The sequence below is a fragment of the Catellatospora aurea genome (assembly GCF_042663325.1).
Taxonomy (GTDB): Bacteria; Actinomycetota; Actinomycetes; order Mycobacteriales; family Micromonosporaceae; genus Catellatospora; species Catellatospora aurea.
The window spans coordinates 99,361-157,031 of the sequence record NZ_JBHTAC010000011.1 but is presented as its reverse complement, the minus strand read 5'-3'; the positions used below and the strand labels follow the sequence as shown (position 1 = coordinate 157,031).

The following is a 57,671-nucleotide window of genomic DNA, read 5'->3' as shown; positions in this document are numbered from 1 at the left end:
CGGTGCGAAGGTGCTGCTGCTGGAGAAGACCGAGTTCCCCCGGGAGAAGGTCTGCGGTGACGGACTGACCCCGCGCGCGGTCAAGCAGCTGATCGACATGGGCGTCGACGTGAGCCCCGAAGCCGGCTGGCTGCACAACAAGGGACTGCGGGTCATCGGCGGCGGCGTACGGCTCGAACTGGACTGGCCCGACCTGGCCAGCTTCCCCGACTTCGGCCTCGTGCGCACCCGCATGGACTTCGACGACATGCTCGCCAAGCGAGCCGTCGCCGCGGGCGCGGACCTGCGCACCGGCCACAACGTCACCGGCCCGGTGCTGGACACCGACGGCCGCGTGGTCGGCGTCGAGGTGCGCACCCCCGGCGGTGACCGGACGCTGCGCTCGCACCTGGTGGTGGCCGCCGACGGCGTGTCCGGCCGGTTCGCGCTCGCGCTGGGCATGGCCAAGCGCGAGGACCGCCCGATGGGTGTCGCGGTGCGTCGCTACTACCACAGCCCGGTCAAGGCGAACGACGACTACCTGGAGTCCTGGCTCGAACTGCGCAGCCGGGAGGCGGGCGCGGCGCAGCTGCCTGGTTACGGCTGGATCTTCGGCCTCGGCGACGGCCGGGTGAACGTGGGCCTGGGCGTGCTGAACTCGTCGAAGGCCTACCAGGCGACGAACTACCGCACCATGCTCACCGACTGGATCGGCAGCACGCCCGAGGAGTGGGGCCTGACGGAGGAGAACGCCGACGGCAAGATCCTCGGCGCGGCCCTGCCGATGGGGTTCAACCGCACGCCCCACTACACGCGGGGCATGATGCTGGTGGGCGACTCGGGCGGCATGGTCAACCCCTTCAACGGCGAGGGCATCGCGTACGCGATGGAGTCCGGCCAGCTGGCGGCGGAGGTCCTGATCCAGGCGCTGGCGCGCCCGGCGGGCCCGGCCCGGGAGCTGGCGCTGCAGGCCTACCCGAGCGAGTTGAAGCGCCGGTTCGGCGGTTATTACCGAATCGGCGGGATCTTCGTGAAGCTGATCGGCAATCCGCAGATCATGAAGGTGGCTACGAAGCACGGCATGCCGCACCCGACGCTGATGCGGTTCGTGCTCAAGCTGCTGGCGAACCTCACCGATCCGCGGGGCGGCGACTCCATGGACCGGATCATCAATGCCATGTCCCGCGTGGCACCCGCGGTGTAGCGGGCCGCGGGGCGAGGATCATAATCCGAGCTGCAAGCAGGCGAAACACTCATCAACCGGGAAGAAAGGACGTAGGCAGGTGTCGCTCTCCGCGTACGTGCCCATCGTTGGGCTCTTCGCGCTGGCCGCGGCCTTCGGGCTTTTCTCGGTCACGGCCGCGCCCTTCATCGGACCCCGCCGCTTCAACAAGGCGAAGCTCGACGCCTACGAGTGCGGCATCGAGCCGACCCCGCAGCCGGTCGGCGGCGGACGCTTCCCGATCAAGTTCTACTTGACCGCGATGCTCTTCATCGTCTTCGACATCGAGATCATCTTCCTCTACCCCTGGGCCGTCACCTTCGACGCGTTCCAGGGGTGGTTCGTCTTCGTCGAGATGCTTCTGTTCATCGGCACGGTGTTCGTCGCGTACGCCTACGTGTGGCGTCGCGGCGGCCTGGATTGGGACTGACATGGGACTCGAAGAGAAGCTCCCCTCCGGGGTGCTGCTCACCACCGTCCAGGGGCTCGTCAACTGGACCCGTAAGGCCAGCTTCTGGCCGGCCACGTTCGGCCTGGCCTGCTGCGCCATCGAGATGATGGCCACCGGTGCGGCCCGGTTCGACTCGGGCCGCTTCGGCATGGAGGTCTTCCGGGCATCGCCCCGCCAGGCCGACCTGATGATCGTGGCCGGCCGGGTCAGCCAGAAGATGGCCCCGGTGCTGCGCCAGATCTACGACCAGATGCCCGACCCCAAGTGGGTGCTGTCGATGGGTGTCTGCGCCTCGTCGGGCGGCATGTTCAACAACTACGCGATCGTGCAGGGCGTGGACCACATCGTGCCCGTCGACATGTACCTGCCGGGCTGCCCGCCGCGGCCGGAGATGCTGCTCGACGCGATCCTCAAGCTGCACGACAAGATCCTCGCCGAGCCGCTGGGCGCCGGCGGCCGCAAGATGCTGGCCGCCAAGGAGGCCCGCGAGGGCAAGCCCGTGGTCGCCCCGGGCGCGATGCCGTCGAGCTACCGCTACAACAAGGCGCTGCGCGCCGAGTGGGAGCAGGCCGCCGCCGAAGGCCGCGAGGAGCAGCTGCGGATCCAGAAGTGGATGGAGAAGGGGACGCACCGGTGACCACACAGGGTGAAGGACTGTTTGGGGTCACCGGCACCGGTGACACCTCCGGTATGGGCGGCCTGGTCCGCAAGCGGCCGGTGCAGCTGGACGCGCAGCGGCCGTACGGCGGGGAGTACGACGAGGTCGTGGACGCCCTGGAGGAGGCCTACCCGGGCTTCTCCGACGCGATCGAGCGCGTCGTCATCGACCGCGGTGAGCTGACCCTGCACATCGTCCCGGCGAAGATCGCCGAGGTGTGCCAGATCCTGCGCGACGACATGTCGCTGCGGTACGAGCTGTGCTCGTCGGTGTCCGGCGTGGACTACATCGCCGAGGAGCGCCGCCTGCACGTGGTGTACCACCTCACCTCGATGACCTACCGCCGCCGCCTCCGCCTGGAGTGCGCGGTCACCGCGGCCGACCCGCACCTGCCCAGCGTGGCCATGGTCTACCCGACCGCGGACTGGCAGGAGCGCGAGACCTACGACATGTTCGGCGTGATCTTCGACGGCCACCCGAACCTGACCCGCATCCTCATGCCGGACGACTGGGACGGCCACCCACAGCGCAAGGACTACCCGCTGGGCGGCGTACCGGTCGAGTACAAGGGCGCCGAGATCCCGCCGCCCGACTCACGGAGGGCGTACCGGTGAGCGCGAGGAACGAAGCGAAGCGGAGTACCGCAAGCGCCACCATCTGGAGGCACCGATGAGCAACGCTGGTTACGCGCAGGAGCGCGAGACGACCGAGGGCAAGGTCTTCACGGTCACCGGCGGCGACTGGGACTCGATCGTCTCGGGCGTCGACCCGCTGCACGACGAGCGCATCGTCGTCAACATGGGTCCCCAGCACCCGTCCACGCACGGCGTGCTGCGCCTGGTGCTGGAGATGGAGGGCGAGACCGTCACCGAGGCCCGCCTCGTCGTCGGCTACCTGCACACGGGCATCGAGAAGAACATGGAGTACCGCACCTGGACGCAGGGCTCCACGTTCGTGACCCGCATGGACTACCTCGCTCCGATCTTCAACGAGACGGCGTACAGCCTCGCGGTGGAGAAGCTGCTGGGCATCGAGGTCACCGAGCGCGCCAACACGATCCGCGTGCTGATGATGGAGCTCAACCGGATCTCCTCCCACCTGGTGTGGCTGGCCACCACCGGTATGGAGCTCGGCGCGCTGTCGATGATGATCTACGGCTTCCGCGAGCGTGAGTTCATCCTCGACATCTTCGAGATGATCACCGGTCTGCGGATGAACATGGCCTACGTGCGCCCGGGCGGCGTCGCGCAGGACGTGCCGGACATCGCGATCGCGAAGATCCGCGAGTTCCTCGACTTCATGCCCAAGCGCATCAAGGAGTACGAGGACCTGCTCTCCGGCCAGCCGATCTGGACCGCCCGCACCAAGGGCGTCGCGGTGCTCGACGTCACCGGCTGCGTGGCGCTCGGCGTCACCGGCCCGGTGCTGCGCAGCTCCGGCCTGGCCTGGGACCTGCGCAAGACCATGCCGTACTGCGGTTACGAGACCTACGACTTCGACGTGCCGACCCAGCCCGAGGGTGACGTGTTCGCGCGTTACCTGGTCCGGATCGCCGAGATGCGGGAGTCGCTGAAGATCGTCGAGCAGGCGATGGACCGGCTCAAGCCCGGCCCGATCATGGTCGAGGACCGGAAGATCGCGTGGCCGGCGCAGCTGGCGCTCGGCAACGACGGCCTGGGCAACTCGCTGGAGCACGTCGCGCACATCATGGGCCAGTCCATGGAGTCCCTGATCCACCACTTCAAGCTGGTCACCGAGGGCTTCCGGGTCCCGGCCGGCCAGGTGTACGTGCCGATCGAGGGCCCTCGCGGCGAGCTGGGCGCGCACGTGATCTCGGATGGGGGCACCCGGCCGTTCCGGGTGCACATGCGGGAGCCGAGCTTCGTGAACCTGCAGGCGATTCCGGCCATGGCCGAGGGCGGCCTGCTGGCAGATGTGATCGCGGGTGGAGCCAGCCTCGACCCGGTGATGGGTGGGTGTGACCGATGACAGCGCCGCAGCAGTCGGTGGACAAGTTCGACGAGAAGACCCGGGAGCTGGCGCGCGAGATCATCGCGCGCTTCCCGGAGGGCAAGGAGCGCTCGGCACTGCTGCCGATGCTGCACCTGGTCCAGTCGGTCGAGGGATACGTCTCCCCGGCCGGGGTCACGTTCTGCGCCGAGCAGCTCAACCTGACCAAGGCCCAGGTCGGCGCGGTCGCCACCTTCTACACCATGTACAAGCGCCGGCCGACCGGTGAGTACCTGGTCAGCGTCTGCACGAACACCCTGTGCAACGTGCTCGGCGGGCAGGAGGTCTACGACACCCTGTCGCAGACCCTGGGCGTCGGCCACGACGAGACCACCGAGGACGGCAAGATCACGCTGGAGCACGCCGAGTGCCTCGCCGCGTGCGACTACGGCCCGGTGCTCACCGTCAACTACGACTTCTTCGACAACGTGACCCCGGAGAGCGCGCTCGACGTCGTCGGCAAGCTCAAGGCCGGGCAGCGGCCGATGCCGACCCGCGGTGCGCGCCTGTGCTCGTTGAAGGAGACGGCGTTGCAGCTGGCGGGCTTCGCCGACGAGCGCGAGGGCGCGGTCGCCGACGGCCCGGCGGGCGACTCGACGCTGCGCGGCGTGCGCCTGGCGCAGCAGCACGGGATCAGCCCGGCCGGTTTCGACATCAACACGCCCATCCCGACTCCCTCGAAGGAGGCGGCGAAGTGAGCACTCCAAGTGCCGCCACCCTGGCCAAGCTCACCCCGGTCCTCACCAAGCGCTGGCTGTCCCCCGACGCCTGGCGCCTCGACGTGTACGAGCGCCTGGACGGCTACGCCGCCCTGCGCAAGGCCCTGGCCGTGCACCCGGACGACCTGATCGCCCTGATCAAGGACTCCGGCCTGCGCGGCCGCGGCGGCGCGGGCTTCCCGACCGGGCTCAAGTGGGGCTTCATCCCACAGAACGACGGCAAGCCGCACTACCTGGTCGTCAACGCCGACGAGGGCGAGCCGGGCACCTGCAAAGACCTGCCGCTGATGTCGCACGACCCGCACTCGCTGGTCGAGGGCGTCATCATCGCGTCCTACGCGATCCGCGCCAACCGCGCCTACATCTACATCCGCGGCGAGGCGGTGCAGGCCGCGCGGCGGCTGCGCCACGCGGTGCAGGAGGCGTACAAGGCCGGCTACCTCGGCAAGAACATCCTGGGCAGCGGGTACGACCTCGACCTGGTGGTGCACTCCGGCGCGGGCGCGTACATCTGCGGCGAGGAGACGGCGCTGCTGGACTCGCTGGAGGGCTTCCGCGGCCAGCCGCGCCTGCGCCCGCCGTTCCCGGCGACGCACGGCCTCTACGCCAGCCCGACGGTCGTCAACAACGTGGGCACCATCGCCAGCGTGCCGTACATCGTGCTGGGCGGGGCCGCCTGGTGGAAGACGATGGGCACGGAGAAGTCGTCCGGCCCGATGATCTACTCGCTGTCCGGCCGGGTGAAGAACCCGGGCCAGTACGAGTGCTCGATGGGCATCACCCTGCGCGAGCTGATCGAGCTGGCCGGCGGTATGCAGGACGGCCACCAGCTGCGCTTCTGGACCCCGGGCGGCTCGTCGACGCCGCTGCTGACCGGTGACCACATCGACACCGCGATGGACTTCGAGTCGGTCGCCGCGGCGGGCTCGATCCTGGGCACCACCGCCGTCCAGCTCTTCAGCGACCAGGACTGCCCGGTCTACGCGACCTACCGGTGGCTGGAGTTCTACCACCACGAGTCGTGCGGCAAGTGCACCCCGTGCCGCGAGGGCAACTACTGGATGGTGCGGGTCTACCGGCGCATCCTCTCCGGCGAGGGCACGCTCGAGGACCTGGACACCCTGCTGGACACCGCCGCCAACATCCTGGGCCGCTCCTTCTGCGGTCTCGGTGACGGCGCGACCAGCCCGGTGACCTCCTCCCTGCAGTACTTCAAGCAGGACTACCTGGACTACATCGAGGGTCGCAAGGCGCCGAAGCTCAGCGCCCACGCCCTGGCAGGAGCGCACTGACAATGAGCCAGGAAGTACAGAAGCACACCGACACCGTCAAACTCACCATCGACGGCATCGAGGTGACCGCGCCCAAGGGCGAGCTGGTCATCCGCACCGCCGAGCGGCTGGGCATCGACATCCCGCGGTTCTGCGACCACCCGCTGCTGGCCCCGGCCGGCGCCTGCCGCCAGTGCCTGGTGGACGTCGAGGGCCAGCGCAAGCCGGTCGCCTCGTGCACCCAGACGGTGGCCGACGGCATGGTGGTGCGCACGCAGCTGACCTCCGAGGTCGCCCGCAAGGCGCAGGAGGGTGTGATGGAGCTGCTGCTCATCAACCACCCGCTGGACTGCCCCATGTGCGACAAGGGCGGCGAGTGCCCGCTGCAGAACCAGGCGATGCAGGTCGGCCGGCCGGAGTCGCGCTTCCGCGAGGAGAAGCGCGAGTACGAGAAGCCGATCAACATCTCCGCGCAGGTGCTGCTGGACCGCGAGCGCTGCGTGCTCTGCCAGCGCTGCACCCGGTTCTCCGAGGAGATCGCGGGCGACAAGTTCATCGACCTGATGGACCGGTCGTCGGCCGAGCAGATCGGCATCTACCGCGACGCCTCCTTCGGCCACCCGCGTGACCACGGCACGATCGACGAGCTGGCCTACGACCAGGAGGACCCGGAGCCGGGCGACGTCCCGTTCAACTCCTACTTCTCCGGCAACACGATCCAGATCTGCCCGGTCGGCGCGCTCACGAGCGAGCAGTACCGCTTCCGCGCCCGCCCGTTCGACCTGGTCTCGTCACCGAGCAAGTGCGAGCACTGCGCGTCGGGCTGCGACATGCGCACCGACCACCGCCGCGGCAAGGTGCTGCGCCGGATGGCCGGCGACGACCCGCAGGTCAACGAGGAGTGGAACTGCGACAAGGGCCGGTGGGGCTTCCGCTACGCCACCGCCTTCGACCGGCTCACCACCCCGCTGGTGCGCGACGCCGAGAGCGGCGAGCTGCGCGAGGCCTCCTGGACCGAGGCGCTGACCGTCGCGGCCGAGGGCCTGCGGGCCGCCCGGGACGGGGCGTACGGCGTCGGCGTGCTGACCGGCGGCCGGCTGACCGTCGAGGACGCGTACGCGTACGCGAAGTTCAGCCGCATCGCGCTGGGCAGCAACGACATCGACTTCCGGGCCCGGCCGCTGTCGGCGGAGGAGGCCGAGTTCCTGGCCTCCTCGGTCGTCGGCGAGCAGCCGGTCACCTACACCGACCTGGAGCAGGCCAAGCACGTCGTGCTGGTCGGCTTCGAGCCGGAGGAGGAGAGCCCGATCATCCTGCTCCGCCTGCGCAAGGCGGCGGCCAAGGGCAAGCTCAAGGTCACCTCGGTGGCCCCGTTCCTGACCCGCGGCGCGGAGAAGGCCGGCGCGACGCTGGTCGAGTGCGTGCCCGGCCAGGAGCCGGCGGCGCTGTCCCACCTGGAGCTGGAGCCGGGCACCATCGTGCTGGCCGGCGAGCGCCTGGCCGTGGTCCGCGGCGGCTTCTCCGCGGTGGCGAGCCTCGCGGCGCGTACCGGCGCGAAGCTCGCCTGGGTGCCGCGGCGCGCGGGTGACCGCGGCGCGGTCGACGCGGGCTGCCTGCCCACGCTGCTGCCCGGTGGCCGCTCGGTCGCCGACGCGGCCGCGCGGGCCGAGCTGTCGGCGGCCTGGGGCGTGGCGGCGGGCGTGATCCCGAGCCAGACCGGCCGCGACACCGACGCGATCGTCGCGGCGGCCGCCTCCGGCAAGCTGGGCGCGCTGGTCGTGGCCGGTGTCGACCCGGCCGACCTGAGCGACCCGAAGGCCGCCGAGGAGGCGCTGGACAAGGTCGGCTTCCTGGTCTCGCTGGAGCTGCGGATGAGCGCCGTGTCCCGGCGCGCGAACGTGGTGTTCCCGGTCGCCGCGCCCGCCGAGAAGGCGGGCTCGTACGTGAACTGGGAGGGCCGCCTGCGCACCTACGAGCAGGCGCTGGAGACCCCGAACACGGGTGCGAAGCTGACCGACGCCCGGGTGCTCGACGCGCTGGCCGCCCGCCTGGGTGTCACGCTCGGCACCGGCGACGTGCTGGCGGTGCGCCGCGAGCTGGGCAGCCTGCCCGCGACGGGCCAGCAGCGCCCGGCCGCGCCGGCCGAGGTGGGCGCGGCCGCGCCCACGCTGAAGCAGAACGAGGCGATCCTGGCCAGCTGGGCGCAGCTGATCGACCTGGGCACCCTCACCGACGGCGACGAGGTGCTGGCCGGCACCGCCCGCCCGCCGGTGGTGCGCCTGTCGAAGGCCCGCGCCACCGCGCTGGGTGTCGCCGACGGCGACGCGGTGACCGTCGGGACCGCGCGGGGTGCGATCACCCTGCCGGCCGCGATCACCGAGATCGCCGATGACGTCGTCTGGGTGCCGACCAACTCGCCGGGTTCCACGCTGCGCCGCACGCTCGGCGTCAACCCGGGTGCGGTCGTGACCGTGAGCGGAGGAAGCAAATGATCCTCGCCCCCATCGGGTTCCTCGCCGAGGACCCGGCGACCGGCGACCCGACGCTGGTCGACTTCGGGCATGACCCGTGGTGGATCGTCCTCATCAAGGTGGTCGGCGTCTTCGTCTTCCTCGTGGTGATGACCCTGTTCACCATCTGGTACGAGCGCCGCGTGGTGGCCCGGATGCAGGTGCGTCCCGGCCCGAACCGGCACGGTCCCTTCGGCCTGCTGCAGTCGCTGGCCGACGGTCTGAAGCTGGCGTTCAAGGAAGACATCATGCCGCTCAAGGCGGACAAGGTGGTCTTCTTCATCGCGCCGGTGATCTCCACGGTCTGCGCCTTCACCGCATTCTCGATCATGCCGTTCGGCCCGTTCGTGTCGATGTTCGGCACGCGCACGCCGCTGCAGCTGACCGACATCCCGGTGGCGGTGCTGCTGGTGCTGGCCTGCTCGGGCATGGGCATCTACGGCATCGTGCTGGGCGGCTGGGCGTCGGGCTCGACGTACCCGCTGCTCGGCGGTCTGCGCTCCAGCGCCCAGCTGATCTCGTACGAGGTCGCGATGGGCCTGTCGTTCGTGGCCGTCTTCATGACCGCGGGCACGATGAGCACCTCGGAGATCGTCAACGCGCAGGCGCAGGGTTCGCCGGTGTCGCTCGGCGGCTTCGAGTTCACCGCGCCGAGCTGGTTCTTCCTGCTGCTGCTGCCGAGCTTCGTCATCTACTCGATCTCGGCGGTCGGCGAGACCAACCGGGCCCCGTTCGACCTCCCCGAGGCCGAGTCGGAGCTGGTCGGCGGCTTCCACACCGAGTACTCGTCGCTGAAGTTCGCGCTGTTCTTCCTGGCCGAGTACATCAACATGGTGACCGTCTCCGGCCTGTGCGCCACCCTCTTCCTGGGCGGCTGGCGCGCGCCGACGTCCTTCGAGAGCTTCTGGCCGGGCATCAACTCCGGCTGGTGGCCGCTGCTGTGGTTCACCATCAAGGTGCTGCTGCTGCTGTTCGTCTTCATCTGGCTGCGGGGCACGCTGCCCCGGCTGCGCTACGACCAGTTCATGCGCTTCGGCTGGAAGGTCCTCATCCCGGTCAACCTGGTGTGGATCCTGACGCTGGCCTTCATCAAGACGATGCAGAAGCAGCAGATGGACGGCTGGACCAAGGTCTGGTTCATCGCCATCCCGCTGGTAGTGATCCTGCTGCTGGCGCTGCTGTGGCCGCAGAAGAAGGAGGAGCCGGTCCTGCCCGTCGAGGAGCAGGTCGCCCGGCGCCCCGAGGGCAGCTTCCCGCTGCCGCCGATGGACCTGCAGGTGCCGGTGAGCCCGCGCGCGAAGCGGCTGACCGCCGAGCGCGAGACCGTGCCCGCGACCAGCGAAGAGGAGGTGTGACATGGGTTCGATGACGGATGCCGTCAGGGGCTTCGGCGTGACGTTCTCGCACATGTTCAAGAAGACCGTCACCACGCACTACCCGGAGAAGCCGGACCCGACGGCCCCGCGTTACCACGGCCGGCACATCCTCAACCGCTACCCGGACGGCCTGGAGAAGTGCATCGGCTGCGAGCTGTGCGCCTGGGCCTGCCCGGCGGACGCGATCTTCGTCGAGGGCGGAGACAACACCGACGAGGCGCGTTTCTCGCCCGGTGAGCGCTACGCGTCCAACTACCAGATCAATTACGCCCGGTGCATCTTCTGCGGTCTGTGCATCGAGGCCTGCCCGACCCGCTCGCTCACCATGAGCAACGAGTACGAGCTGGCCCGCGACAACCGGCAGGACCTGATCTTCACGAAGGAGCAGCTGCTCGCGCCGCTGCTGCCCGGCATGGAGCAGCCGCCGCACCCGATGCGGCTGGGCGACACCGAGAAGGACTACTACCTGGGCGCCCCGGCGAACCCCGGTACGTCGGCGGGAGCTGAGACCCGATGATGCTTTCGACTCAGGTGCTCGCCGCCGCGGCCGAGGTGTCCGGCGGGGAGAAGTGGACCTTCTTCCTGCTGGCCCCGCTCGCGGTCATCGGCGCGCTGGGCATGGTGATCGCGCGCAACGCGGTGCACTCCGCGCTGTGGCTGGTGCTGACCATGCTCAGCCTGGGCGTCTTCTACATCGTGCAGGCTGGTCCGTTCATCGGCATGGTGCAGATCATCGTCTACACCGGCGCGATCATGATGCTCTTCCTGTTCGTGCTGATGCTGGTCGGCCGCGACGCGTCCGACTCGGTGATCGAGACGCTGCGCGGTCAGAAGGTCGTCGCGATCCTGCTGGGCCTGGGCCTGGCGGGCCTGCTCGGCACCGGCGTCTTCCAGGCCACCCGGGACATGCCGGTGGCCGGCCTGGACAAGGCCAACGTGCACGGCAACGTGCAGGGCATCGCCCAGCTGCTGTTCGGCCCGTACGTCTGGGTCTTCGAGGTCACCTCGGCGCTGCTCATCACGGCGGCGGTCGGCGCGATGCTGCTGGCCCACCGCGAGCGCGAGAAGGGCGAGCGGGTCGGCCAGGTCGCGCAGATGAAGGCGCGCTTCGAGCCGGGCAACTACCCCGGCCCCAAGCCGGGCCCGGGTGTCTTCGCGAACTCCACCTCGGTGGCCACCCCGGCGAAGCTGCCGGACGGCACCCCCGCCGAGCGGAGCATCTCGCCGATCCTGCCGACGCGCGAGCTCACCTCGGCCGAGATCGCCAACAAGCACACCGAGGGGAAGTGACTCGATGACCCCCATGTACTACATCGTGCTGTCGGCTGTGCTGTTCAGCATCGGCGCCGTCGGCGTGCTGATCCGGCGCAACGCCATCGTGCTGTTCATGTGCATCGAGCTGATGCTCAACGCCGCGAACCTGGCCCTGATCACCTTCGCCCGGATGAACGGGACGCTGGACGGCCAGATCATGGCCTTCTTCTCGATGGTGGTCGCGGCAGCGGAGGTCGTCGTCGGTCTGGCCATCATCATGTCGATCTTCCGCACGCGACGCTCGGCGAGCGTCGACGACGCGAACCTGCTGAAGTACTGAGGCGGAGATGCAACCAACTCTGATGCTCGCGGAGGCGGCACAGGCGCCCGTCGTCTACGCCTCCGCGACCGGAATCCTTTCCTACATGTGGCTGCTGATCGCCGTTCCGGCGGTCAGCGCCCTGATCCTGCTCACCACCGGCCGCTGGGCCGACAAGTGGGGCCACTGGCTCGGCTGCGCGGCGGTGCTGTTCTCGTTCGTGCTCGGCGCGGCCATGTTCTTCGAGCTGCGCGACCTGCCCAACCGGGCGGTGCAGCTCGACCTGTACAGCTTCATCCCGGTCGGCTCGCTGCAGGTGGACTTCGGGTTCCTGTTCGACCCGCTGACCGCCTGCTTCGTCCTGCTGATCACGGGCGTGGGTTTCCTGATCCACCTGTACGCGACCGGCTACATGGCCCACGACGAGGGCCGTCGCCGCTTCTTCGGGTACTTCAACCTGTTCATCGCGGCGATGCTGCTGCTGGTGCTCGGCAACAACTACGTGATGCTCTACTTCGGCTGGGAAGGCGTGGGTCTCGCGTCCTACCTGCTGATCTCCTTCTGGTACGGCCGGCCGTCCGCGGCCACCGCCGGCAAGAAGGCGTTCATCATGAACCGCGTCGGTGACGCGGGCCTGGTGCTCGGCATCTTCCTGATGTTCGCGCAGCTCGGCTCGGTCAACTACGACGTGGTGTTCAGCAACGCCGGCCTGCTGCCGAGCACGACGATCCTGGTGCTCGGCCTGCTGCTGCTGCTCGGCGCGTGCGGCAAGTCCGGCCAGTTCCCGCTGCAGGCGTGGTTGCCCGACGCGATGGAGGGCCCGACCCCGGTCTCGGCCCTGATCCACGCCGCGACGATGGTGACCGCCGGTGTCTACCTGATCGCCCGCTCCAACCCGATCTTCTCGGCGAACCTGACGCTGCAGACGGTCGTGGTCAGCGTCGGCGCGCTCACCCTGCTGCTGGGCTGCATCATCGGCTCGGCCAAGGACGACATCAAGCGCGTGCTCGCCTGGTCGACCGTGTCGCAGATCGGCTACATGTTCCTCGGCGTCGGGCTGGGCGGCGGCGCGTACGCGCTGGCCATCATCCACCTGCTGGCGCACGGCTTCTTCAAGGCCAACATGTTCCTCGGCGCCGGCTCGGTCATGCACGGCATGAACGACCAGGTGGACATCCGCCGCTTCGGCGGGCTGTGGAAGTACATGAAGATCACCTGGCTCACCTTCATGATGGGCTGGCTGGCGATCATCGGCATCCCGCCGCTGAGCGGCTTCTTCACCAAGGAGCCGATCATCGTGGCCGCCTTCGCGCGGCCCGGCTGGACCGGCTGGCTCTACGGCTTCGCGGCACTGATCGGCGCGGGTCTCACCGCGTTCTACATGACCCGCCTGTTCATCCTGACGTTCCACGGCCCGAAGCGGTGGACCACCGCCAAGGAGGGCTCGGTCGACCAGCACCCGCACGAGTCCCCGCTGGTGATGACGATCCCGCTGATCTTCCTGGCGCTCGGCTCGATCTTCGCCGGCTGGCTCATGGCCTCCCCGGTCGCGGAGTGGCTCACCCCCGTGCTGGGCCCGCCGGTCGAGGAGCACCCGACGACGCTGTCCCACACCACCATCACCATCCTCAGCCTGGCGCTGACGGTGGCGGGTGCGGGTCTGGCGTACGCGCTGTTCAACAAGGGCACGGCGCTGGAGCCGCAGCCGGCCGGCGCGCTGGTCACGGCCGCCCGCAACAACCTCTACACCGACGCCTTCAACGAGGCCGTGTTCGAGAAGCCGGGCAAGTGGTTCACCCGGGCCCTGGTCTTCGTCGACAACAAGGGCGTGGACGGCCTCGTCAACGGGCTCGCGGCGCTGGTCGGCGGGGGTTCGGGCAGGCTGCGGCGGCTCCAGACCGGCTTCGTGCGGTCGTACGCGCTCTCGATGCTTCTCGGCGGGGTGCTGGTGCTCGGCGCCTTCGCCGCGGTGCAGCTCGGCTGGATGGGATAACGATGAAATACCTGTCAATCCTGACCCTCGCGCCGCTGATCGGCGCGCTGACGGTCGCGTTCGTCCCGCGAGCCAAGCCGGAGCTGGCCAAGCGGCTGGCACTGATCTGGTCGATCGTGGTGCTGGCCGTGGGCGTGGCGACCTGGGTCGCGTACAAGCCCGGCGGCCCGCGCCTGCAGCTGCAGGAGTCCTACACCTGGATCCCGGCGTGGGGCGCGAAGTTCAGCTTCGCCGTCGACGGCATCGCCCTGGTGATGATCGCGCTGATCGCGCTGCTGGTGCCGCTGGTGATCCTGGCCAGCTGGCACGACGCGGAGAAGAGCAAGCGCAGCGTCCCGGCGTACTTCGCCCTGCTGCTGGCGCTCGAAGGCACCATGATCGGCACCTTCACCTCCGCCGACGTGCTGCTGTTCTACCTCTTCTTCGAGGTCATGCTGGTGCCGATGTACTTCATCATCGGCTCGTTCGGCACCGACGTGCCGGCCAAGCAGCGCCAGTACGCCGCGGTGAAGTTCTTCCTCTACTCCCTGGTCGGCGGTCTGCTCATGCTGGCCGCGGTCATCGGCATGTGGGTCTACGGCGGCCACACCTTCGACTGGCAGACGCTGACGAACGTGGAGTTCACCACCACCGTGCAGCGGTGGCTGTTCCTCGGCTTCTTCATCGCGTTCGCCATCAAGGCGCCGTTCTTCCCGTTCCACACCTGGCTGCCCGACGCCGGCGGGGCGGCTCCGGCCGGCGCCGCGGCGCTGCTGGTCGGCGTGATGGACAAGGTCGGCACCTTCGGCATCCTGCGCTACTGCCTCCCGCTGTTCCCGGAGGCGTCGCGCTGGTTCGCGCCGTGGGCGATCGGCCTGTCGGTGATCGGCATCATCTACGCGGCGCTCGTGGCGATCGGCCAGAAGGACCTCAAGCGCCTGGTCAGCTACACCTCGATCGCGCACTTCGGCTTCATCGGCGTCGGCATCTTCGCCTTCACCTACCAGGCCGGCTCCGGCGCGGTGCTGTACATGGTCAACCACGGTCTCGCCACCGGCCTGCTGTTCCTGGTCGTGGGCATGTTCGTGGCGCGCCGCGGCAGCACCCTGGTGACCGACTTCGGCGGCGCGGGCAAGCTGCTGCCGGTGCTGGCGGGCGTCTTCTTCATCGCGGGCATGGCCTCGCTGGCGCTGCCGGGCCTGGCCCCGTTCGTCAGCGAGTTCCTGGTGCTCATCGGCACGTTCACGGTGAACAAGCCGGTGGCCGTCATCGCGACGGTCGGCATCATCCTCGCCGCGGCGTACGTGCTGTGGATGATCCAGCGCACCACGCAGGGCAACACCAACCCCGCGCTGCTCGACCTCGCGCCGATGAAGCGCGACCTGTCGCTGCGTGAGGGCATCGTGGTGGCGCCCCTGATCGTGCTGCTGATCGTGCTGGGCTTCTACCCGAAGCCGGTGCTCGACGTGATCAATCCGGCGGTGCAGGCGACGCTGACCGACGTGGTCACCCCGGAGCGGGCCGACCCGGCGCCCGCCACCTCCACTGTGGAAGCAGGAAAGTGACCATGGGCGAAGATTTTGTCGTCAAGTTGCCGGAGCTGGATTACGCCGCCCTGGCGCCGATGCTGATCCTGTTCGGCGCGGCCTGCCTCGGGGTGCTCGTCGAGGCGTTCGTGCCGCGCCGGGCGCGCAACACCGTGCAGCTGGTGCTGGGTCTGCTGGCCCTGGTCGCCGCGCTGGTCGCCGTGCTGAGGCACGCGCCGGACGTGACCGACGCCAACGCGCTGACCGGTGCGCAGTCGCTGTCGATCGACCAGGCGGGCCTGTTCCTGCAGGGCGCGATCCTGGTGCTCGCCATCGTCGCGCTGCTGCTGTTCGGCGAGCGCACGCTGGAGAACGGCGGCCCGTTCGTGGCCCAGGCCGCGATCACCGTCGGCTCGGACCTCGACCGCCGGCAGGCGGCCAAGGAGTCGGGCGCGACCGAGGTCTACCCGCTGGCCGTCTTCGCCGTCGCCGGCATGATGCTCTTCGTCACCGCGAACAACCTGCTGGTCATGTTCGTGGCGCTGGAGGTCTTCTCGCTCCCGCTGTACCTGCTCTGCGCGCTCGCCCGGCGCAAGCGGCTGCTGTCGCAGGAGGCCGCGCTCAAGTACTTCCTGCTCGGCGCGTACGCCTCGGCGTTCTTCCTGTTCGGTCTCGCGATGATCTACGGTTTCGCGGGCGCGGTCGACTTCCGGACGATCCACGCCTCGGTGACCGACTCGACGAACAGCCCGATCCTGCTGTTCATCGGCCTCGCGATGCTCTCCATCGGCCTGCTGTTCAAGGCCGCCGCGGCGCCGTTCCACGTGTGGACGCCCGACGTCTACCAGGGCGCGCCGACCGCGGTCACCGCGTTCATGGCGGCCTGCACCAAGGTCGCCGCGTTCGGCGCGCTGGCCCGGGTGCTCTACGTCGGCTTCGACGGGCTCGGCTGGGAGTTCACGCCGGTGCTCGGCGTCATCGCGGTGCTGACGATGCTGATCGGCGCGATCCTCGCGGTGACCCAGACCGACCTCAAGCGCCTGCTGGCCTACTCGTCCATCGCCAACGCCGGCTACCTGCTGGTCGGTGTGCTGGGCGGCGGCAAGCAGGGCCTGAGCAGCATGCTGTTCTACCTCGTGGCGTACGGCTTCCTCGTGATCGCGGCCTTCGCGATGCTCACGCTGGTCCGTGACGCCGACGGGGAGGCCACGCACCTGGCGCGCTGGGCGGGCCTGGGCAAGCGGTCGCCGCTGTTCGCCGGTGTCTTCACCTTCCTGCTGCTGGGCTTCGCGGGCATCCCGCTGACCAGTGGTTTCGTGGCGAAGTTCGCGGTGTTCGGCGCGGGCATCAACGGCGACCAGACCTGGCTGGTGCTCTTCGGCGTGCTGAGCAGCATCATCCTCGCCTTCCCGTACCTGCGGGTCGTCGTCATGATGTGGCTGAGCGAGCCCGGTGAGACGACCCCGAGCGTCTCCATCCCCGGCATGCTGACCTCGACCGCCCTCATGATCGGCGTCCTGGTCACGCTGGTGCTGGGCGTCTGGCCGAGCCCACTGCTCGACCTGACGACCGACGTGTCCAACTTCATCCGGTAGGTAGGCGTAAATCCGAGGCTCCCCCCACGACCCGTTCACTGGGCATGGGGGGAGCTTCGATCATGTGAGAGCCATGTGGCATCGTGAGGACGTGGTGAGCAGCGTGAACGGTCGTACTGCCCGGAGCACCGGTGTCCGGTTCGAGGACCCTGCCCTGGAAGCCTCGGTGATGGCGCACCTGGCGTCGGTGGAGGACCGCCTGCGCGAGTGCGTCGAGTCCGCGGACCCCTTCGTCAGCGAAGCCGCCAAGCACCTGATGGAGGCCGGCGGCAAGCGGTTCCGGCCGATGCTGGTCGCGGTCTGCGCGCACTTCGGCGACCCCGCCGCGCCCGAACTCGTGGACGCGTCGACGGTGCTGGAGCTGACCCACGTCGCCACGCTCTACCACGACGACGTCATGGACGAGGCGCTGGTGCGTCGCGGCACGCCCAGCGCCAACGCGCGCTGGGGCAACTCGCTGGCCATCCTCGTCGGCGACTTCCTCTTCTCCCGGGCCGCGGAGCTGGCCGCGGGCCTCGGCCCCGACGCGGTGCGCATCCAGGCGCAGACGTTCGCGCAGCTCGTGCACGGCCAGATCGCCGAGACGGTGGGCCCGCGCGACGCCGACCCGGTCGAGCACCACCTGAAGGTGCTCGACGGCAAGACCGCGTCGCTGATGGCGACCTGCGGCACCTTCGGTGGCATGTTCTCCGGCGCGTCCCCCGCGGTCACCGCCGCGCTCACCACGTACTGCGAGACGCTGGGGCTGGCCTTCCAGCTCTCCGACGACCTGCTCGACATCTCCAGCGAGTCGACGGACTCCGGCAAGACGCCCGGCACCGACCTGCGCGAGGGCGTGCCGACGCTGCCCGTGCTCTACGCGCTGGCCTCCGACGACAGCGACCCGGCCGCGGTGCGGCTGCGCCAGATCCTGGCCGACGGCCCGGTCACCGACGACGCGCTGCACGCCGAGGCGCTGGAGCTGCTGCGCGACAGCGTGGCGCTCAAGCGGGCCCGGGAGACCGTGCGGGGTTACGCCGAGCAGGCCCGCGCCCAGTTGCAGGGCCTGCCGCGCAACGCGGCCCGCGAAGCGCTGGAGTCCCTCTGCGACGTCATCGCCGACCGCATCAGCTGAGTTGCCGGCGCCCGCCTCCGGCGGGCGCCGGGTTCGGCCTCTCAGCCTCCCTTACCCTCCGGGCGCTCGCCGCTGCGCGGCTTCCGCGCCTGTCGGGTGCGGTCGGCGGCCGAACCCGGCGGTCGTCGCGGTCAAGGCCGCCGTGGTCGTTGTCGGCGGATTCGCGCATCTCAAGTGTTCGCGACGAACGCCAACCGTCCGGAATGGATCGAAGGATTTCGTTACGTCGGGGCTCTTCACGTCAGGCGTGCATTTGCATATCGTAGGTGCGACTGCATGGAGGTGACGGTGCGAGACTCAGCGGTTCCGCCATCGGACATGGTCAGCAGCGTGGCGCGAGCGCTGCGGGTGCTGGAGGTGGTGGGCGAGTCGCCCACCGGGCTGTCCCCCAAGCAGATCGCACGCCGGTGCGACATCACCATCGCCGCCGCGTACCGGATGCTGCGCACACTTGCTCACCAGGGTTACGTGATGCGCCGCGCCGACGGGGCGTACACGCTGGGCCTGGCGGTCGCCGACCGCTTCCGTGAGCTGGTCAGCGCGATGCGCGGACCCGCCGAGGTCGGCACGGTGCTGCGCCGCGCCAGCGCGGAGATCGGCTACAGCCACTACCTGGGCAGCTTCGTCGACGGGCGGATCGCGATCACGGCCGTGGCCGAGGGCTTCCGCTCGCCGCACGTCGAGGACCTGGTGCCCGGGTTCGACGAGGGCGCGCACGCGACCGCGCTGGGCAAGAACCTGCTCGCGACCCTCGACCAGGCGCAGCGCGAGCGCTACCTCAAGGAGCACGGCATGCGGGCCTTCACCCAGGCCACGCTGCGCTCGCACACGGCGCTCGACGCCGACATCGCGGCGGGCATGCGCCGCGGCATGCAGGTGGAGATCGGGCAGTTCCGCCCAGGGGTGGCCTGCGCGTCGGTGTCCGTGCAGACGGCCGGCGACCTGTCGCAGCGCTTCGTGGTCGCCTGCGCGCTGCCGGCGGTCGACCTGGTCAAGCAGGCGCCGATGATCCGGGAACGGCTGCACGGGACCGCCCGTACCCTCCAGGCGGCCCTCAACGCCCCGCTGACGGCCACACACGGCGCTGCCGCGGCCTGACCCACCCTGGCACCGCTCAGTCGGACAGGAAAAGGCAGAACGGGTGGCCGGCTGGGTCGAGGTAGACGCGGACGTCGTCCTGCGGCTGGAAGCCGGCGAGCGTCGCGCCGGCGGCCACCGCGTGAGCACCGGAGGCCGCCAGGTCGTCCACGGCGATGTCCAGGTGCACCATCATCTGCGGTTCGCCGGGACCCGCCGGCCACACCGGGCGCACGTACACGGACTCGGTCTGGAAAGACAGGCCCGGCCCGCCGCCGGGGCCGCGCAGCTTGACCCAGTTGGGTTCGTCCTGCTCCCGGGTCCAGCCGAGCAGCCGCTCATAGAAGGCGGCCAGCGCCTGCGCGTCGGGCGAGTCCAGCACGATGCCGGACAGCTCCAGCCGGGGCGTGTTCTCGGTCATACCGGGCAGCCTAGACGCCGAACGGCGCCCGCGGCCCGAAGGCCGCGAGCGCCGCTGGTGAGACGTGGGTCAGCTGCCGACGGGGCGGCCGTCGAGCCGCCACACGCCGACGATGCCCGGCTTGGCGTAGTCGCCGTCGGGCCAGGTGCTGGCCGGTGAGTCCATGGACGCGCCGCTGATCTCGCCCGGGTGCTGCGGGGCGACGAACACCGTCTTGTTGTCCACGCTGATGAACGGGCCGCAGGCCTCGGCCCCGCGGGGCACGGTGAGGAACTGCTTGAGGTGGCCGGCCTCCGGACCGCTCAGCGCGGTCGCGAACAGGCCGTCGTTGGACAGCAGCGCGTTGCCGTCGGTGGAGATCCACAGGTTGCCCGCGCCGTCGAACGCCAGGTTGTCCGGGCAGGAGATCGGCGAGACCTTGGTCTTGTCGTACCCCATGAAGTAGGTCGAGGGGTCCGCCGGGTCGCCGCAGACGATCGGGACCGCCCAGGTGAACGTGGTGCCGGTGTGGTCACCGCCGTTCTCGGTGATCTCGAAGATGTGCCCGTGCTTGTTGGCGTTGCGCGGGTTGGCCTCGTCGGCCGGCGCGTTGCGGCCGCCGGTGGTGCCGCGGGCCGTGTTGTTGGTCAGCGCGGCGTAGATCTTGCCGGTGACCGGGTTCGGCTCGACGTCCTCCGGGCGGTCCATCTTGGTCGGGTTGACCAGGTCGGCCGCGAGGCGGGTGTGCACCAGGATCTGCTCGACGGTCCAGCCCGGCACCATCGGCTTGTTGTCCTTGACCAGCGGGATCCAGACGCCGGTGCCGTTGAACGCGCCGTCGCTGGGCAGCTTGCCGGTGCCGTCGATCTCGGCGGCGCTGGTGTAGCCGAGCTGCGCCACGTACAGGTCGCCGGACTCCAGCAGGGACATGTTCTGCTTGCGGGCCCAGTACGAGTTGCCGCGGGTGAACTTCTTGTGCGACACGAACTTGTACATGTAGTCGTGCCGCTCGTCGTCGCCCATGTACGCCACGACGTGCCCGCTGTCGGCCACGATCACGTTCGCGCCCTCGTGCTTGAACCGGCCCAGCGCGGTGTGCTTGCGCGGGGTCGAGCCCGGGTCGAACGGGTCCACCTCGACGATCCAGCCGTGGCGGTTGATCTCGTTCGGGGTCACCGCCAGGTCGAACCGGGCGTCGACCCGGTCCCACTTGCGCGAGCCGCTGGGATAGCGGGCCGTGGTGGAGACGCCGTACCGGGCCAGCGAGGCCTTGGCCTCCTCCGGCGCGCCGTCGCCGCCGACGAAGTACTGGTTCCAGTTCTCCTCGCCGGACAGCACCGTGCCCCACGGGGTCACGCCGCCCGCGCAGTTGTTGAACGTGCCGATGACCTTCCTGCCGGTCGGGTCCGCGGCCGTCTTCAGCAGCGCCGAGCCCGCGGCGGGGCCGGTCACCGCGAAGACCGTGGACAGGCCGGTGATGCGCCGGTTGTACGACCGCCGCCCCTTGCCGACCACGACCCACTGCCCGGTGCGCCCGACCCGCTCCAGCTCGACGACCGACATGCCGTGCGCGGCGATCGTGGCCTGGATCTGGTCGGTGGTCAGCGCGTCCAGCCCGGCGAAACCGGGGAACATCAGCTCTTCGTTGGTGTACTCGTGGTTGCAGACCAGCAGCGCGCGGTCGCCGCCGCGGCCCAGCGGCAGCACCGCGACGAAGTCGTTGTTGTAGCCGAACTGCTTCGACTGGGTGGCCGCGCTCTGCTTCGCCGGGTCGAAGTCCGCCGCGCCGGGCACGACCTCGTCACCCCAGCGGATGATCACGTTGTGGTCGTACCCGTTGGGCACCACCAGGTTGTCGAGCGTGTTCGGGGGGATCGGCGAGAACGTCAGCGCGGTCGGCTTGCCCGTGCGGGTCAGCGTCTCCACCGAGAACTCCTCGGCCGCGGCCGCCTCGCCGGGCTCGGCGAACGCCGGGGACGCGGCGGTGGCACCGGCCACCGCACCGGCGAAGCCGAGCGCGATGGCGCCGGCCGAGCCGGCCTTGAGCATGCCGCGCCGGGACACCTCGGCCTGCACGACGTCGCCGAAGTACTCGTTCGACGACGTGTTCGGGGCGGGGTGGTCACAGGCGTTGCCGCAGCGGTACAGGCAGGTCATGGACGACCGGCTGCCTCCGCTGTGGCCGTCCCCGCCGAGCAGGGGGAGCCGGCGGCGGGATTCGTTCATGGGAGTTGCCTCCATACGTCGGGTCGACAGGTTGTGCCGTCGTCCGGAACGTAGGTAGCCCGGGTGAGCCGCGCTCATCCCATGGATGAACCCCACATGAACACCACCAGGCAGCCGCGCCGCCCCGCCCCGCCCCCGCGCCGCAACTCTTAAAGAGTTGCGGCATAAGCGGAGTCGTGAGGGCGCGACTCTTTAAGAGTTGCGGCAGGTGGGGGCGGGTCAGGCTCGGCTTGCGGCCAGTGGAGCAGCAGCCGACAGGCGGGTACGGCGGGCGTTGCGCAGGCCGTCCCAGGTGAAGACGGCGAGGGCGAGCCAGACCAGGCCGAAGCCGAACAGGCGGGCCGGTGGCATGGGCTCGTGGAAGGCGAACACACCGAGCGCCAACTGCAGCGTCGGGGCGACGTACTGGAGCATGCCGAGGCCGGTGAACGGGATGCGGTTGGCGGCTCCGGCGAACATCAGCAACGGGATCGCCGTGATCACGCCCGCCGCGGCGAGCAGCAGCGTGTGCCCGGTGCTCACCTGGCCGAAGGTCAGGTCGCCGGAGGAGGCGAGCCAGCCCATGGCGGCCAGCGCGGGCAGGGTGAGCACCGCGGACTCGACGAACAGGCCGTCGGCCGGGGGCAGGGCCAGGCGCTTCTTGGTCAGGCCGTACAGGGCGAAGGAGCAGGCCAGGATGAGGGCGATCCACGGCGGGTGGCCGTAGTCGACGGTCAGCACGAGCACCGCGACGGTGCCCACACCCACCGCGACCCACTGTGCGGCGCGCAGCCGCTCGCCGAGGACGACCACGCCGAGCACGATGACCACGAGCGGGTTGATGAAGTAGCCGAGCGACGTCTCCACCACCCGGTCGACGTTCACGCCGTAGATGTAGGTGCCCCAGTTGACGCCGATGAAGATCGCGGCCAACGTGATGCCGCCGACGGTGGCGGGCTTTCGCAGCAGCTCGGCGATCTGCCGCCAGCGGCGCACCACGGTCAGCAGGAGCACCATGAACAACGCCGACCAGGCGATCCGGTGGGCCAGCACTTCGACTGGGCCGGCGGGTTTGAGCAGCTTGAAGTACGCCGGGAAGAAGCCCCACAGGGCGTAGGCGCCGAACCCGTACAGGTAGCCGAGGCGAAGCTGACTCACCTACCAATGGTAAGGGGAGGCCTCGCCTCGGCTCCTGACATGTGAGCCAGGTCGCTCAGCTGGTGAGAAGACTCAGTCCTCGATGAACCAGTTCAGTGCCCAGCTGGTGAGACCGACGACCAGCGCGCCGAGGATGGCGGCGGGCCAGAAGTCGTCGACGTGGAACGGCACGTCCAGCAGGCCCGCGATGAAGCTGGTCAGCATGAACAGCGCGCCGTTCACCACCAGCGCGATCAGGCCGAGGGTGAAGACGTACAGCCCGCAGCCGACCATCTTGACGATCGGGCGGATGAACGCGTTGCAGAGGCCGAAGATGACCGCGATCGCGACGAACGTGCCGATCTTGCCGAGGAGGGTCTCGGCGGTCACGCTGATGCCCGGCACGAGCATGGTCGCCACCCAGACGGCGGCGGCGCTGGCGGCCAGACGGAGGAGGATGCCCATGGTGCGGCATCGTGCCACGATTCGCCCCGGTGCGCACCCCCCGGCCGGGCCGGTCAGCGTCCGTTCTGCTGGGTCGCGTTGATCAGCTGCTGCTCGTAGCCGGTGGTGCTGAGCGCGGCCCAGCGCACCGAACGCCGGTGCACCACGCCGATCATGCCGGGCTGGGCACGCGACAGCCACGACTCCTGGTCGCGGCTGAGCCCCAGCACGGACACCGCGACTGCTGCCTCGGCGGGCTGCAACGGCTGCAGCAGCGCCAGGTCGGCGCGGCCGAGCACGTCCACGTCCACCGGGGACAGGTCGTCGCGCACCACCAGTGTGCTGTGCCACGGGGTGCCCGGCGTGCGGTCGGCGGCGACCGGCCCCGCGTCGACGATGCTGAGCAGTGGGCGCAGCGGGGTGCCGGGCGGCACGTTGACCGGGCCGGGGGCCATGACGGCCAGCGGCGCGCCGGAGCCCAGCCCGCGGCTGAACGGCTCCCACGCCCACGGACGGGTCGTCTGGACCAGCACGTACGCCCCGAGGGCCATCGCGCGCACGGCGACGACCTGGGCGACGGCGACGCCGCCGATCAGGACGACGCGGGTCGCCTCGGGACGGAACAGCCGGAAGGAGACCGGCTCGCTGTGCCGGTTGACGCCGATCATGAGTCCGCTGCCGCCGTACGGCGTGGCCAGCGCGGCGACCGCGGCCGGACGCCGGGCGACGCCGCCACGGCCGCCCGCGCCGAGTTCGGCGGGGCCGGGCCCGGCCAGCGGGAGGGTGGCGGTCAGGCCGTCGAACTGCTGGCCGTCCAGGCGGCGGGCCTGGGCGTGCTCGGTGGCCAGCAGCTGGCGCAGGGCCGTGCCGGCGTTGCCGAGGGAGGTGTGGTCGGGCGCGGTGAGCCGCACGGTCAGCTCGGCCTGCAGGGTGGCGCCGCCGTCGGCCCAGGGGCCCGCGGTCAGCGACACCGAGACCGTCGTGGCGGGCAGCCGCAGCAGGCGCGGCAGCAGCGCGTGGGCGGGGTCGGGGTGCGGCGCCGGCCAGCGCTCCACGGCGTACGAGCTGGCGTAGAGCCCGCCGATGTGCAGCGCGGACCAGCCCTCCTGCGCGGCGGTGGTCCCGTCGTGCCCGGCCGCCTCGGCGAGCGCGCGCAGCGCCGCGACGTCGCCGAGCAGCCGGTGCGGCACGTCGCCCAGCTTCGCGCGCACCTTGCGTACCGCGCCGGTGAGCGCACGTTCCAGGTCGGCCTCCGTCCAGCCTTCGGCCCGGTGCACGCGCACCACCAGCAGGGCGCGCTCGTTTGCCAGCAGGCGTCCGCTGGACAGCTGGCGGTAGGACGAGGCCGCGGGCGACGAGCCGTTGGCGGCGTTGGCGTGCAGCAGCAGTTGCAGCCGCACCGGCGGGGTGTCGGCTGCGGGGGCGGGCAGCAGCGTGGCGGGCGAGGGCAGCGGGTGCCAGGCGCGGGCCGGCATCACCGCCTGGTCGCCGAGTTCCAGCAGCACGCAGGTGCCCAGGGCGTCGGTGAGCGCGGCGCAGGACACGCCTTCGATGTCCAGCATGGACAGGCGGCTGCCGGGCGCGGCGGCGGCGAGCAGCTCGGCCGGGTCACCGGTCGGCTCGATGCGCCGGCGGCGGTCGCGGTAGCGCAGGTAGACGGCGGTCCACTCGGACAGCCAACGCCCGCGCCAGCGGCCCCAGGCCAGCACCACGAGCGCGGCGGCCACGGGCACGGCGGGCAGCAGGAAGCCGGCGCCCGCCTGCGCGGCGGCCACCAGCAGCACCAGTGCCAGCTGCACGGCGACGATCTGGCCGCTGCCGAGCCCGAGGAACCGCCTGGCGGGCCGCGGGTGCGCGGCCGGTGCGGCCCCCTCGTCGATGGTGCGTGCCGTCGGCCCGGTCACCGTGTCGACCGTCATCGCGATAGCCTCCCCTAGGCTCCAGCTAGTGGCGGCCCTCGCGGTCCGCCCGGCGGCGGATCGCCGCGGACATCCACCGGCTGTACCGCCGCACTTCGCCCGGCTCATGGTAGAGCCGCAGGCTGACCCGTGGGGAGGGCCCATGCCGTCGAGACAGGACCAACTGCACTCGTACCAGTTCACGGTGCAGCGAGTGGTCTCGGCGCTGGTGATGCGCGACACCGATCCGGCGCAGGCGCCGTTTCGCCGCGCGGCCGGCGCGACGCTCGCCAGCATCCTGCTGGCCGTGGTCATCGCGGCCGGATACGGGGTGTACGGCGTGTTCAGCAACCGTGGCGACACCGGCTGGAAGGCCGACGGCACGGTCATCATCGAGGACGGCTCCGGCGCGCACTTCGTGTACCGCAACGGAAAGCTGCACCCGGCGCTGAACCTGACCTCGGCGCTGCTGGCCTCCGGCGCGACGTCGCCGAAGCTGGTGACGGTGGCCAAGAAGTCGCTTGTGGACGTGCCGCGCGGGCTCACCGTCGGGGTGGTGGACCTGCCGGACTCGCTGCCCGACCCGGGCGCCCTGCTCGGGCTGCCCTGGTCGATCTGCTCGGCGACCGAGGCCGGCAAGCCGGCGTCGGTGCTGGTGGTGGGTGACAGCGTGCAGGCCGGCAAGGGCCGGGTGATGGGCGGCGACGACGCGCTGTTCGTGCGCGCCGGTGACCAGATCTACCTGCTGTGGCACGGCCGGCTCTACAACGCCGACGCCGACGAGTTCGCGGACCTGGCCGGCGGCGCGCAGCCGATGGCCGTGCCGGCCGCGTTCGTCAACGGCATGCCCCAGGGCCAGCCGCTGGACGAGCCGCGAGTCGGCTCGCCGGGTGCGCGCTCGACCGTCAAGAACCTCAAGAACGGCCAGGTCATCAAGATCAAGGGCCTGGACGGCAAGTCGCACCAGTACGCGGTGGTCCGCGCGGACGGCCTGGCGATGATCACCCCGGTGCAGGCCGCGCTGCTGCTCGGCCGGTATCGGCAGAAGCACGACATCGGCCGGGAGATCGAGATCGACCAGACCGAGCTCGCCGAGTACGACAACTCGCCCGCCAGCCTGGTCCCGGACGCCAACGACCCGCGGCAGCCACCGGCGAACATGCCGACCATCGCCTCCTACGGCCAGGGCGCGCTGTGCGCGGTGACCCGCGACGACTCGAACGCCCCCGAGGTGCGCGTGGAGGTGCCGCTGGACCTGACCGGGCGCATCGCGACCGTGGCCCGCAGCGCCGAGGGCGGCGCGTACGCCGACTACGTGCTCGTGCCCTCCGGCCGGGGCGCCATCGTTGCCGCGGGCACCACGCTGAGCCTGGTCACCGACCAGGGCGTGCGCTACGACGCGGCCCGTCCCGACGTGCTGCCGATGCTCGGCTACTCCGACCCGGTGCCGCTGCGGCTGCCGTCGTCGCTCGTCGACCTGCTGCCCCCGGGGCCGGGTCTGGACCCGCAGACCGCGTCGGCCCAGCTGGCGCTCGGCTGAGCCGCGACGGGGTTATCCACAGGCGAGGGCTCCGGGCTGGCACGAGTCGACGCGGGACGCTACCGTCACCGAGACAGGCGCACCGCCGCCAATGCTCCGCATAGGACGGTGGATGCGTAACTGCACAAAGGGAATGGGGTGACGTACGACAATGGCGGAAACCGCCTCCGAAGCTGCGATCATGGCCTCGACCGCAGGCAAGTTCGACTCGGCCAACGACGACCTGCAGACCATGCTCAGCAGCCTGTTGAGCGAGCTGGAGATGCTGCAGACCAGTTGGGTTGGCCGGGCCGGCAGCTCCTTCGAGCAGGTCAAGATTGCCTGGTCGCAGGACCAGAAGGCACTGCACCAGGCGCTCGCTGAGACGTCGAAAGCGATCCGCACGGCCGGCCAGGAGTACAGCCGCGCCGACGAGGAGCAGGCAGGCCGGGTGGCCTCCAAGAACACCGGCGGCGTCTCGCTGAACCTGTAGCGCGGCAAATCACGGACCGAAAGGGGGAGGACCGATATGAGCAACGGCGACAGGCTCGTCGTCAATTTCGCCTCGCTGCATGAGGCGAGCGGGCACATTCAGAAAGCGCTGGGCAAGCTGGAGACCACGCTGAGCCAGCTGGAAAGCGACGCCGGGCCGATGGTGTCCTCGTGGAGCGGCGCCGCGCAGACGGCGTACCACGAGCGTCAGGCCAAGTGGCGTAAGGCCGCGGACGAGCTGTCCGCGATGCTGCGTGACATCAAGGGCGCGGTCGACGAGGCCGCCGTCCAGTTCAAGGACGCCGAGGACCGCAACACCCGGCTGTTCCACTGACCACGTCGCCGTGGCCCGGGGCGGGCGGCTTCCGCTGCCCCGGGCTGCGCGCGTAGCCGCTCAGGCCGCCGTGCCGGCCGGACGGAACCGGTCCAGGACGTCGCGGGTGATCGCGACGACCCGTGCGGCGTCCTCGGCCGACAGCCGGTTCTGCGCCGCGGCGAGCGCCTGCTTGGAGTCCATCGGGCGGAACGCCGTCTTCGACGTGCCCGAGCGCACGAAGCCGCGCTGGGAGTCCTGTTCCCCGGCCGTGGTCGCCGCGACGACCTGCGCGCGGGCCTGCTCGTCGAAGTTGAGCCCGAAGTGCGCGTACAGCGCCCCGAACTCCTCCTCCGGCCGCATCGCGAAGTCCTCGTAGCGGCGCACGAGCACGCCCGGCACGTGCCGGTGCACCCGGTCGACCACGTCGTAGACGACCCGCCACAGCAGCGCCGTGGTGTGGATCTCGTCCTCCTTGGCGGCGGCCTCACGCAGCTCGTCCACGTGGTCGGCGAGCAGGTCCCGGGTGAGCAGCGGCTGGCCCAGCAGCTCGTCGAGGCTGATGTGCCAGCCCAGCTTGCGGTAGCTGCCCACCAGCGACACCGGGTCGCGCACCAGCACGACCGAGCGCACCCCGAACTTCTCCGCCAGCCACGGCACCGCCATCAGGGCGTACGGGTCGTCGAGCATCGCGCGCCGGCCGCGCAGGCGACCGGTGGCGAACGCGGTCGCGTACTTCACCATCCGGGCGATGTCGTAGGGCGCGTGGTTGCGGCGCAGCTCGCGGCCGACGCCGTAGCGCAGGGCCAGGGTGCGGCGGAACGCGCGCAGCCAGACGTCCTCGTTGTCGGCGCAGATGTACTGGAAGCGATGCGTGACGTCGGCGTCGAGCACGCCCGGCGAGCGGCCCGGAGGGTGGCGCACGTTGAGCGGCTCGTTGACGTACACGACCTGCCGCCCGGCCTCCACCATCTTGCCCACCCAGCTCGTCCCGCTCCGGGGTAGCCCGGTGACCAGCAGTCCCGGCTGGGTCGCGCTCATCTGCTCTCCTTCGAAAACGGCAAACCGGTGACATGGCTGTCCCCCGGACATGATGGCCGCCGTCGCCGCCCGGCGGATCCTCCGTCGAGTCGGCAGTCGGCGACGCTCGGGCCCGACGTGGGCAAATGAGCCCCGAATGTCATGCTTCCGTCAGCTCCCGGCCGCTCGCCAGCGACGGCGGATGCCGTTGGGCAGCGCCACGGCCAGCGCGAGCACCAGGCCCGCCAGGATGACGCCGAGGCCCGCCAGCCACAGCGCCTGCGAGCGCTGCCGGTCGGCCCGGTCGGCCGCGGCCTCGGCGGCCGGGTCGGCGGGCCGGGGCGCCAGCGCGGCGGGGGTGACCCGGGCTGCGCCGTCGAGCACGTCGGTCACCGCCCGGACCGGGTTGAGGATGCCCGCGCCGTAGTCGTCGCTGTGCCGCCCACCGGGTGCCGGGTCGGCCGTGGCCAGCAGCCGCCGCCGCACCTGGGACTCGGTGAGCTTCGGGTACGCCTGGCGGATCAGGGCGGCGGTCGCGGCCACCATCGGGGCCGCGAAACTCGTGCCGCTCTCCTTGCCGTGTCCGCGGGTCGGGCGGGCCACGGTCACCTGGTCACCGGGGGCGACCAGGTCCACGTACGGCCCCGTCTGGGAGGCCCCCAGCCGCTGCCCCGCCTCGTCGATCGCGCCGACCCCGAGCACGTCGTCCCAGGAGGCGGGGTACGGCGTCGGATTGCCCTTCTGCTTGGCGTTGCCGACCGCGGCGATGACGACCACGTCTTTCGCGATGGCTTCGCGGATGGCGTCGTGGAGTTCGTCCAGCTTGTTCGCGGGGGTGTCGCTGTAGCTCAGCGAAAGGTTGATCACGCGGGCCTTCTTGGTCACCGCGTACCGGATCGCGGCGGCCATGTCCTTCACGTCGGCCTGGCGGGCGTTGCTCGAGTTCTCCTGCCCCCCGAGCGCCTCGCTCACCCGGAACGGCAGAATCTGCACGCCCGGGGCGATGCCGCGGAACTCCACCCCGGCCAGCGGCTTCGCGGCGATGACGCTGGCCACGCCGGTGCCGTGGCCGACGCAGTCCTGCCGCCCGTCCGTGCCCCCGCCGGACAGCTTGTCCTGGCCCGCCAGGACGTGCCCGCGCAGCTGCGGGTGGTCCTTGTCGACGCCTGAGTCGAGCACCGCCACGATCACGCCCGACCCGTCGATGCCGCTGGGCAGCGCGGACAGGTCCCAGCGCTGCTGCGGCCACGGCTTGGCCGGGATCACCGCGCTCGGCGCGAGCGGGCCGCTCGGGCAGGGGGCCGCGGTGGCGGGCGCTGTCGCGATGCCGACGACGGCGAACGTCGCCGCCACGCTGAACGCCACCGTGCGGGCCGCGAAGGCGACCTTCGGCCGGCTGCGGTACATATGTCGCCTCCCCAGGCCTGGTGTGGAGTCGACCGCCGCGGGCGGGCGGATACCCGCGTGGCTGAACCCCGGCGCAGATGTTACTGGAACGAGCCGACCTAGACTGCTGGTTGCGACACGCCTACGGCGCGCAAGGTAAGTTGTGACTCAGTACTCTCGCGGCAGCCAGGAGGTGAGCGCGTGATGGGTTGGGAGCCGGCCACCGATACCGAGATCGCGCTGCGTGACGCCCTGCGCGCCGGGGATCAGGAACTCTACTTCCGCATCCTCGGCCGTTCGGAACTGCTGCTGCCGGTCGCCGGTGACGCCGCATCCGCGCGCGGTCCCGCAGGCTGGGGCACCTGGACCGCGGAGAACCGCACCCACGTGCTCGCCTTCACCTCGTCCGCCGCGCTGCGGGCCTGTCTGGCCGAGCACGCCGGACCCGCGCGGCGCGTCCCGTTCCAGGAGCTGGCCACGTCGTGGCCCAACCACGAGTGGTGGCTGGCCGTGGACCCGGGTCTGCCGATCGAGGGATACCTGCCGGCCTGGTTCGTCACCCAGATGGTCCGTGGTGACGTGCGGATTCCCGGCGCGCCCGCGGTCGCCCGCGGCCGGCTCGAACGGCTGGAGGCGCTCGAACGCGCCAAGGCCGCCCGGACCGCGCCGCCGCCGATGCAGCCCCGCGGGCCGCAGCAGCCGCAGCCGGCGTACGCCGCACACCCCGACGAGGAGCTGATCCTCGACGCCGAGGTGATCGACGTCGAGGAGGTGCGCCCGGTCGCCGCGCCGAGGGTGCACACGCCACTGGCGATCGAGTCGCCGGTGACGGTTCCGCAGCCGCCCGAGCCACGGCCCACCGTGCCGGCGGCGCAGCCCGGCGGCCGGTTCTTCCCCGCCGACCCCGCCTTCTCCGCCGAGCCGGTCTCGCCCGCCGCCGCGCACACCTTCGTCTCGCCGGCCACCGTGCCGCCGCCGGGCATGGTGCCCGCGGCCGCACCGCCCGCACCGGCGGTGCCGGCGGCTGCGGTGCCGCCCGTGCCGGTTCCGGCTGCCGCGCCGCCGCCGGTCCCGGCCGCCGCGACCCCGTCCGCGGCCGAGCCCGCCGGACCTCCGCCCGCGGTGCGGCGCGTCGAGGGGTCGCTGTTCGAACCCGTCTCCGCTGCTCCGGCCGCTGCATACCCGCCCGCAGCCGAGGTGCCTTCGCCCGGCGCGCGTCCTGGCTCCGGGTCGCTGTTCGAGCCGGTGTCCACCGCATCCGCGCATCAGCCCGTCACCGCGCCGCCCGCGAGCGGACCGGCCGCGTCCACGCCCGGCACGGGCTCGCTGTTCGAGCCGGTGTCGTCGGCGGTCCCCGCAACCGACGCCACCGTGGCCGCCACGCCCGCGCCGGGCGCCGGGTCGCTGTTCGAGCCCGTCTCCGCCGCCGTGACGGTGCCCGAGGTCCCCGTGCCGCCGGTCCGGGAACCGGGTCCGCGCCACGAGCGGCCCGCCGGACCCGAGGACGACTTCACCCCGTCGAACTCCGTCGAGGAGCAGCTGCTCGAAGCGGCCGACGCGGGCAACACCGACGCCTTCCTGTCCACCCTGCTGCTCGCCACGGTGCTGCTGCCCGTGCCGGGCGGGCCCGGCGCGCCCCGGCCCGGTGAACCCGGTTTCACGTGGCAGCCGCGCGACATCGGCGGTGAGCCGCACATCGTCAGCTACACGTCCACGCAGACCATGCCCGAACCGGTCGAGTCGGTTCCGGTGCGCTTCGTGAAGCTCATCGCGACCTGGCCCGATCCGGCCTGGTCGTTCGCGGTGAACCCGGGCACCGCGGTCGGCGCCAGCCTGCCCGGCGACCAGCTGCTGGAACTCGCCCGCTGGGCGGCCGAGATGGGCCTCGGCGGCGACGAGAGCGAACCCGCCGTGACCACGCCGACGGCGGGCTCCGCGCCACCGCCCGCCCGGCGCGATCCCGAGATCACCGAGATGCAGAAGGTGATCGCCCCCAGCCAGATCGGCTACTACCTCGACCGCGGCTACGACCGGGTCTCCGGATTCGTGCACCGCGCCCGCGAGGTCGGCCACCTGCGCGGCGCGCAGGCCCTGCGCAGCGCGCTCGGCCTGACCTGGACGGGCTCGCCGTTCTCCGCCGACGACAAGGAGATCTACGTGCTGCGCTGGCCGGCCTACCGGCCCAGCCTGTACCGGATCCCGTACGGCGGGCAGCACGAGGCGGCGATGAAGGCCATGGAGGGCTGGGTCATCGAACGCGCCCCGTTCCGCGGCAACGGCTTCGCACCCGGGGAGAGCACCGAGATCATCGCCGAGTTCAAGGTGGACAGCGCCCGGCTGCCGCACGGTGCTCGCCTGCTGCGCGTGGACGCCGAGGGCAAAGAGGAGATGGTCGCGGTGCTCGACGCCGACGGGCCGCGCTGGCTGCGCACCGACGGGGGCGAAGAGTGATGCGTGACGGCTACATCGCCCGCTACCTGGGACGTGAGTACGAGGCCAGCCCCGACGGCGACACCGTGCGGCTGTACCGCCCCGAGCCCGCCGAGGGCTTCGAGGAGGTCCGGCCGGGCCGGTTCGTGCGGGTGGTGGCCGCGGCCGAGATCGACGACCTGGCGTACGTGCGCAGCACCTGCACCTGGCGCGGCCAGCCCTTCATCGTGCTGGCCGAGCACGACGCCTGGCTGCGCGTCGAGTACACCGGCGGCAAGGCCCCCGTCGCCGCCGAACTGGGCCTCGAAGAGTTCGACTACGGCGTCTACCAGGGCTGGGCCCCCAAACAAGACGTCACCGACCTCCGCGAATCCCGCCTCTGACCCCACCCCGGTTCGCAACTCTTAAAGAGTTGCGGCCAAACCCGGCCTCGGATGGCGCAACTCTTTAAGAGTTGCGCCAGGAGGAGCGGCGGTGGGGCGGGTTACTTGGTCCAGCGGATGATTTCGCCGGAGACCAGGTCGGGGCGTTCCAGGTGGGGGAAGTGGCCGGTGTCGTCGAGGAGGCGCCATTCGTAGTCGGCGAGGACGTAGCGGCCGGAGCCCTGGGCGGTGGCGGGCAGGGTGATCGGGTCGAGGGCGCCCTGGAGCTGCAGGGTGGGCGAGATGATCGGCTGGCGGACGGCGCGCAGGAAGCGGTAGCCGTGCAGGCGCAGCGTGGACCGGAACGCCCAGCGGTACGCCTCCATCGCGCAGAACGCTGCCTGCGGGATGCGCATCGCCTCGCGGCAGCGGCGCTCGTACTCCGCGTAGTCGGCGGTCTGCCGGAACGCCGGTGCCGTCCAGTCGCGCATCAGCCCGCCGGCCAGGGCGGCGTCGTCACGGGTCAGCACGTGCTCGTACCGGGGCAGCTGGAAGCGCAGCAGGTCGCGCCCGGCCCGGCGCTGCGCGGCGTTGGCGACCAGCGCCGAGCGCAGCCGGAGCGGGTGCGCCGCGCCGAGCACCACGAGCCGGTTCACCAGCCGGGGGTGCAGCGCCGCCGCGGACCAGCCGATCAGGCCGCCGGCACCCGCGCCCACGACGGTGGCGTTGCGCTCGCCGAGCGCGCGGATCAGGCCGACCACGTCCGCGGCGAGCGTGAAGCCGTCGTACCCCCGCGGTGGCTTGTCGCTCGCGCCGTAACCGCGCAGGTCCACCGCGACCGCCCGCAGGCCCGCGTCCGCGAGCAGCGGCAGCTGCCGGTGCCAGGCCCACCAGAACTCGGGGAAGCCGTGCAGGAGCACCACCAGCGGCCCGGTGCCCTGCTCCACGACGTGGAACCGGCTGCCGTTGGCGTTGACGAACCGGTGCGTCCACGGACCCTCGTCCAGGACACATGACTCGTCCACAGCCCGTTCATTCATGCCTTCGCCTCGCTGCGCTCGGCAAAGGCATGGCCGCTGAGCCCGCTGATTCGTTCGCTCCGCTCACTCATGAGTGCAGGCTAGCGTGTGCGCACCCGGACCTGTCTGCGCAGCAGGGCCGCGGCCAGCAGTGATGCGATCAAGGAGCCGAGCAGCACCGCGCCTTTGACCCTGGCCTGCTGCTCTCCGTAGTCGAAGGCCAGCTCCGCGATGAGCAGGCTGACCGTGAAGCCGCAGCCGGTGACGACCGCGACGGCGGTCAGGTCGCGCCAGTCGAGCGCCTCGGGCAGCTCGGCGAGCTTCGAGCGCACCGCCACGGCCGCGCCGGCCAGCACGCCGACCGTCTTGCCGACGACGAGGCCGATCAGCACGCCGAGCGAGGCGCGGTCGGTGAAGATCGCGCCGAGCGCTCCGGCGCTGATCGCGATGCCGGCGGAGAAGAAGGCGAACAGCGGCACGCAGATCCCGGCGGAGATCGGCTGAAGCCGGTGTTCCAGCGCCTGGGCGGGCGATTCGTGCTCCCCGGGATCGGGCTTGACCCGGGTGAGCAGGCCGACGGCGACGCCCGCGATGGTGGCGTGCACCCCCGAGGCGTGCACCAGCGCCCAGGCGGCCAGCGCCAGCGGCACGTACAGCCACCAGCCGCGGAACCGGAACTGCTGGAGCAGGGCGTACACCACCAGCACCGCGGCCGCGCCGAGCAGCGGCAGGAAGGCCACGTGCGCGGTGAAGACCAGGGCGATCAGCAGGATGGCCCCGAGGTCGTCGACGATCGCCAGGGACAGCAGGAAGACCCGCAGGCTGGGTGGCAGGTCCCGGGCGCAGATGGCGAGCACGGCCAGCGCGAAGGCGATGTCGGTGGCGATCGGCACGGCCCAGGCGTCGGCCCCGCCGGGCGCGCCGAACGCGATGAGGAAGCAGAGCAGCGCGGGCACGACCATGCCGCCGATCGCGCCGGCGATGGGCAGCGCGGCCTGCCGGAAGTTGCGCAGCTCGCCGACGACGAGCTCGCGTTTGAGTTCCAGCCCGGCGACCACGAAGAAGACGGTGAGCAGGCCGTCCTGGGCCCATTGCGCGACCGACAGGTTCAGGTGCAGCGACTGCGGCCCGAAGGTGTAGGCGCTGAGCCGCTGGTAGGCGTCGGCCAGCGGCGAGTTCGCGATGATCAGGGCCAGCGCGGTGGCCCCGAGCAGCACCAGGCCGCCGATCTGCTCGGTGCGCAGGAAACGCACCACCTCGGCGGCGGCGCTGCGGGCGGCCTGGGCACGACGGCGCTGCATCCGCTTCACGCGCGGGCTGGACTTCGGCCGTGTCCGGCTGTCTCCCATGATCCGGATACTACGGTTCCCACCAGGTACGCACCGGAAGGTTGGCCGCGAAGGAGCCGCCGGTGCACCGGGACCGGCGGCTTTCACGCTGGCGCGCCGGGCGGCGGGTGCGGCAGAGTGGCCGGGCATGAACACCCCCTTGACCGTGGTCGACGTCAGCGGCACCCCCGAGGAGATGGGCACGGCGTACGGCCGGGCCGCCGCCGAACTGATCAACCTGAACGTGTCGGCCTACCTCGACCGGTTCTCCCGGGCCGCCGGGCTGGACCTGGCAGCGGTGACCGCGCAGGGCGCGGCGTTCCGCGCGACGACGCTGGGCCACTTCCCCCGCCTCGCGGCGATGCTCGACGGGGTCGCCCGGGGCGCGGCCGTCGCCGCCGAGCTGATCTACGCGATCAACGCCCGCTCCGAGCTGCTCTACGGCGCGCCGGCCTGCGGCTCACCCGGAGCGTCCGGGACCGCAGGCGGTGACCGGGGGGAGTGCACCAGCCTGGGCGTGCTCGGGCCGCGCAGTGCAGGCGGGCGCACCCTGCTCGCGCAGAACTGGGACTGGCACCCGGGACACCGGGACGTCAATCTCCTGCTGATCACCCGGGACGAGCGCGGTCACGAGGTGATCACCCTGACCGAGGCGGGCATGCTCGCCAAGACGGGGCTCAACTCGGCCGGGGTCGGGGTGTGTGTCAACCTGCTCGGCTGCGACCGGGACGGCCGGCCCGGCGGGGTGCCGTACCACGTGCTGCTGCGGTCGGTGCTGGAGGCGGACTCCCTGTCGTGGGCGATCCGCAACGCGATGCGGGCACCGCGGTCGGCCTCCATCAACCTGCTGATCGGCCAGGCGTATCCAGGCGGCGGCGAGCTGATCGACCTGGAGTTGGCACCGGGCGATGCGGGATGGCTGCACCCGGTGGACGGGGTGCTGGCGCACGCCAACCACTTCGAGACGGTCCTGCCGGTGTACGACACGATCAAGGACTGGGGCGGTTCGTCGCTGTTCCGCTCGGCGCGGGCCCGCCGGCTGCTGGAAGCGGTGCCGAACCCGCTGACTCCGGCCGATCTGCGGGCGGTGCTGCAGGACCACCACAGCCATCCGGTGGCCATCTGTCGCCATGCCGACGAGCGGGATGCCGAGGACGATCGCTCGGAGACGATCTGGACCGTTTTCATGGATTTGGATGACCGGTTCATCCGTCTTGTTCCCGGACCGCCCTGTACGGGCGGAGAGGGCATCACTTACTCCCTCTGATGTGGACGGCGGAATATCCCGTGGCGCAGGGTGATGACATCGACTTGCACATATGCAAGGCTGCTTTCACATATTGACGAACCCGGGCCCCCTGGCTCACCCCTGCCCGGCGCTGCCTGGATTCGTCTCCGCCAAGGGAGGGAGGACCCTTTGCGAATCCACAGAATCGGCAGCGCGGTCGGGATCGCGGCAGCGCTGGTGGCCGGCAGCCTCGCGGCAGCACCCGCGAACGGCGCACCGCAGCCGGCCGCCCGTGTCACCGAGCCGGCCGCTGTCAGCCGGGCGGACAACCTGCCCAACCCGCTGAACAAGCAGCGGCAGGAGACCCTGAAGCAGGCCATCGCCGACGTGGTGTCGGGCAAGGCCAAGCCGGTGCAGCGCAACGGCTCCGAGGTCGTGCAGGTCGGCAAGGGCAAGTGGGCCGAGCTGAAGAAGAAGGCCGACAAGGTCGATCCGATCCTCACCATCCTGGTGGAGTTTGGCGACCAGGTCGGGCCGGACGGCACGGCCGGCACGCCCGGCCCGCTGCGCAACATGATCCCGCAGCCCGACCGGGCCAACGACAACTCCACGTACTGGGCGCCGGACTTCAATCGGGCCCACTTCGAGAAGATGATCAATGGTCCCGGCGAGTCGATGGCCGACTTCTACTACAAGCAGTCCGGCGGCAAGTACTCGGTCAAGGGCGACGTCACCGACTGGGTGAAGGTGCCCTACAACGAGGCCCGGTACGGCTACAACTGGGGCGACGTGCCGAACCCCAACGGCTACGACGACACCGACACGGCCTGGCCGTTCATCGAGGACACCCTCACCGCCTGGTACGACTCGCAGCGTGCGGCCGGCAAGTCGAGCGCCGACATCGCCGCCTACCTGTCCAAGTTCGACGTCTGGGACCGGTACGACCACGACGAGGACGGCAACTTCAACGAGCCGGACGGCTACATCGACCACTTCCAGGCGATCCACGCCGGGGAGGGCGAAGAGGCCGGGGGCGGCGCGCAGGGGCCCGACGCCATCTGGTCGCACCGCTGGTACGTGAACCAGACCGAGGAGGGCGCCACCGGCCCGGCGAACAACAAGCTGGGCGGCGCCCCGATCGGCGACACGGGCTTCTGGGTCGGCGACTACACCACCGAGCCGGAGAACGGCGGCCTCGGCGTCTTCGTCCACGAGTACGGCCACGACCTGGGCCTGCCGGACCTGTACGACACGAACGGCGGCGACAACGGCACCGGCTTCTGGACCGTCATGTCGGGCGGCTCCTGGCTCAACAAGGGTCTGGACAGCATCGGCACCTCGCCGGGCTACATGGGCCCGTGGGAGAAGCTGTTCCTCGGCTGGCTGGACTACAAGGTCGTCGAGGACGGCAAGACCAAGCTGGTCTCGCTCGGTTCGGCGGCGACCCCGGAGGGCCTGCCGCAGGCGGTCCTCGTGCCGCTGCCCGACCAGACGGCGACCACGCAGTGGAACACCCCGTTCGGCGGCAGCTGGGAGTGGTGGACCGGCAGTGGTGACGACCTGCGCAACACGCTGCGCCGCAAGCTCGACCTGACCGGGGCGACCACGGCCGCGCTGACGGCGAAGGCGGAGTACGACATCGAGCAGGGCTACGACTGGCTCTACGGCGAGATCAGCGCCGACAACGGCGCGAGCTGGCAGAAGATCAAGTCTCCCGGCCTCGGCGGCACCAGCGCGTGGACCGACCTGAGCTACGACCTCACGCCGTGGCTCGGCAAGGTGGTCGACTTCCGGTTCCGTTACCAGACCGACGGCGGCGTCGCCGGCAAGGGCGCCTTCCTGGACGACATCAAGCTGGTCACCGACGGCCCGAACGGGTTCGTCGACGATGTCGAGGCCGGCGAGGGCGCGTGGACGGCGAAGGGCTTCCTGCGCATCAACGGCAGCCACACCGCCGTCTACCCGCGCTACTACCTGGCCGAATACCGCACGTACACCGGTTACGACAAGAACCTCAAGACCGGTCCCTACCAGTTCGGCTGGGCCAACACGAAGCCCGACTGGGTCGAGCGGTTCCCGTTCCAGGACGGCCTGCTGGTCTGGTACGTGAACTACCGCTACGGCAACAACAACACCTCGGGCACGGACCGAGCGGGCACCGGCCTGGTGCTCCCGGTCGACGCCCGTCCCACGCCGGTCTCGTGGCCGGGCGTGACCTGCGGCGGCGGCGGCAACCCGGACGGCCTGTGCAAGCTGACCAACCGCCGGCAGCCGTGGGATGCCGTGTTCGGCCTGCAGAAGACCGACGCGGTGACGTTCCACCGCAACGGCGTGCCGGTGACGGTGCCGGCGAGCAACGGCATCCCGACGTTCGACGACTCCGACCCGAACCGCTACTGGTCGGCGTCGAACCCGTGGGGCTCGGTCAAGGTGGCCGGCAACGGTGTCAAGATCTCGGTCTGGCTGGAGCTCACCGGTCCCGCACCGGTGATGCTGCTCCAGGTCAAGAACTGACCCATCGCGTATAGCCGAAGGGGCCCATCCGTTGGGGTGGGCCCCTTTTCTGTGCGCGTGTCGTTACCGATTGTTTATCGAACCGGACAGTCGCCTCACCCGCACCCTCCTATTGTATGGAAATAATTCAATTCCACGGGGAGGAAACACGTGAAACGACTGCGAAGTCGTGGGCTGCTCGCTGCCCTCACACTGGTCGTCGCGGCGGTCGGCACCGCCGTTTTCCCGGCACAGGCGGCGCACGCCGTGCCACCCGCCGATCACACGGTCTACTGGAACCAGGTGCTGCTGCGCGCCTACCGCACGGTCGGCGGCGCACCCGGCCCGCTGGCCCGCGCGGGAGCGATGATGCACGCGGCCATGTGGGACGCCGCCAACTCGGCGAGCTGCCGCCTGGGGCTGACCGCCAACCCGGTGCTGGACACCTGCCTCGGCAAGAAGTACCTCATCAACGTCACCACGGTGAAGTACGCCGGGGCGAGCGCGCCCGTTTTGAGCACCGCGATCGACTACGCGGCGGTGAACGTGCTGCGCAACCTGTACCCGTCGCTGAACTTCGACGCCGACCTGGCGACCGCGCAGGAGGGTGTCGGCACGAGCAACAACCAGAAGGAGGCCGTGTACATCGGCCAGCAGGCCGCCTTGGCGATGAAGAACGCGCGGACCGGCGACGGCTCCACGGACACCACGCCGTACACCGAGGGCACCGTGCCGGGCGCGTGGCGCAACACCGGGTCCGGCTCGGCCGCGACGCCGAACTGGGGCGCGATCACGCCGTTCAGCCTGACCTCCGGGTCGCAGTTCCGGCCGCAGCTGCCGCTCGGCTACGCGAGCTACTCGACGCTGCTGGCCAGCGCCGGATACGCGGCGCAGGTCAACGAGATCAAGAGCTTCGGCTCGGCGACGTCCACGACCCGCACCGCGGACCAGACGCAGCTCGCCTGGTTCTGGGCCAACGACCTCGACGGCACCTACAAGCCGCCGGGCCAGCTGTTCGCGCACACCGCGATCCTGGCGCAGCAGCGCGGGCTCGGCCAGACCGAGACGGTGCGGCTGTTCGCGCTGGTCGCGATCGCGATGGCCGACGCGGGCGTGGCGTCCTGGGACGCGAAGTACCGTACGGCGATCGACCTGTGGCGGCCGGAGTCGGCGGTGCGCCTGGCCGACACCGACGGTAACGCCGCGACCGTGGCGGACCCGGCGTGGCAGCCGCTTTCCGCGACCGCGAGCGGGGCGCACTTCAGCCCGCCGTTCCCGGCGTACATCTCCGGTCACGCGACGTTTGCCGGGGCCTGGGCGGGTGTCATGCAGGCCTACCTCGGCACCGACGCGGTCACCTGGACGGCGACCACGGAGGACCCGCACGCGGTGGGCGTGGTCCGCACGTTCACCAGCATCTCGGCGGCCGCCACGGAGAACGCGCTCAGCCGGATCTACCTGGGCGTGCACTACCGGTTCGACGCCGACTTCGGGCTGGCGACCGGGGACAGCGTGGCCGACCACGTGTTCGCGCACGAGCTCACCCAGTGGCAGGAGCACGGCCTGTACTCCGACATGTCCGCCTGCCACGGCGCTGGCGCCGCGCTGGTGTCGGCGGGCGCCTACGAGGAGTACATGTGCTTGGAGGCCGCCAATGAGACGGCGTTGCTGAACGTGCGCTGACGGCCGACGCAGAAGGGGCCACCGGCGTGATGCCGGTGGCCCCTTTTTGTTCAGTGTTGCCGGATCAGCCGTTCGCCGCCGTGACCTGCACGTAGGCGTAGGCGTTGTCGTGCGTCGCCCACAGCAGCGTCAGCTTGACGCCGTTGGCCACCGCCGCGTCACCGGGGTTGCCGGTGCCGAGGATGGTGAACCCGAGGTCGGTGCCGTAGACGTCGGTCGCGGGCGTGCCGTCGGGGTTGACGATCCGGGTGGTGTACGGCGCGTTGCCCGCCGACGGGATGACGACGGAAGCGTCGGCGTCCCGGTAGAACAGGCTGCCGTCACGCAGCTCGAGGCCCGGCACCCAGCCCTTGGCGTCGGTGAAGGAAGCGACACCCTTCTGCGCCTTGAACTTGGTGCAGTACTCGACGAACGGCTCCGCCGCGACCTCCAGGCACTCCTTGAAGGGGTACGTCGCGTGCAGCGTGAACGCCGCGTTCGACGACTGCGGCCGGCCCTGCAGGTTCTTCAGGGTCGACGTGTCCTTCGTGGCCGCCACGCCGGACCGGCGGAACGGGTCGTAGTGCGAGTCCACCAGCAGCAGGCCGCCCTTGGCGCCGACGCTCGGCAGCGCCGTCAGGTTGGCCGTCACGTGGTTGGTGCTGCCGAAGGTGGTGTCCCGGTACCACAGCAGCATGCCGGGCGCGTTGTACTTGATCTTCTCGACCTTCCACGCGCCGTCGCGCTGGTAGGTGCTGTCGTAGGCGTACTGCAGGCCCTTGTCGAACCCGTCGAAGTTACGCCACTCGGCCAGGTAGTAGTGGGCCTTCACCGAGGTGCCGGTGTCGATCCGCCAGGTGCCGCCGGTCGTGTCGGTCCACGTGCCGCCGGTCGCGGTCCAGCCGTTCGCACCGCTCTCGACGTCGTCGCTCCAGGTGGTGCTGCCGCCGCCGGTGACCGAGAAGTCATCGGAGAACCAGCCGCGCTCCTGGAAGGCCGCGTCGGTCGCCTGGCGCAGGCGGACCTGCACCGTGGTGCCCGCGTACGCCGACAGGTCGACGTAGTCGTGACGCCAGCCGTGGCTGTCGCCGGTCAGGCCGTAGCGGTTCTGGAACGTGTGCATGTTGCCGTTGGGGTCGGCGTAACCGTCGTCCGTGGACACCAGGTTGCCGGCCTCATCGTAGATCTTGAGGTCGGTCCAGGTGGCGCCGCCGTCGGTCGAGACCTCGACGAAGCCGTAGTCCCAGTCCTCTTCGATGACGTAGTTGTTCCACATCCAGAACTTCGCGTCGGCCGCATTGGGCACGTCCACCGAACGCGAGATCTTGATGTCGGCCCAGTCCTGCTCAGCACCCGCGTACCACATGTTGGCACCGCTGTGGGCGGTGGCCAGCGTGATGGTCTTCGGCGGCAGGTCGATCTTGATGCCGTCCTGGGTGCCGACAGGCGTGCGCGAGGTCTGGCCCAGCTTCACGTTCTGCGTACCCGCTCCGGGGCTGATGACCTGCGGGTCGGCCCAGCCGAGCACCCACTTGTCCCAGATGCCCATGTGGGTCGGCATCGACTGGAAAATCGGTCCCGAGTGCGAACCCGAGGACATGAGGTCCCAGAAGTCGATGCCGGACTCGCCGGCGCCGGAGGTGTCGTACAGGTCCGGCAGACCGAGGTCGTGGCCGTACTCGTGGGCGAACACGCCCACGCCCGAGTCCTCGGGCTGCACGATGTAGTTGGAGATCTTCAGGTTGGTACCCGGGATCGAGTAACCGCCGGCCACGGCCGAGGAGTGCGCCCAGATGGCGTAGGTGCCCTGGGCACCGCCGCCGCCGGACTTGTCCTCACCCGCGTGCACCAGCACCAGGTGGTCGATGACGCCGTCCGGCTCGTAGAAGTTGCCGTCGCCGTCCCGGTCGCCCTGGTCCTCGATGTCGTAGTCAGCCCAGGGGAAGTTCGGCTGAGCGGCGGCGAGGGCGGTGACCGCGTCCATCGCCATCTGCTGCGGGCCGAGCGGGTTGTCCGGGTGACCGTTCATCGACTGGATCGCCGGCATCTGCCAGGCGCCGTTCTCGTCCTGGTAGCAGGTCGTCGCGGCGTACCAGCCCTCGGAGTGGGGCAGGGTGATCCACGGGGTGGCCTGGCCCTCGACGGTGTAGGCGCCCTTCGACATCTCCAGGTACATGTTGCGCATGGTCAGACCGGTGAGGTCGATGCCCTTTTTGCCGTCCGGGCCCTTGAGGTCCGTACGCACGCGCTCGGTGATGCCCTTCGAGGTGTAGAGCATCTTGTTGTAGTGGTCCTGGTTGAAATCCTTGACCCACATCGAGTTGTTGTCCAGGTGGGACATCGTCGCGGGGTTCGGGATGCCGTTGTGCAGCGGACCGTTCTGGACGGTGCCCGGAACGCAGGTCCGGTCAGCATCCGTCGACGACGTCACCATCTCGCCGGTGAAGTCGTCGTTGGCGTTCGGGTTGTACTCGACCAGCATCGTCAGCAGCTTGGCGACCTGGGTGGTCGGCGCCTGCTTGATCTTGCGAGGGCTCTTGCGCTCCTTGATGGACTTCGCTTCGAGCTTCGCCAGCTGGTGCGCGGTGAGCGGGTTGCCGGCCGCGTGCTTCTTGTCGAAGGCACGGGTCTTGTCTTCCTTGGCACCGTAGACGCCGCCCGCGCCCTTGGTCTCCTTGCCCGTGGTGTCCGGCTGGATCGCGGGCTCGGCGTAGTTGATGTAGAACTCGCTCGGGCTGATCACGGCCGTCGGACCCGCGGCGGCGGTGGCCGCTGTGGGTGCGGTCAGCCCGACAGCTGCCAGTGCCAGCGCTGGAACGGCAGCTAGTAGCCGCCGTTTCCGTTGCGCATGGATGGCGTGCTTCATGGTCACTCCATTCCTCGGGGTGTCCGCCCAGGCAGGGGGTGCCGGGGCGGTAACAGGTGGAGACGAGAGGCGTGAAAGCCTGCCCTCCCACGCCATGCGCGGCTTCACGTGGCGGATGGAGTTCTGCGACTCACGTGAAGCAAGCACTTCACAATCGCAAATGAATGCACTACGACGCATGGTCCGGACATCGGATCGCTTCGGATCAAACGGTTGATGTTTGTTGTCCCATTACGACATGCGGACATCAGCCGAACGGTGGATGCGGTTGTAGGGTGCCCGCGACCCGAATGTCATCGACCGTATGTCAGCCGTTGGCTGACCTGCCATGGAAGCCGAAGAGGGCGACCCGCCGGATGCGGGTCGCCCTCTTCGTCGATGGTGCGAAGGTGCGGTGTGCGGTCAGCCGTTCGCGGGCGTGACGTGCACGGTGGCGTACGAGTTGTCCTTCGCGGCGCGCACGATCGTGATCGTCACGCCGTAGGACACGCCCTGGTCGCCCGGGTTACCGGTGCCCAGCACGGTGAACCCGAGGTCGACGCCGTAGACGCCGGTCGCGGGAGTGCCGTCGGGGTTGACGATCCGGGTGGTGTAGGGCACGTTGCCCGCCGACGGGATGACGACGGAGGCGTCGACGTCCCGGTGGAACAGGCTGCTGCCACGCAGTTCGAGGCCCGGCACCCAGCCCTTGGCGTCGGTGAACGTCGCCACGCCGGGCTGCGCCCCGAAGGACGTGCAGTACTCGCTGAACGGCTCGCCGCTCGCCTCCAGGCACTCCTGGAACGGGTACGTCGCGTGCAGCGTGAACGCCGCGTTGGACGACTGCGGCCGACCCTGCAGGTTCTTCAGCGTGGACGGGTCCTTCGTGGCCGCGACGCCGCTGCGGCGGAACGGGTCGAAGTGCGAGTCCACGATGAGCAGGCCGCCCTTGGCGCCGGTGCTCGGCATCGCGGTCACGGCAGCCGTCACCGCGTTGCTGCTGCCGAACGTGGTGTCGCGGTACCACACCAGCATGCCGGGTGCGTTGTACTTGACCTTCTCGACCTTCCACGCGCCTTCGCGCAGGTAGGTGCTGTCGTAGGCGTACTGCAGGCCCTTGTCGAACCCGTCGTAGTTGCGCCACTCGGCCAGGTAGTAGTGCGCCTTCACGGAGGTGCCGGTGTCGATCCGCCAGCCGGGGCCGGTGGTGTCGACCCAGGTGCCGCCGGTCGCGGTCCAGCCCGCGGCGCCGTTCTCGACGTCGTCACTCCAGGTGGTGCTGCCGCCGCCGGTGACCGAGAAGTCGTCGGAGAACCAGCCGCGCTCCTGTGCGGCGGCGTCGGTGGCCTGGCGCAGGCGGACCTGCACCGTGGTGCCCGCGTACGCCGACAGGTCGACGTAGTCGTGACGCCAGCCGTGGCTGTCGCCGGTCAGGCCATAGCGGTTCTGGAACGTCGCCATGTTGCCGTTCGGGTCCGAGTAGCCGTCGTCGGTGGACACCAGGTTGCCGGCCTCGTCGTAGATCTTGAGGTCGGTCCAGGTGTTGCCGCCGTCGGTCGAGACCTCGACGAAGCCGAAGTCCCAGTCCTCCTCGATGACGTAGTTGTTCCACATCCAGAACTTCGCGTCGGCCGCGGCGGGAACCGCCACCTCACGCGCGATCTTGATGTCGGCCCAGTCCTGGTCGGTGCCCGCGTACCACATGTTGGCGCCGCTGTGGGCGGTCGCCAGCGTGATGGTCTTCGGCGGCAGGTCGATCTTGATGCCGTCCTTGGTGCCCTTCGGCGTGCGCGAGGTCTGGCCCAGCTGCACGTCGCGGTCCGTGGCGCCGGGCGCGAGGACCAGCGGGTCGGCCCAGCCGAGCACCCACTTGTCCCACAGGCCCATGTGCGTCGGCATCGCCTGGAAGATCGGGCCCGAGTGCGAACCCGAGGACATCAGGTCCCAGAAGTCGATGTCCGACTCACCCGCGCCGGAGGTGTCGTACAGGTCCGGCAGACCGAGGTCGTGGCCGTACTCGTGAGCGAAGACGCCCACGCCCGAGTCCTCGGGCTGCACGATGTAGTTCGACACCTTCAGGTTCGTGCCGGGGATGGTGTAGCCGCCCGCGACCGCGGACGAGTGCGCCCAGATGGCGTACGCGCCCTGTGCGCCGCCGCCGCCGGACTTGTCCTCACCCGCGTGCACCATGACCAGGTGGTCGATGACGCCGTCCGGCTCGTAGAAGTTGCCGTCGCCGTCCCGGTCGCCCTGGTCCTCGATGTCGTAGTCGGCCCACGGGAAGTTCGGCTGGGCCGCGGCGAGCGCGTCCACCGCGTCCATGGCCATCTTCTGCGCGCCCAGCGGGTTGTCCGGGTGGCCGTTCATCGACTGGATGGCCGGCATCTGCCAGGCGCCGTTCTCGTCCTGGAAGCAGCGCGTGGCGCCGTACCAGGCCTCCGAGTGGGGCAGCGTGATCCAGGGGGTCGCCTCGCCCTCGACGGTGTAGGCGCCCTTCGACATCTCCAGGTACATGTTGCGCATGGTCAGCCCGGACAGGTCGATGCCCGGCTTGCCGTCCGGACCGGTGAGGTCGGGGCGGACGCGCTCGGTGATGCCCGTCGAGGTGTAGAGCATCTTGTTGTAGTGGTCCTGGTTGAAGTCCGCCACCCACATGGAGTTGTTGTCCGGGTGGGACAGCGTCGCCGGGTTGGGGATGGTGTTGTTCGTCGGACCGTTCTGGATGTTGCCGAGGCCGCAGGAGCGGTCGGCGTCGGTCGTGTTGGTCACCATGACGTTGGAGAAGTCGTCGTTGGCGGTGGTGCTGTACTCGACCAGCATCGTCAGCAGCCGGGCGACCTGGGTGGTCGGCGCCTGCTTGAGATTGCGCGGGTTCTTGCCGGTCTTGATGGACTTCGCCTCGAGCTTGGCGAGCTGGTGAGCGGTGAGCGGGTTGCCGTTGGCGTGCTTGCGGTCGAAGGCGCGCGTCTTGTCGGCCGCGCTGCCGTAGATGCCGTTGGCGCCCTTGGTCTCCTTGCCCGTGGTGTCCGGCTGAACAGCGGGCTCGGCGTAGTTGATGTAGAACTCGCTGGGGCTGATCACGGCCGGTGCGGCAACGGCATTCGCCGTTCCCGGGCCGTACAGCCCGACAGCGGCCAGTGCCAGCGCGGGGACCGCGGCGAATAGCCGACGTCTCCTTCGCGCATGGATGGCGTGCTTCATGGTCACTCCATTCCTCGGGGGTCTCCGCCGCGGGCGTAGAGCGCCGTAGCGGTAGCAGGTGGAGACGAGAGGCATGGGAGCCTGCCCTCCCACGCCGACGCGGCTTCACGCGGCTGGTGGAGGTTGCGGCTCACGTGAAGCAAGCACTTCACAATCGCAAATGAAGGCACTGCCAGGCATGGCCCGGACATCGGAGGCCACCGTGGCAGCCGACGGCGGCGGTGTGACACGGATGCGTCACGTGTCGATGCCGACCATCAGCCGATCGGTGGATCCAGCAGATCCTTCGCCGTGCCTGTGCGGCATACGTTGCTCGACAGCCGGAAGGGGTGACCCGCGAGAGCGGGCCACCCCTTCCGGCCGGTGTCAGCGTCCGCCTGCCGTCAGCCGCACTTCATGCAGCCCGGCGGAACGGGACCGCCTGTCTCCACTCTCAGGTTGGTGACGGCCGGCACGTCGACCCGTGGCGAGTCGGTCGGCAGCGGGCCGCCGATCACCGGCAACACGCCGGCCTCGGCCGGGACCCAGTCCACGGAGACGCAGGCCATGCGAGTGGTCTCGTTCGCGATCACACAGACGGCCTGGACATCGGGGTAGATCCGGATGAAGTTCGCGTAGTCCATCGCGAGCGAGTTGCTGTAGGCGTACGGGAAAGCCTCACCGCTGCCGTAGCCGTTGCCGTACATGGCCAGCGCGTAGGCGTAAGGCGTGTCGGCCGGCCGGCAGGTGGTGATGGCACCGTGGAGTTCCGCCCAGTGGACGTCCACGCCCTCGGTGGTCGTGTGAGCCTGCGCGTAGGTGATGGAGGCGGTGCTGGCGGTGGCATCGGAGCAGCTCAGCCACTTGTAGTAGGTGACCTTGTACGGTGGCGGGCCGCTGCCGGCGGCGGCGGGCGTCGTCCCGGCGACGGCCGTGGCCAGCGCCACCAGGGTCAGGGCGATGGTGCGGAGGCTACTTCTCACTGGTGTTACTCCCCGTTGGTTTCTTGCGCTTCTGTCTGCCCAGCCGGTGCCTGCGACGCTGCTTCGGCGCCGAGCCGCAGGCCCAACTGGAATCTGTTCGTCACCGCGTACCTGTCCATGAGGCCGGACAGGGTGTAGGCGATGGTGCGGACGCTGATGTCGAGGTTCGACGCGATGGCGACGTCGGTGTAGCCCATCGCGAGCATCACCACGACGGTGTTCTCGCGGGGGGTGAGGCCCACCGGCGGTGTCCAGAAGCGGGCCGGTTCCGTGGCGCGGGCCCACTGCTGGAAGAAGAGGGAGACGAGGTCGGCGACCACGTCCGGTGCGGTGATCTCCCACATGCCACGTGCCCTGTTCCCGGGATCGATCCGGACGAAGGCGGTGGCGCGGTCGACGATCAGCAGCTTGCCCGGCACCTCCGACAGTTCCCGGTACTCCAGGCCGTGGCCGCGCATCTCCTCGTCGTGCCAGTCCGATTCGTCCTCGGCCGAGGCGGGCACACCGAGACAGCGCATCACGACGCCGCGCGCCATGGACTGGCGCTCCATCGGTGCCGCCGCCCTGACCTGGGCAGTGCTGAAGGCCGGCTCCGGATTGATGCCCAGATTCTCGTGGCGCTCCGTCGCGGAGACCTCCGCGAGCCGTTCCATGGTCTGCTCCACGCCCTCCAGCGGGCGGGCGCCGCCGGCCAGGATGCGTGCCGGATCGGGCACGAGGCTCGGGTACGACGCCCGGACCAGGCGATGGTGCAGCCGCTCCCGGGCGAGCGCGGCGCGATGGTGCCGGTCGCGAAGCAGCGACAGCACCTGCGCGGGAGGGCGGCTGGACCACAGGCGGTCGTCGCCGGCCCGGCCGCCCGACAGCGGACCGTCCGGCACGGCCGCGTTCAGCTCGGCCAGTTCGTCGAGAGCCGCCCGCACCTGCCGCGGCCGCATCTCCAGGGAGCGGCTGATGCTGTCCACCGGCCAGGGGCCGTAAGCGATGAGGGTGCGGTACACGAGATCCGCGTGCGGCGAGACGCCCCACTTCATCAGTGAGGGCACAACGTGCGTATCGAGCATGCCGGCCTCCCCGCGAGCCCCCGTGCCTGCACGATCCGTTCCCGACCGTACATGAGCAAGGTAGACAGTCGGCACAACCTCTACCAGGGCCGACCAGCCGATTGCAGATTCATGCAACGGCGACTATTGATCTTGGGGATCGGGCCGTCCGGCTCTAGATTCAGTGGCACGACCTCCGCTATCGGCGGAGACGGGTTGCCACGAGGCCCGGCACGTCGGCGGTGGGGGCACCGCGCGACGGATCGGTCTCCGCGGCGCGGGCACGTGCGTGCGCACCGGGCGGTTCACCGCTCGGCGGGTACGGGGGACCACGTACCGGCGACGGCGAAAGGGGCGGCCATCGGCCCGCTGCCGGTGGCCGCCCCTTCGAGGTTCCCGGCGCGGCGGGATGCCCGCTCACTCGTCCTCCGGTTCAGCCGGGCCGTCGGGGTCGTCAGCCTGCGCCGATTCCGCACCGAGCCGCAGCCCCAACTGGAACCGGTTCGTCACCCCGTACCTGTCCATGAGTGCGGACAGCGTGTAGGCGATGGTGCGCACGCTGAGGTCGAGCTGCGCTGCGATCGTGGCGTCGGTGTGGCCGGCAGCCAGCAACGCCACGATGCTGCGTTCGCGGGGAGTGAGGGGCATGGCTGGCGTCCAATCGCGCTGCCGGCGGGCGCCTCCCGGCCGGACATGAGCAACTTAGACAGGCCTTCGACCGCAGACCAGGGTTGCGCATGCCGTTGCAGGTTTGCGCAATCCTCGCCGGTGTCATTCGCTGCGGGCCTGCGCCGATGCGTCGGCGGGTGGTGCCTGCGATGCCGCTTCGGCGCCCAGCCGCACGCCGAGCTGGAAGCGGTTGGTGACGTCGTACCTGTCCATGAGCCCGGACACGGTGTAGGCGATGGTGCGCACGCTGAGGTCCAGCCTGCTGGCGACCGCGGTGTCGGTGAGGCCCTTGGCCAGCAGCATCACGATGATGCGCTCGCGAGGACTGAGGCCCGGCGGCGGCGTCCAACTACGGCCCGGCTCCACGGCCTGCGCCCAGTGGTGCAGGAAAAGCGCCCTCAGTTCGGCGACGAGACCCGGCTCGGTGACCTCCCACGCGCCGCGGGTGCTTTCGGTGGGCTCGGGCGGAACGTAGACCGTCTTGCGGTCGATGATGTTGAACTTGCCGGGCAGCTCGGGCAGCTCGCGATACTCCTGCCCGTAACTGATCATCTCGTCGTCGAACCACTCCGACTCGTCCTCCGCCGAGGCCGGCACACCCAGGCACAGTACGGCCACCCCGCGCGACATCATTCGACGGCTGACAGGTGCGGCCTGCTTGACCGTGGCGTTGTCGATGGCGGGATCCGGGATCATAGCGAGGTTCTCGTGCTGGATGGCTTCTCCCAGCTCCGCGTATCTGAGCCGGGACACGGCCCGGTTGGGGAACCGGTGGACGCCCTCGCCTGTGAAGCGGGCGACGTCGGCCATGATGCTGGGCAGCGAGACCCGGATGAGGCGGGCATTCATCCGGTGCCTGGCCAGCATCGTGTCACGCTCTCGGTTCCGCAACCGGGCCAGCACGTACGCGGGCTCGCGGACGGCCCATACCCGCAGATCGGCGTCGTCGGTGGGCTGGGAGACGGCCGCGCCCAGGGCGACCAGCTCATCGAGCGCAACTCGCACCTGCCGGGCCTTCATCTCCAGCGATCGGCCGAGGTGGTCCGCGGACCAGGGGCCGAAGGCGATGAGGGTGCGGTAGACGAGGTCCGCCTGCGGCGAGACACCCCACTTCATCAGTGACGGCACGAACGGCGCGTGGAGCATGGCGGCCTCCCCCGGTAGCCAGGCCGATGGCGGTGGTCCGTTCGGCCAATAGCAACTTAGACAGCCGGAGCACTCCGCGACAGTGTCGGATCGTGACGAAAAGGGGCGGCTACCGGTGGACACCGGTGGCCGCCCCTTGCTCAGGGAGGGTCAGTCCTCGTCGGACTTGCTCGACTGCATGCCCGCGGAGATCAGGTTCATCACCGCGGAGTCCTGCAGCGTGGTGACGTCGCCGAGCGAGCGGTTCTCCGCCACGTCGCGCAGGAGTCGCCGCATGATCTTTCCGGACCGGGTCTTCGGCAGCTCGGTCACCAGCATGATCTGGCGCGGCTTGCAGATCGGGCCCAGCGTCTTGGCGACGTGGTCACGCAGCTCCGGCACGCCGACCTCGGCCCCGCCCTTGAGGATGACGAAGGCGACGATGGCCTGGCCGGTGGTCGGGTCGGTCGCGCCGACGACCGCCGCCTCCGCCACCGCCGGGTGGGCGACCAGCGCCGATTCCACCTCGGTGGTGGAGATGTTGTGGCCGGACACCAGCATCACGTCGTCGACCCGGCCGAGCAGCCAGATCGCCCCGTCCTCGTCGCGCTTGGCGCCGTCGCCGGCGAAGTAGAAGCCCTGCTCGGCGAAGCGCGACCAGTACGTCTCGACGAAGCGCTTGTCGTCGCCCCAGATGGTACGCAGCATCGACGGCCACGGGCCGGTCAGCGCCAGGTAACCGCCGCCGCCGTTGCCCACGATCGAGCCGTCGTCGGCGACGACCTCGGCCTTGATGCCCGGCAGCGGGCCCATCGCCGAACCCGGCTTGCAGTCGGTCACGCCCGGCAGCGGCGAGATCATGATGGCCCCGGTCTCGGTCTGCCACCAGGTGTCCACGATCGGGCACCGGTTGCCGCCGATGTGCTCGCGATACCACATCCACGCCTCGGGGTTGATCGGCTCGCCGACCGAGCCGAGCAGCCGCAGCGAGCTGAGGTCGAACTGCGCCGGGATGTCGTCGCCCCACTTGGCGAACGTGCGGATCGCGGTGGGCGCGGTGTAGAGGATCGTGACGCGGTACTTCTCCACGAGCTCCCAGAACCGGCCGCGGTGCGGGGTGTCCGGGGTGCCCTCGTACATGACCTGGGTGGCGCCGTTGGAGAGCGGGCCGTACACGATGTAGCTGTGCCCGGTGACCCAGCCGATGTCGGCGGTGCACCAGTAGACGTCGGTCTCCGGCTTCAGGTCGAACACCGCGTGGTGGGTGTACGAGGCCTGCGTCAGGTAACCGCCGGTGGTGTGCAGGATGCCCTTCGGCTTCGCCGTCGTGCCGGAGGTGTACAGGATGAACAGCGGGTGCTCGGCGTCGAACGGCTGCGCCTCGTGCTCGGGGCTGGCGTTGCCGACGGCGTCGTGCCACCACACGTCGCGGCTGTCGTCCCAGGCGACGTCCTGCCCGGTGCGGCGCACCACGAGGACCTTCTCGACGGTCGGGCACTCGGCCACGGACTCGTCGACGGTCGGCTTGAGCGCGCTCGGCGCGCCGCGGCGGTAGCCGCCGTCGGCGGTGATGACGACCTTGGCGCTGGCGTCCTGGATACGGCCGCCGAGCGCGTCCTTGCTGAAGCCGCCGAACACCACCGAGTGCGTCGCGCCGATGCGGGCGCAGGCCAGCATCGCGACGGCCGCCTCGGGGATCATCGGCAGGTAGATCGCGACCCGGTCGCCCGCGTTCACCCCGAGCTCGGTCAGCGCGTTGGCCGCGCGGCACACCTCGGCGTGCAGGTCGGCGTACGTGATGGTGCGGGTGTCGCCCGGCTCGCCCTCCCAGTGGATGGCGACCCGGTCGCCCAGCCCGTTGGCCAGGTGCCGGTCCAGGCAGTTGTACGCGATGTTGAGCTGACCGCCGACGAACCACTTCGCGAACGGCGGGTTGGACCAGTCCAGTACCTCGTCCCACGGCCGGGCCCAGTCGAGCCGCTTGGCCTGGGTCTCCCAGAACGCCAGCCGGTCGGCGTCGGCCTGCGCGTAAGCCTCGGCGGTGACGTTCGCGTGCGCGGCGATCTCCGCCGGCGGGGGGAACCGGCGCGACTCGTGCAGCAGGTTTTCGAGGGTCTCGCTCACTACAGCGCCTCCCTAGGGGTGATGGTCATGCCATGTGACCTGGGTCTCCGGGTGATGTTACGGCCCGATGACCGACCTTTACAGTAAGGGTCCCTAACTATTTTGCCCGGCTGCTCTCCGCCGGGCTTCGTTACGCTCTGGCTGTGACTATGGATCCGCTGGCACCGCTGTTGAAACTGGCCGACGTCGAATCTGCGGTGAATGGCGCACGCGCTGCGGTGGACGGTGCCTACAAGCACCGCGCGTTGCGGCGGCAGGGTGGCGCGGTCGCCGCCGAGATCAGCCTGCGCTGCGCGGTGGCCAGCGCCGCGCTGGAAGGCCACCGGTACGAGCTGAGCGACGTGCGCGGCGGCACCGTGCTGGACGCGGTGCTGCAAGGGGCGCTGCGTGTCGCCGAGGCGCTGCCCACCCTGCACCAGCACTGGCATGGCGCGCCGCGGCAGGTGCTCGCGAAACTGCACCTGCTGGCCGGGACCGGGGTGCTGCCCGACGCCACGCTGGGCAAGCCGACCGCGGACAGCGCCGCCCGGCTGGACACCCTGCTGGAGATCGTTTCCGCCCAGGCGGGCAGTCCGCTGGTCCGCGCGGCCGTCGTGCACGGCGAGCTGCTGGCGATCGAGCCCTTCCCCGGCGTGAACGGGATCGTGGCCCGGGCCGCGGCCCGGCTCACCCTGGTCGGCAGCGGCTTCGACCCGCGCGGCCTGGTCGCCGTGGAACTGGCCCACCTCGCCCGCGAACCCGAGTACATCGGCGCCGCCGGGGCCTTCGCCACCGGCACCCCCGACGGCCTGCGCTCCTGGCTGCGCCACTACGCCACCGCGGTAGAGCAGGGATGCACGGAGATCGCCGTAGTCGGCGACGCGGTCCTGTCCGCCGTGGGCTGACAGTATGGATGGCGCCGCACTGTTCGCGGCGCCATCGCGTACTTCCTGCCGGGTTACCAGGCGTGCACCTCTTAGCAACCGCCCTCAGTGGACCCGAAGATCACACCGGGACTTTGCCTTCACGACGGCTAGATCGCGCGTGGGTGCCCGGAGGCCGTACCCGAAAGCCGGCTCCTGCCAGCTACTTCCAGCTGCAGAATGCTTCCGTAACCACTTTTCTACGCCCGTTCGGCGGTGATGGCCAGGCTTCGCGCCCAATGTGTGACTGATGGGGCTGTTGTGGCAGCCAAATCACCCGTCAGAGGGCAGAAGCCGCGGCACGGGCGCGTTTGCGGCGGCCGTACCACGCGATGCCGATGGCGACGCCGACTCCGATGCCGAGCGCGGCCGCGACCGGGACGGCCGGGCGGTTGCGCAGGCGGCGGCCCAGCGGGACCGGGTGCCGGAACTCCAGCACCGGCCAGCGCCGCTCGTTGGCCTCGCGGCGCAGCGCCTTGTCCGGGTTGACCGCGCTGGGGTGGCCGACGGCGGCGAGCAGCGGGATGTCGGAGATGGAGTCCGAGTAGGCGTAGCACTCGCCGAGGTCGTATCCGCGCTCGGCGGCGAGCTTGCGCACCGCCTCGACCTTGGCCCCGCCCGCGGCGTAGAACTCGATCTCGCCGGTGTACTGGCCTTCGGCGACCTTCATCCGGGTGGCGATGACGTCGTTGACGCCGAGCTGCGCGCCGATGGGCTGCACCATCTCCTCGCCGGAGGCCGACACCAGCACGATGTCGCGGCCGGCCGCCTGGTGCTCCTCGATCAGGGTCGCCGCCTCGGCGTAGATGTACGGGTCGATCAGCTCGTGCAGCGTCTCGTTGACGATCTGGCGGACCTGGTCCACTCGCCAGCCCTTGACCAGCTCCGCCATGTAGTCGCGGGTGCGCACCATGGCCTGGTCGTCGGCGCCGCCACGCTTGAACATGAACTGGGCGAACGCCGTCTTAACGACGTCACGCTTAGTGATCAGGCCGTCACGATAGAACGGTCTGCCGAATGCCAGCGCGCTCGAAGTCGCGATGACGGTCTTGTCCAGGTCGAAAAACGCGGCGCTGCGGCCCACGGTCGGAAAGTGTAGCCGGGTGCTCGCGGCGGTGGTGTCCGCCCGTCCGTCGGATAGCGGCAGTCGCTCGTATGAGGGGACGCAGGTATGCGCGCAATCGCTGGTTACTGAGCGGCGAATCAGTGATTGCGCAGCGTAGGATCTTGGGTTCATCTACGGCGTGTCGGCGCGTGTCGGCCCCGACCCCTCTCGACGGCGCGCCGTCAAGTCAGGCATGCTTTCGCAACAGCCCTCAGCGGGTGCCACCCCCCCGCAGCCGCTGAGCGGGCTCCGGCTCACCATCCCCCCTGAGAGCCGGACCCCAGGACGACCCCCGTCTCCCCGGACGGGGGTCGTCGTCATCTGCGCCCCGGCGGTCACGGGCTGCCGGTTCACGTGCGCGCATAACAGATCGACACGATGATCGGCGCACTGTCCACAAGCGCCCGTCCGTCCACAGGCGGCCGATCCGGTCGCTGGTCCGGCGCCGCCCCGCCCGAGCACAGTGCCGGGCATGACCCGTCCGTTCGCCCCGCCCGCGCCCCCGCGCACCCTGCTGGTGACCGCCGACGCCGACCTGCTCGACGACCTGCTGCGGCTGGGCTCCGCCGCGGGCGCCGAGGTCGAGGTCGCCCACGACCTGTCCGCGGCGCGCCTGCGCTACGGGCCCGCCCCGCTGGTGCTGATCGGCGGCGACATGGTGCCCGGCTGCCTGCGCGCCCGGCTGCCGCGCCGCGCCGGGGTCGTCGTGGTCTGCCGCGACAGCACCGACTCCCGGCCGTGGGACTACGCCCAGCCGCTCGGGGCCGAACACGTCGCGCTGCTGCCCGCAGCCGAGTCGTGGCTCGTCGAACGGCTCGCCGGAATCGGCCGCGCCCCGGCCGCCGGCACCGGACGGGTGCTGGCCGTGCTCGGCGGGCGCGGCGGAGCCGGAGCCAGCGCGCTGGCCGCCGGACTGGCCGTCACCGCGTGCCGCACCCGGCTGCGCACCCTGCTCGTCGACGCGAACCCGCTCGGCGGCGGCGCCGACCTGCTGCTGGGCTGGGAGGAACTGCGCGGGCTGCGCTGGCCCCAGCTCGCCAGGGCCAGCGGCCCCGTCGACCCGGCCGCGTTCGTCGACGCCCTGCCGAGCCGCGGCGACCTCGTGGTGCTCTCCTGCGCCCGCGACATCCCCGACGAGGACACCCCGATCTCCCCGGCGCTGCCGCCCGACGCCATGGCCGCCGCACTCGACGCCGGCCGGCGCGGCCGCGACCTGATCGTCGTCGACCTGCCCCGCCGCCTCGACGACGCCGCGGCCGTCGTGCTCCAGGCCGCCGACCGGGTGCTGCTCGTCGTGCCCGCCGAGCTGCGTGCCGCCGCGGCGGCGGCCCGGGTGGTCGACGTCGTGTCGGCGTACCGGCGCGAGATGTCCGTGGTCGTCCGCGGCCCGGCACCCGGCCGGCTGGGCCCTGACGACCTGGCCCGGGCGCTCGGCCTGCCGCTGGCCGGGATGCTGCCACCGGAGCCGCGCCTGGCCGCCGCGCTCGAACGCGGCCACGCCCCGGGCAGCGCGCCCCGCGGCCCCCTGGCCACCCTGTGCGGCCGCCTGATCCGCGAGGTCATGGCATGAACGGGCGCAGTGAGGAGAGGTCATGAGCGAGTTGGTCGGGGCCGGGCCGTTGGGTCCGCTGCTGGCTGCGCCCGAAGTGACCGACGTGCTGGTCAACGGGGTGCAGGTGTGGACGGATCGGGGATCCGGGCTGGTCCGTGAACCGTTCACCATGCCGTCGGTCGACGCCGTGCGGCGGCTCGCACAGCGGCTCGCGGCGGCGTGCGGGCGGCGGCTCGACGACGGGCAGCCGTACGTCGACGCGCGGCTGGCCGACGGGACACGCCTGCACGCGGTGCTGCCGCCGGTGGCGACCGCCGGGCCGTACCTGTCATTGCGCACGTTCCGGCAGCGGCCGATGGCGTTGGCGGACCTCGTCCCGCCGGACACGGCCCGGCTGCTGTCGGCGATCGTCGCGGCCCGGCTGACCTTCCTGATCTCCGGCGGCACCGGATCGGGCAAGACCACGCTGCTCGGGGCGATGCTCGCCGCGGTGCCCGGCCGGGAACGCATCGTGTTGGTGGAGGACTCGGCCGAGCTGCGTCCCGCGCACCCGCACGTGGTCACCCTGCAGGCCCGCACCTCCAACGTGGAGGGTGCGGGCGTGGTCGGCCTGGCCGAGCTGGTGCGCCAGGCCCTGCGGATGCGGCCGGACCGGCTGGTGGTCGGCGAGTGCCGTGGTGCCGAGGTGGTGGATCTGCTGGCCGCGCTCAACACCGGCCACGAGGGTAGCGCCGGGACGTTGCACGCCAACGCCCCCGCGGACGTGCCCGCGCGGCTGGAGGCGCTCGGGCTGCTCGGTGGCCTGCCCCGCCCCGCGCTGCACGCTCAGGTCGCCGCGGCCATCCGGGTGCTGCTGCACTTACGGCGTACGCCGTCGGGCCGGGTGCTCGACGAGGTCTGCCTGCTCACCGCGGACGGCCCGGAACGGCTGGTGGTGGCCCGGCCGGTCTGGCGGCGCGACGGCGGCGTGCTGCCCGCGGCCGCCGAACTCGGCGCACTGCTGCGCGCTCGTGACGTCGCCCCGCCGCCCTGGCCGGCGCAGCGGTGAGCGCCATGAACACGGCCACCGGGCCCGACCGGACGGACACGGTCTCCGGGCCCGGCCGGACGGTGTCGACCTGGCGGAGTGCCGTCGCGGTCCGGCTGCGTGATCTCACCGGCCCTGTTCTCGCGTCCGGCGCGCGGCGTCGCCTCGCGCGGGCGACGGCGCGACCTCCGCGCGACGGCTCCGGCACGTCGGCTGGTGCGGGCCTCGGCAGGCAGGCCGTCCACGCGGGCTGGAACGGTGGGCGAGCGGGCATGACCCTGTCGCGCCGCCCTGCGTGGGCAGTCGCGACGGCGGCGGGTGTGGGTTCGTGGCTGCTGCTCGACTCGCCGGTGGGTGGGCTGATCGCGGCCGGGTACACCCTGCTCGCGCTGCGGATGTGGCGCGAGCAGCGGTCCGCCGGGCGCGACGCGGGGCAGCGGCGGCGGGCACTCGACCTGCTCTCCGCATCCGCGGCGGAACTGCGGGCCGGCGGCGCGGGCACGGTGCTGCTGCTGCCCGACGACGAGCTGGACCGAGCCGTGCACGCGGCGCAGCGACTCGCCGCGAGCACCGGTGCACCCCTGGCCGACCTGCTGGAACGGCTGGAGGCGCAGTGCCGCGCCGCCGACCGGGCCGACGATGCCGCCCACGCCCAGGCGGCCGGCGCGCAACTGACCGCGGTGCTGCTCGCCGCGCTGCCGATCGGCGGCATCGGGCTCGGTCACCT

43 protein-coding genes and 3 pseudogenes (1 of these 46 running past the window's edge) are annotated in these 57,671 nt (G+C 70.6%); 29 read left to right on the top strand and 17 right to left on the bottom strand.

Annotated elements, in window-relative coordinates:
- The 17 genes and pseudogenes from ACFQO7_RS13660 to ACFQO7_RS13580 all read left to right on the top strand — a co-directional run.
- Positions 1-1,183, top strand: partial view of a geranylgeranyl reductase family protein gene (locus ACFQO7_RS13660; RefSeq protein WP_376806699.1) — the 3' portion only. The gene continues 86 nt to the left of window position 1, outside the view; only the last 1,183 of its 1,269 coding nucleotides appear in the window; its start codon lies beyond the left edge, outside the window; its stop codon occupies positions 1,181-1,183.
- Between the two features lie 79 nt (positions 1,184-1,262).
- Positions 1,263-1,631 (top strand): NADH-quinone oxidoreductase subunit A, encoded by a 369-nt coding sequence (locus ACFQO7_RS13655; RefSeq protein WP_360535562.1) that lies wholly within the window; start codon positions 1,263-1,265, stop codon positions 1,629-1,631.
- Position 1,632: 1 nt separating this feature from the next.
- Positions 1,633-2,289, top strand: a complete 657-nt coding sequence (locus ACFQO7_RS13650; protein ID WP_376806698.1) for a NuoB/complex I 20 kDa subunit family protein — start codon at positions 1,633-1,635, stop codon at positions 2,287-2,289.
- Positions 2,262-2,924 (top strand): NADH-quinone oxidoreductase subunit C, encoded by a 663-nt coding sequence (locus ACFQO7_RS13645; RefSeq protein WP_376806697.1) that lies wholly within the window; start codon positions 2,262-2,264, stop codon positions 2,922-2,924. The genes ACFQO7_RS13650 and ACFQO7_RS13645 overlap by 28 nt, the downstream gene beginning before the upstream one ends.
- 55 nt (positions 2,925-2,979) lie before the next feature.
- Positions 2,980-4,299, top strand: coding sequence for an NADH-quinone oxidoreductase subunit D (locus ACFQO7_RS13640; RefSeq protein ID WP_376806696.1), 1,320 nt, complete (start codon positions 2,980-2,982; stop codon positions 4,297-4,299).
- Positions 4,296-4,988, top strand: a pseudogene (gene nuoE, locus ACFQO7_RS13635) (NADH-quinone oxidoreductase subunit NuoE); the annotation flags it as partial. The gene ACFQO7_RS13640 and the pseudogene nuoE, both read left to right, overlap by 4 nt.
- 26 nt (positions 4,989-5,014) lie before the next feature.
- Positions 5,015-6,331 (top strand): NADH-quinone oxidoreductase subunit NuoF, encoded by a 1,317-nt coding sequence (gene nuoF / locus ACFQO7_RS13630; protein ID WP_203696090.1) that lies wholly within the window; start codon positions 5,015-5,017, stop codon positions 6,329-6,331.
- Positions 6,332-6,333: 2 nt separating this feature from the next.
- Positions 6,334-8,802, top strand: coding sequence for an NADH-quinone oxidoreductase subunit G (locus tag ACFQO7_RS13625; RefSeq protein ID WP_376806695.1), 2,469 nt, complete (start codon positions 6,334-6,336; stop codon positions 8,800-8,802).
- Complete coding sequence (gene nuoH / locus ACFQO7_RS13620; RefSeq protein ID WP_360535574.1) at positions 8,799-10,175, top strand: NADH-quinone oxidoreductase subunit NuoH; 1,377 nt, start codon at positions 8,799-8,801, stop codon at positions 10,173-10,175. Before ACFQO7_RS13625 ends, nuoH begins: the two co-directional genes overlap by 4 nt.
- A gap of 1 nt (position 10,176) precedes the next feature.
- On the top strand, positions 10,177-10,713 hold the full coding sequence (gene nuoI, locus ACFQO7_RS13615; RefSeq protein WP_376806694.1) for an NADH-quinone oxidoreductase subunit NuoI: 537 nt from the start codon (positions 10,177-10,179) through the stop codon (positions 10,711-10,713).
- Positions 10,713-11,486, top strand: coding sequence for an NADH-quinone oxidoreductase subunit J (locus tag ACFQO7_RS13610; RefSeq protein WP_376806738.1), 774 nt, complete (start codon positions 10,713-10,715; stop codon positions 11,484-11,486). Before nuoI ends, ACFQO7_RS13610 begins: the two co-directional genes overlap by 1 nt.
- Positions 11,487-11,490: 4 nt before the next feature.
- Positions 11,491-11,790 carry an NADH-quinone oxidoreductase subunit NuoK gene (gene nuoK, locus ACFQO7_RS13605; RefSeq protein WP_376806693.1) on the top strand — a complete coding sequence of 100 codons (300 nt, stop codon included), beginning with the start codon at positions 11,491-11,493 and terminating at the stop codon, positions 11,788-11,790.
- Between the two features lie 7 nt (positions 11,791-11,797).
- Positions 11,798-13,762, top strand: a complete 1,965-nt coding sequence (gene nuoL, locus ACFQO7_RS13600) for an NADH-quinone oxidoreductase subunit L (RefSeq protein WP_376806692.1) — start codon at positions 11,798-11,800, stop codon at positions 13,760-13,762.
- A gap of 2 nt (positions 13,763-13,764) precedes the next feature.
- On the top strand, positions 13,765-15,306 hold the full coding sequence (locus ACFQO7_RS13595) for an NADH-quinone oxidoreductase subunit M (RefSeq protein ID WP_376806691.1): 1,542 nt from the start codon (positions 13,765-13,767) through the stop codon (positions 15,304-15,306).
- Between the two features lie 2 nt (positions 15,307-15,308).
- Positions 15,309-16,862, top strand: a complete 1,554-nt coding sequence (gene nuoN, locus ACFQO7_RS13590) for an NADH-quinone oxidoreductase subunit NuoN (RefSeq protein WP_376806690.1) — start codon at positions 15,309-15,311, stop codon at positions 16,860-16,862.
- Between the two features lie 73 nt (positions 16,863-16,935).
- The gene (locus ACFQO7_RS13585) at positions 16,936-17,976 is read left to right on the top strand and encodes a polyprenyl synthetase family protein (RefSeq protein WP_376806689.1); all 1,041 of its coding nucleotides are present in this window, start codon (positions 16,936-16,938) and stop codon (positions 17,974-17,976) included.
- A 288-nt stretch (positions 17,977-18,264) separates the two neighbouring features.
- The gene (locus ACFQO7_RS13580; protein WP_376806688.1) at positions 18,265-19,074 is read left to right on the top strand and encodes an IclR family transcriptional regulator; all 810 of its coding nucleotides are present in this window, start codon (positions 18,265-18,267) and stop codon (positions 19,072-19,074) included.
- A gap of 16 nt (positions 19,075-19,090) precedes the next feature.
- Here the strand turns inward: ACFQO7_RS13580 and ACFQO7_RS13575 are convergent, their stop codons facing one another.
- The 5 genes from ACFQO7_RS13575 to ACFQO7_RS13555 form a co-directional block, all read right to left on the bottom strand.
- Positions 19,091-19,474 carry a VOC family protein gene (locus ACFQO7_RS13575; RefSeq protein ID WP_376806687.1) on the bottom strand — a complete coding sequence of 128 codons (384 nt, stop codon included), beginning with the start codon at positions 19,472-19,474 and terminating at the stop codon, positions 19,091-19,093.
- 69 nt (positions 19,475-19,543) lie between these two features.
- Positions 19,544-21,679, bottom strand: a complete 2,136-nt coding sequence (locus ACFQO7_RS13570) for a PhoX family protein (protein ID WP_376806686.1) — start codon at positions 21,677-21,679, stop codon at positions 19,544-19,546.
- Between the two features lie 219 nt (positions 21,680-21,898).
- Entirely contained in the window at positions 21,899-22,816 is a 918-nt protein-coding gene (rarD, locus tag ACFQO7_RS13565; RefSeq protein WP_376806685.1) for an EamA family transporter RarD, read from the bottom strand.
- A 72-nt stretch (positions 22,817-22,888) separates the two neighbouring features.
- Entirely contained in the window at positions 22,889-23,260 is a 372-nt protein-coding gene (locus ACFQO7_RS13560) for a phage holin family protein (RefSeq protein WP_360535590.1), read from the bottom strand.
- 53 nt (positions 23,261-23,313) lie between these two features.
- Positions 23,314-25,158 (bottom strand): type VII secretion protein EccE, encoded by a 1,845-nt coding sequence (locus tag ACFQO7_RS13555; protein WP_376806684.1) that lies wholly within the window; start codon positions 25,156-25,158, stop codon positions 23,314-23,316.
- A gap of 142 nt (positions 25,159-25,300) precedes the next feature.
- Here ACFQO7_RS13555 and eccB point away from each other — a divergent pair, with 142 nt between their 5' ends.
- The 3 genes from eccB to ACFQO7_RS13540 all read left to right on the top strand — a co-directional run bounded on the left by eccB (position 25,301) and on the right by ACFQO7_RS13540 (position 27,482).
- Positions 25,301-26,677, top strand: coding sequence for a type VII secretion protein EccB (gene eccB / locus ACFQO7_RS13550; RefSeq protein ID WP_376806683.1), 1,377 nt, complete (start codon positions 25,301-25,303; stop codon positions 26,675-26,677).
- A 181-nt stretch (positions 26,678-26,858) separates the two neighbouring features.
- Entirely contained in the window at positions 26,859-27,149 is a 291-nt protein-coding gene (locus ACFQO7_RS13545) for a WXG100 family type VII secretion target (protein ID WP_239168027.1), read from the top strand.
- Between the two features lie 36 nt (positions 27,150-27,185).
- Positions 27,186-27,482, top strand: a complete 297-nt coding sequence (locus ACFQO7_RS13540) for a WXG100 family type VII secretion target (protein WP_376806682.1) — start codon at positions 27,186-27,188, stop codon at positions 27,480-27,482.
- A gap of 60 nt (positions 27,483-27,542) precedes the next feature.
- On the opposite strand, the gene ACFQO7_RS13535 is transcribed toward ACFQO7_RS13540, so the two are convergent.
- Together ACFQO7_RS13535 and mycP are read right to left on the bottom strand one after the other, a co-directional pair.
- Positions 27,543-28,502: a sulfotransferase gene (locus ACFQO7_RS13535; protein WP_376806681.1), complete on the bottom strand. Its 960-nt coding sequence runs from the start codon at positions 28,500-28,502 to the stop codon at positions 27,543-27,545.
- Positions 28,503-28,652: 150 nt separating this feature from the next.
- Positions 28,653-29,888 carry a type VII secretion-associated serine protease mycosin gene (gene mycP, locus ACFQO7_RS13530; protein ID WP_376806680.1) on the bottom strand — a complete coding sequence of 412 codons (1,236 nt, stop codon included), beginning with the start codon at positions 29,886-29,888 and terminating at the stop codon, positions 28,653-28,655.
- 183 nt (positions 29,889-30,071) lie between these two features.
- On the opposite strand from mycP, the gene ACFQO7_RS13525 reads away from it, so the two are divergent.
- Positions 30,072-32,318 carry an SseB family protein gene (locus ACFQO7_RS13525; RefSeq protein ID WP_376806679.1) on the top strand — a complete coding sequence of 749 codons (2,247 nt, stop codon included), beginning with the start codon at positions 30,072-30,074 and terminating at the stop codon, positions 32,316-32,318.
- A complete protein-coding gene (locus ACFQO7_RS13520; RefSeq protein WP_360535604.1) occupies positions 32,315-32,680 on the top strand; it encodes a hypothetical protein in 366 nt (121 codons plus the stop codon). Before ACFQO7_RS13525 ends, ACFQO7_RS13520 begins: the two co-directional genes overlap by 4 nt.
- A 101-nt stretch (positions 32,681-32,781) precedes the next feature.
- Here ACFQO7_RS13520 and ACFQO7_RS13515 read toward each other — a convergent pair whose 3' ends face one another.
- Positions 32,782-33,699 (bottom strand): alpha/beta fold hydrolase, encoded by a 918-nt coding sequence (locus ACFQO7_RS13515; RefSeq protein ID WP_376806678.1) that lies wholly within the window; start codon positions 33,697-33,699, stop codon positions 32,782-32,784.
- A gap of 80 nt (positions 33,700-33,779) precedes the next feature.
- Positions 33,780-35,027 carry a Na+/H+ antiporter NhaA gene (nhaA, locus tag ACFQO7_RS13510; protein ID WP_376806677.1) on the bottom strand — a complete coding sequence of 416 codons (1,248 nt, stop codon included), beginning with the start codon at positions 35,025-35,027 and terminating at the stop codon, positions 33,780-33,782.
- A 127-nt stretch (positions 35,028-35,154) separates the two neighbouring features.
- Here nhaA and ACFQO7_RS13505 point away from each other — a divergent pair, with 127 nt between their 5' ends.
- The 3 genes from ACFQO7_RS13505 to ACFQO7_RS13495 all read left to right on the top strand — a co-directional run bounded on the left by ACFQO7_RS13505 (position 35,155) and on the right by ACFQO7_RS13495 (position 40,410).
- A complete protein-coding gene (locus tag ACFQO7_RS13505) occupies positions 35,155-36,273 on the top strand; it encodes a C45 family autoproteolytic acyltransferase/hydolase (RefSeq protein WP_376806676.1) in 1,119 nt (372 codons plus the stop codon).
- Between the two features lie 150 nt (positions 36,274-36,423).
- On the top strand, positions 36,424-38,748 hold the full coding sequence (locus ACFQO7_RS13500; RefSeq protein ID WP_376806675.1) for an immune inhibitor A domain-containing protein: 2,325 nt from the start codon (positions 36,424-36,426) through the stop codon (positions 38,746-38,748).
- 150 nt (positions 38,749-38,898) lie between these two features.
- Positions 38,899-40,410: a vanadium-dependent haloperoxidase gene (locus ACFQO7_RS13495; protein ID WP_376806674.1), complete on the top strand. Its 1,512-nt coding sequence runs from the start codon at positions 38,899-38,901 to the stop codon at positions 40,408-40,410.
- Positions 40,411-40,474: 64 nt separating this feature from the next.
- On the opposite strand, the gene ACFQO7_RS13490 is transcribed toward ACFQO7_RS13495, so the two are convergent.
- The 7 genes from ACFQO7_RS13490 to acs all read right to left on the bottom strand — a co-directional run bounded on the left by ACFQO7_RS13490 (position 40,475) and on the right by acs (position 52,358).
- Positions 40,475-43,132: an immune inhibitor A domain-containing protein gene (locus tag ACFQO7_RS13490; protein WP_376806673.1), complete on the bottom strand. Its 2,658-nt coding sequence runs from the start codon at positions 43,130-43,132 to the stop codon at positions 40,475-40,477.
- A 525-nt stretch (positions 43,133-43,657) separates the two neighbouring features.
- Positions 43,658-46,435, bottom strand: a complete 2,778-nt coding sequence (locus ACFQO7_RS13485) for an immune inhibitor A domain-containing protein (RefSeq protein ID WP_376806672.1) — start codon at positions 46,433-46,435, stop codon at positions 43,658-43,660.
- 383 nt (positions 46,436-46,818) lie between these two features.
- Complete coding sequence (locus tag ACFQO7_RS13480; protein ID WP_376806671.1) at positions 46,819-47,397, bottom strand: hypothetical protein; 579 nt, start codon at positions 47,395-47,397, stop codon at positions 46,819-46,821.
- 5 nt (positions 47,398-47,402) lie between these two features.
- Positions 47,403-48,536: a LuxR C-terminal-related transcriptional regulator gene (locus tag ACFQO7_RS13475; RefSeq protein ID WP_376806670.1), complete on the bottom strand. Its 1,134-nt coding sequence runs from the start codon at positions 48,534-48,536 to the stop codon at positions 47,403-47,405.
- Positions 48,537-48,857: 321 nt separating this feature from the next.
- Positions 48,858-49,088 (bottom strand): helix-turn-helix domain-containing protein, encoded by a 231-nt coding sequence (locus tag ACFQO7_RS13470; RefSeq protein ID WP_360535624.1) that lies wholly within the window; start codon positions 49,086-49,088, stop codon positions 48,858-48,860.
- Between the two features lie 123 nt (positions 49,089-49,211).
- Positions 49,212-50,255: a LuxR C-terminal-related transcriptional regulator gene (locus tag ACFQO7_RS13465; protein WP_376806669.1), complete on the bottom strand. Its 1,044-nt coding sequence runs from the start codon at positions 50,253-50,255 to the stop codon at positions 49,212-49,214.
- Between the two features lie 150 nt (positions 50,256-50,405).
- Positions 50,406-52,358: an acetate--CoA ligase gene (acs, locus tag ACFQO7_RS13460; protein ID WP_376806668.1), complete on the bottom strand. Its 1,953-nt coding sequence runs from the start codon at positions 52,356-52,358 to the stop codon at positions 50,406-50,408.
- Positions 52,359-52,501: 143 nt separating this feature from the next.
- Between acs and ACFQO7_RS13455 the strand changes: the two genes are divergently transcribed.
- Positions 52,502-53,242 (top strand): Fic family protein, encoded by a 741-nt coding sequence (locus ACFQO7_RS13455; protein ID WP_376806667.1) that lies wholly within the window; start codon positions 52,502-52,504, stop codon positions 53,240-53,242.
- Positions 53,243-53,540: 298 nt separating this feature from the next.
- Here the strand turns inward: ACFQO7_RS13455 and ACFQO7_RS13450 are convergent, their stop codons facing one another.
- On the bottom strand, positions 53,541-54,344 hold the full coding sequence (locus ACFQO7_RS13450; protein ID WP_376806666.1) for an HAD family hydrolase: 804 nt from the start codon (positions 54,342-54,344) through the stop codon (positions 53,541-53,543).
- Positions 54,345-54,882: 538 nt separating this feature from the next.
- Here ACFQO7_RS13450 and ssd point away from each other — a divergent pair.
- The 3 genes and pseudogenes from ssd to ACFQO7_RS13435 all read left to right on the top strand — a co-directional run.
- A complete protein-coding gene (gene ssd, locus ACFQO7_RS13445; RefSeq protein WP_376806737.1) occupies positions 54,883-55,935 on the top strand; it encodes a septum site-determining protein Ssd in 1,053 nt (350 codons plus the stop codon).
- A 19-nt stretch (positions 55,936-55,954) separates the two neighbouring features.
- Positions 55,955-56,965, top strand: a pseudogene (locus ACFQO7_RS13440) (TadA family conjugal transfer-associated ATPase); the annotation flags it as partial.
- 5 nt (positions 56,966-56,970) lie between these two features.
- Positions 56,971-57,671: pseudogene (locus tag ACFQO7_RS13435) on the top strand (hypothetical protein); the annotation flags it as partial.

Bases quoted from the DNA above. Each gene is read 5' to 3' on its own strand.
- ACFQO7_RS13650 (WP_376806698.1), top strand. From the start codon at position 1,633: ATGGGACTCGAAGAGAAGCTCCCCTCCGGGGTGCTGCTCACCACCGTC.
- ACFQO7_RS13640 (WP_376806696.1), top strand. From the start codon at position 2,980: ATGAGCAACGCTGGTTACGCGCAGGAGCGCGAGACGACCGAGGGCAAG.
- ACFQO7_RS13625 (WP_376806695.1), top strand. From the start codon at position 6,334: ATGAGCCAGGAAGTACAGAAGCACACCGACACCGTCAAACTCACCATC.
- nuoH (WP_360535574.1), top strand. From the start codon at position 8,799: ATGATCCTCGCCCCCATCGGGTTCCTCGCCGAGGACCCGGCGACCGGC.
- nuoI (WP_376806694.1), top strand. From the start codon at position 10,177: ATGGGTTCGATGACGGATGCCGTCAGGGGCTTCGGCGTGACGTTCTCG.
- ACFQO7_RS13610 (WP_376806738.1), top strand. From the start codon at position 10,713: ATGCTTTCGACTCAGGTGCTCGCCGCCGCGGCCGAGGTGTCCGGCGGG.
- nuoK (WP_376806693.1), top strand. From the start codon at position 11,491: ATGACCCCCATGTACTACATCGTGCTGTCGGCTGTGCTGTTCAGCATC.
- nuoL (WP_376806692.1), top strand. From the start codon at position 11,798: ATGCAACCAACTCTGATGCTCGCGGAGGCGGCACAGGCGCCCGTCGTC.
- ACFQO7_RS13595 (WP_376806691.1), top strand. From the start codon at position 13,765: ATGAAATACCTGTCAATCCTGACCCTCGCGCCGCTGATCGGCGCGCTG.
- nuoN (WP_376806690.1), top strand. From the start codon at position 15,309: ATGGGCGAAGATTTTGTCGTCAAGTTGCCGGAGCTGGATTACGCCGCC.
- ACFQO7_RS13585 (WP_376806689.1), top strand. From the start codon at position 16,936: ATGTGGCATCGTGAGGACGTGGTGAGCAGCGTGAACGGTCGTACTGCC.
- ACFQO7_RS13575 (WP_376806687.1), bottom strand. From the start codon at position 19,474: ATGACCGAGAACACGCCCCGGCTGGAGCTGTCCGGCATCGTGCTGGAC.
- ACFQO7_RS13570 (WP_376806686.1), bottom strand. From the start codon at position 21,679: ATGAACGAATCCCGCCGCCGGCTCCCCCTGCTCGGCGGGGACGGCCAC.
- ACFQO7_RS13560 (WP_360535590.1), bottom strand. From the start codon at position 23,260: ATGGGCATCCTCCTCCGTCTGGCCGCCAGCGCCGCCGCCGTCTGGGTG.
- ACFQO7_RS13555 (WP_376806684.1), bottom strand. From the start codon at position 25,158: ATGACGGTCGACACGGTGACCGGGCCGACGGCACGCACCATCGACGAG.
- eccB (WP_376806683.1), top strand. From the start codon at position 25,301: ATGCCGTCGAGACAGGACCAACTGCACTCGTACCAGTTCACGGTGCAG.
- ACFQO7_RS13545 (WP_239168027.1), top strand. From the start codon at position 26,859: ATGGCCTCGACCGCAGGCAAGTTCGACTCGGCCAACGACGACCTGCAG.
- ACFQO7_RS13540 (WP_376806682.1), top strand. From the start codon at position 27,186: ATGAGCAACGGCGACAGGCTCGTCGTCAATTTCGCCTCGCTGCATGAG.
- ACFQO7_RS13535 (WP_376806681.1), bottom strand. From the start codon at position 28,502: ATGAGCGCGACCCAGCCGGGACTGCTGGTCACCGGGCTACCCCGGAGC.
- mycP (WP_376806680.1), bottom strand. From the start codon at position 29,888: ATGTACCGCAGCCGGCCGAAGGTCGCCTTCGCGGCCCGCACGGTGGCG.
- ACFQO7_RS13525 (WP_376806679.1), top strand. From the start codon at position 30,072: ATGGGTTGGGAGCCGGCCACCGATACCGAGATCGCGCTGCGTGACGCC.
- ACFQO7_RS13515 (WP_376806678.1), bottom strand. From the start codon at position 33,699: ATGAATGAACGGGCTGTGGACGAGTCATGTGTCCTGGACGAGGGTCCG.
- nhaA (WP_376806677.1), bottom strand. From the start codon at position 35,027: ATGGGAGACAGCCGGACACGGCCGAAGTCCAGCCCGCGCGTGAAGCGG.
- ACFQO7_RS13505 (WP_376806676.1), top strand. From the start codon at position 35,155: ATGAACACCCCCTTGACCGTGGTCGACGTCAGCGGCACCCCCGAGGAG.
- ACFQO7_RS13485 (WP_376806672.1), bottom strand. From the start codon at position 46,435: ATGAAGCACGCCATCCATGCGCGAAGGAGACGTCGGCTATTCGCCGCG.
- ACFQO7_RS13470 (WP_360535624.1), bottom strand. From the start codon at position 49,088: ATGCCCCTCACTCCCCGCGAACGCAGCATCGTGGCGTTGCTGGCTGCC.
- ACFQO7_RS13465 (WP_376806669.1), bottom strand. From the start codon at position 50,255: ATGCTCCACGCGCCGTTCGTGCCGTCACTGATGAAGTGGGGTGTCTCG.